The organism is Nocardioides sp. Root140 (assembly GCF_001426745.1).
Lineage (GTDB): Bacteria > Actinomycetota > Actinomycetes > Propionibacteriales > Nocardioidaceae > Nocardioides.
Window position 1 is genome coordinate 112709 of the sequence record NZ_LMFI01000002.1, and the last position, 46997, is coordinate 159705.

Annotated in this window: 46 protein-coding genes and 1 tRNA gene (1 of these 47 cut by a window edge); 29 read left to right on the top strand and 18 right to left on the bottom strand. The window is 70.5% G+C overall.

Translation table 11 applies throughout. The features are described 5' to 3' along the window. On the top strand, positions 1 to 420 hold the 3' end of the coding sequence (gene nhaA / locus ASD30_RS08120; protein WP_056679794.1) for a Na+/H+ antiporter NhaA. 795 nt of this gene lie to the left of the window's left edge; only the last 420 of its 1215 coding nucleotides appear in the window; the start codon falls outside the window, past its left edge; its stop codon occupies positions 418 to 420. Positions 421 to 467: 47 nt separating this feature from the next. After that, the gene (locus ASD30_RS08125) at positions 468 to 869 is read left to right on the top strand and encodes a phage holin family protein (RefSeq protein WP_056679797.1); all 402 of its coding nucleotides are present in this window, start codon (positions 468 to 470) and stop codon (positions 867 to 869) included. A gap of 80 nt (positions 870 to 949) precedes the next feature. On the opposite strand, the gene ASD30_RS08130 is transcribed toward ASD30_RS08125, so the two are convergent. Genes ASD30_RS08130 through nth form a run of 4 tightly spaced genes read right to left on the bottom strand, consistent with a single transcriptional unit; the run spans position 950 to position 4135 of the window. Further along, the gene (locus ASD30_RS08130; protein WP_056679800.1) at positions 950 to 2125 is read right to left on the bottom strand and encodes a MarP family serine protease; all 1176 of its coding nucleotides are present in this window, start codon (positions 2123 to 2125) and stop codon (positions 950 to 952) included. Continuing rightward, positions 2122 to 2823 (bottom strand): NUDIX hydrolase, encoded by a 702-nt coding sequence (locus tag ASD30_RS08135; RefSeq protein WP_056679803.1) that lies wholly within the window; start codon positions 2821 to 2823, stop codon positions 2122 to 2124. The genes ASD30_RS08130 and ASD30_RS08135 overlap by 4 nt, the downstream gene beginning before the upstream one ends. Then, positions 2820 to 3434, bottom strand: coding sequence for a TlpA family protein disulfide reductase (locus ASD30_RS08140; RefSeq protein ID WP_056679806.1), 615 nt, complete (start codon positions 3432 to 3434; stop codon positions 2820 to 2822). The genes ASD30_RS08135 and ASD30_RS08140 overlap by 4 nt, the downstream gene beginning before the upstream one ends. Further along, positions 3431 to 4135: an endonuclease III gene (gene nth, locus ASD30_RS08145; RefSeq protein ID WP_235532538.1), complete on the bottom strand. Its 705-nt coding sequence runs from the start codon at positions 4133 to 4135 to the stop codon at positions 3431 to 3433. The genes ASD30_RS08140 and nth overlap by 4 nt, the downstream gene beginning before the upstream one ends. Before the next feature lie 136 nt (positions 4136 to 4271). Here nth and ASD30_RS08150 point away from each other — a divergent pair, with 136 nt between their 5' ends. Next, a complete protein-coding gene (locus ASD30_RS08150) occupies positions 4272 to 4949 on the top strand; it encodes a Crp/Fnr family transcriptional regulator (RefSeq protein WP_056679811.1) in 678 nt (225 codons plus the stop codon). Positions 4950 to 5122: 173 nt separating this feature from the next. Here ASD30_RS08150 and acs read toward each other — a convergent pair whose 3' ends face one another. The 8 genes from acs to ASD30_RS08190 all read right to left on the bottom strand — a co-directional run bounded on the left by acs (position 5123) and on the right by ASD30_RS08190 (position 13879). Next, on the bottom strand, positions 5123 to 7105 hold the full coding sequence (acs, locus tag ASD30_RS08155) for an acetate--CoA ligase (RefSeq protein ID WP_056679814.1): 1983 nt from the start codon (positions 7103 to 7105) through the stop codon (positions 5123 to 5125). Positions 7106 to 7263: 158 nt separating this feature from the next. Next, entirely contained in the window at positions 7264 to 8892 is a 1629-nt protein-coding gene (locus ASD30_RS08160) for a solute symporter family protein (RefSeq protein WP_056679817.1), read from the bottom strand. Further along, positions 8889 to 9251: a DUF485 domain-containing protein gene (locus tag ASD30_RS08165; protein ID WP_056679820.1), complete on the bottom strand. Its 363-nt coding sequence runs from the start codon at positions 9249 to 9251 to the stop codon at positions 8889 to 8891. The genes ASD30_RS08160 and ASD30_RS08165 overlap by 4 nt, the downstream gene beginning before the upstream one ends. Positions 9252 to 9386: 135 nt before the next feature. Then, entirely contained in the window at positions 9387 to 10877 is a 1491-nt protein-coding gene (locus ASD30_RS08170) for a sodium/solute symporter (protein WP_056679823.1), read from the bottom strand. 24 nt (positions 10878 to 10901) lie between these two features. Then, positions 10902 to 11276 (bottom strand): hypothetical protein, encoded by a 375-nt coding sequence (locus ASD30_RS08175; RefSeq protein WP_056679826.1) that lies wholly within the window; start codon positions 11274 to 11276, stop codon positions 10902 to 10904. Beyond that, positions 11273 to 11992: a LytR/AlgR family response regulator transcription factor gene (locus ASD30_RS08180; protein WP_056679829.1), complete on the bottom strand. Its 720-nt coding sequence runs from the start codon at positions 11990 to 11992 to the stop codon at positions 11273 to 11275. The genes ASD30_RS08175 and ASD30_RS08180 overlap by 4 nt, the downstream gene beginning before the upstream one ends. Continuing rightward, the gene (locus ASD30_RS08185; protein ID WP_056679832.1) at positions 11989 to 13098 is read right to left on the bottom strand and encodes a sensor histidine kinase; all 1110 of its coding nucleotides are present in this window, start codon (positions 13096 to 13098) and stop codon (positions 11989 to 11991) included. The genes ASD30_RS08180 and ASD30_RS08185 overlap by 4 nt, the downstream gene beginning before the upstream one ends. A 25-nt stretch (positions 13099 to 13123) precedes the next feature. Further along, positions 13124 to 13879 carry a class I SAM-dependent methyltransferase gene (locus tag ASD30_RS08190; RefSeq protein WP_056679834.1) on the bottom strand — a complete coding sequence of 252 codons (756 nt, stop codon included), beginning with the start codon at positions 13877 to 13879 and terminating at the stop codon, positions 13124 to 13126. A gap of 127 nt (positions 13880 to 14006) precedes the next feature. Between ASD30_RS08190 and ASD30_RS08195 the strand changes: the two genes are divergently transcribed. Next, a complete protein-coding gene (locus ASD30_RS08195) occupies positions 14007 to 14741 on the top strand; it encodes a hypothetical protein (protein WP_056679837.1) in 735 nt (244 codons plus the stop codon). A 282-nt stretch (positions 14742 to 15023) separates the two neighbouring features. On the opposite strand, the gene ASD30_RS08200 is transcribed toward ASD30_RS08195, so the two are convergent. Then, positions 15024 to 15851: an HAD family hydrolase gene (locus tag ASD30_RS08200; protein ID WP_056679840.1), complete on the bottom strand. Its 828-nt coding sequence runs from the start codon at positions 15849 to 15851 to the stop codon at positions 15024 to 15026. A gap of 120 nt (positions 15852 to 15971) precedes the next feature. Here ASD30_RS08200 and ssd point away from each other — a divergent pair, with 120 nt between their 5' ends. From ssd to ASD30_RS08245, 9 genes are all read left to right on the top strand, one after another. Beyond that, positions 15972 to 17036 carry a septum site-determining protein Ssd gene (ssd, locus tag ASD30_RS08205; protein ID WP_056679943.1) on the top strand — a complete coding sequence of 355 codons (1065 nt, stop codon included), beginning with the start codon at positions 15972 to 15974 and terminating at the stop codon, positions 17034 to 17036. Further along, positions 17033 to 18205, top strand: a complete 1173-nt coding sequence (locus ASD30_RS08210) for a TadA family conjugal transfer-associated ATPase (protein WP_442938228.1) — start codon at positions 17033 to 17035, stop codon at positions 18203 to 18205. Before ssd ends, ASD30_RS08210 begins: the two co-directional genes overlap by 4 nt. Further along, positions 18202 to 18969, top strand: a complete 768-nt coding sequence (locus ASD30_RS08215; protein WP_056679843.1) for a type II secretion system F family protein — start codon at positions 18202 to 18204, stop codon at positions 18967 to 18969. The genes ASD30_RS08210 and ASD30_RS08215 overlap by 4 nt, the downstream gene beginning before the upstream one ends. Then, entirely contained in the window at positions 18966 to 19688 is a 723-nt protein-coding gene (locus ASD30_RS08220; RefSeq protein WP_056679846.1) for a type II secretion system F family protein, read from the top strand. Before ASD30_RS08215 ends, ASD30_RS08220 begins: the two co-directional genes overlap by 4 nt. Positions 19689 to 19826: 138 nt before the next feature. Further along, positions 19827 to 20009, top strand: a complete 183-nt coding sequence (locus ASD30_RS08225) for a DUF4244 domain-containing protein (RefSeq protein ID WP_056679849.1) — start codon at positions 19827 to 19829, stop codon at positions 20007 to 20009. Next, positions 20006 to 20365 carry a TadE family type IV pilus minor pilin gene (locus tag ASD30_RS08230; RefSeq protein WP_056679852.1) on the top strand — a complete coding sequence of 120 codons (360 nt, stop codon included), beginning with the start codon at positions 20006 to 20008 and terminating at the stop codon, positions 20363 to 20365. The genes ASD30_RS08225 and ASD30_RS08230 overlap by 4 nt, the downstream gene beginning before the upstream one ends. Then, a complete protein-coding gene (locus ASD30_RS08235; RefSeq protein ID WP_082563681.1) occupies positions 20355 to 20702 on the top strand; it encodes an Rv3654c family TadE-like protein in 348 nt (115 codons plus the stop codon). Before ASD30_RS08230 ends, ASD30_RS08235 begins: the two co-directional genes overlap by 11 nt. Positions 20703 to 20791: 89 nt before the next feature. Continuing rightward, complete coding sequence (locus ASD30_RS08240; RefSeq protein WP_056679855.1) at positions 20792 to 22156, top strand: sensor histidine kinase; 1365 nt, start codon at positions 20792 to 20794, stop codon at positions 22154 to 22156. Next, positions 22147 to 22782, top strand: a complete 636-nt coding sequence (locus ASD30_RS08245) for a response regulator (RefSeq protein ID WP_056679861.1) — start codon at positions 22147 to 22149, stop codon at positions 22780 to 22782. The genes ASD30_RS08240 and ASD30_RS08245 overlap by 10 nt, the downstream gene beginning before the upstream one ends. Positions 22783 to 22810: 28 nt before the next feature. Here ASD30_RS08245 and ASD30_RS08250 read toward each other — a convergent pair whose 3' ends face one another. Next, positions 22811 to 23089, bottom strand: a complete 279-nt coding sequence (locus ASD30_RS08250; protein WP_156393551.1) for a hypothetical protein — start codon at positions 23087 to 23089, stop codon at positions 22811 to 22813. A gap of 122 nt (positions 23090 to 23211) precedes the next feature. Here ASD30_RS08250 and ASD30_RS08255 point away from each other — a divergent pair, with 122 nt between their 5' ends. Both ASD30_RS08255 and ASD30_RS08260 read left to right on the top strand, forming a co-directional pair. Beyond that, on the top strand, positions 23212 to 23712 hold the full coding sequence (locus tag ASD30_RS08255; RefSeq protein WP_056679867.1) for a SigE family RNA polymerase sigma factor: 501 nt from the start codon (positions 23212 to 23214) through the stop codon (positions 23710 to 23712). Continuing rightward, on the top strand, positions 23705 to 24352 hold the full coding sequence (locus ASD30_RS08260) for a hypothetical protein (RefSeq protein WP_056679869.1): 648 nt from the start codon (positions 23705 to 23707) through the stop codon (positions 24350 to 24352). The genes ASD30_RS08255 and ASD30_RS08260 overlap by 8 nt, the downstream gene beginning before the upstream one ends. Before the next feature lie 4 nt (positions 24353 to 24356). Here the strand turns inward: ASD30_RS08260 and ASD30_RS08265 are convergent, their stop codons facing one another. Continuing rightward, positions 24357 to 26675 (bottom strand): DEAD/DEAH box helicase, encoded by a 2319-nt coding sequence (locus tag ASD30_RS08265; RefSeq protein WP_235532539.1) that lies wholly within the window; start codon positions 26673 to 26675, stop codon positions 24357 to 24359. Positions 26676 to 26821: 146 nt separating this feature from the next. Between ASD30_RS08265 and ASD30_RS08270 the strand changes: the two genes are divergently transcribed. The 8 genes from ASD30_RS08270 to ASD30_RS08305 all read left to right on the top strand — a co-directional run bounded on the left by ASD30_RS08270 (position 26822) and on the right by ASD30_RS08305 (position 38627). Next, the gene (locus tag ASD30_RS08270; protein ID WP_056679872.1) at positions 26822 to 27157 is read left to right on the top strand and encodes an STAS domain-containing protein; all 336 of its coding nucleotides are present in this window, start codon (positions 26822 to 26824) and stop codon (positions 27155 to 27157) included. A 141-nt stretch (positions 27158 to 27298) separates the two neighbouring features. After that, positions 27299 to 29608, top strand: coding sequence for a sodium-translocating pyrophosphatase (locus tag ASD30_RS08275; RefSeq protein WP_056679875.1), 2310 nt, complete (start codon positions 27299 to 27301; stop codon positions 29606 to 29608). A 94-nt stretch (positions 29609 to 29702) separates the two neighbouring features. Further along, positions 29703 to 31184 carry a DUF7059 domain-containing protein gene (locus ASD30_RS08280; protein WP_056679878.1) on the top strand — a complete coding sequence of 494 codons (1482 nt, stop codon included), beginning with the start codon at positions 29703 to 29705 and terminating at the stop codon, positions 31182 to 31184. 66 nt (positions 31185 to 31250) lie between these two features. Next, complete coding sequence (locus ASD30_RS08285) at positions 31251 to 32327, top strand: DUF2510 domain-containing protein (RefSeq protein WP_162250926.1); 1077 nt, start codon at positions 31251 to 31253, stop codon at positions 32325 to 32327. Positions 32328 to 32441: 114 nt separating this feature from the next. Further along, positions 32442 to 35168: a type I DNA topoisomerase gene (gene topA / locus ASD30_RS08290; RefSeq protein WP_056679884.1), complete on the top strand. Its 2727-nt coding sequence runs from the start codon at positions 32442 to 32444 to the stop codon at positions 35166 to 35168. 36 nt (positions 35169 to 35204) lie between these two features. Beyond that, a complete protein-coding gene (tmk, locus tag ASD30_RS08295; RefSeq protein ID WP_056679955.1) occupies positions 35205 to 35855 on the top strand; it encodes a dTMP kinase in 651 nt (216 codons plus the stop codon). Further along, entirely contained in the window at positions 35852 to 37042 is a 1191-nt protein-coding gene (locus ASD30_RS08300) for a DNA polymerase III subunit delta' (protein ID WP_056679887.1), read from the top strand. The genes tmk and ASD30_RS08300 overlap by 4 nt, the downstream gene beginning before the upstream one ends. A gap of 16 nt (positions 37043 to 37058) precedes the next feature. Then, positions 37059 to 38627: an alpha/beta hydrolase gene (locus ASD30_RS08305; protein WP_056679890.1), complete on the top strand. Its 1569-nt coding sequence runs from the start codon at positions 37059 to 37061 to the stop codon at positions 38625 to 38627. A 125-nt stretch (positions 38628 to 38752) separates the two neighbouring features. On the opposite strand, the gene ASD30_RS08310 is transcribed toward ASD30_RS08305, so the two are convergent. Next, a complete protein-coding gene (locus ASD30_RS08310) occupies positions 38753 to 39670 on the bottom strand; it encodes a LysR family transcriptional regulator (RefSeq protein ID WP_056679892.1) in 918 nt (305 codons plus the stop codon). A gap of 117 nt (positions 39671 to 39787) precedes the next feature. Here ASD30_RS08310 and ASD30_RS08315 point away from each other — a divergent pair, with 117 nt between their 5' ends. From ASD30_RS08315 to ASD30_RS08325, 3 genes are all read left to right on the top strand, one after another. After that, complete coding sequence (locus ASD30_RS08315) at positions 39788 to 39994, top strand: hypothetical protein (protein ID WP_056679895.1); 207 nt, start codon at positions 39788 to 39790, stop codon at positions 39992 to 39994. A 119-nt stretch (positions 39995 to 40113) separates the two neighbouring features. Further along, positions 40114 to 40189, top strand: a tRNA-Thr gene (locus ASD30_RS08320). A gap of 71 nt (positions 40190 to 40260) precedes the next feature. After that, the gene (locus ASD30_RS08325; RefSeq protein WP_056679898.1) at positions 40261 to 41232 is read left to right on the top strand and encodes a TAXI family TRAP transporter solute-binding subunit; all 972 of its coding nucleotides are present in this window, start codon (positions 40261 to 40263) and stop codon (positions 41230 to 41232) included. Here ASD30_RS08325 and ASD30_RS08330 read toward each other — a convergent pair. Together ASD30_RS08330 and ASD30_RS08335 are read right to left on the bottom strand one after the other, a co-directional pair. Beyond that, positions 41211 to 42587 carry a sensor histidine kinase gene (locus tag ASD30_RS08330; RefSeq protein ID WP_056679901.1) on the bottom strand — a complete coding sequence of 459 codons (1377 nt, stop codon included), beginning with the start codon at positions 42585 to 42587 and terminating at the stop codon, positions 41211 to 41213. The genes ASD30_RS08325 and ASD30_RS08330 overlap by 22 nt on opposite strands. A gap of 4 nt (positions 42588 to 42591) precedes the next feature. After that, positions 42592 to 43263 carry a response regulator transcription factor gene (locus ASD30_RS08335; protein ID WP_056679904.1) on the bottom strand — a complete coding sequence of 224 codons (672 nt, stop codon included), beginning with the start codon at positions 43261 to 43263 and terminating at the stop codon, positions 42592 to 42594. Between the two features lie 99 nt (positions 43264 to 43362). On the opposite strand from ASD30_RS08335, the gene ASD30_RS08340 reads away from it, so the two are divergent. The 3 genes from ASD30_RS08340 to ASD30_RS27450 all read left to right on the top strand — a co-directional run. Further along, positions 43363 to 45519, top strand: coding sequence for a TRAP transporter permease (locus ASD30_RS08340; RefSeq protein WP_082563685.1), 2157 nt, complete (start codon positions 43363 to 43365; stop codon positions 45517 to 45519). Between the two features lie 67 nt (positions 45520 to 45586). Then, the gene (locus tag ASD30_RS08345; protein WP_056679907.1) at positions 45587 to 46588 is read left to right on the top strand and encodes a TAXI family TRAP transporter solute-binding subunit; all 1002 of its coding nucleotides are present in this window, start codon (positions 45587 to 45589) and stop codon (positions 46586 to 46588) included. Positions 46589 to 46684: 96 nt separating this feature from the next. After that, the coding region (locus ASD30_RS27450; RefSeq protein ID WP_235532540.1) for an acyl-CoA dehydrogenase family protein at positions 46685 to 46997 on the top strand (313 nt) is incomplete at its 3' end.

Genomic DNA, 46997 nt, shown 5'->3' on the forward strand with positions numbered 1-46997 from the left:
TCGCCCTGGTCCTCCGGGGTGGCGGTGCCGTTCTTCGCCCTCATGTCGGCGGGCGTCGTCATCGGTGGTGGAGCAGAGCTGGTCGGCGACCCGGTGGTGATCGGCGTCGTGCTCGGCCTGGTCCTCGGCAAGCCGATCGGCGTGTTCGGCGGCTCCTGGCTGCTGACCAAGCTGACCCGCGCGGAGATCGACGAGGACATCAACTGGGTCGACGTCTTCGGCATCGCCGTCCTGGCCGGGGTGGGATTCACCGTCTCGCTCCTGGTCTCCGATCTCTCCTTCACCGGAGCCGAACGTGAGGCCGCCAAGACGGCCGTGCTGTTCGGTTCACTGATCGCCGCATGCCTCGGCGCGACGATCCTGGTCGGGCGCAATCGCGTGCACCGTAGGGTCGCCGAGCAGGCCCGTGGTGACGTGTAGAGTCCGCAACGGACTGACTGACCGCGAGACACCAGGGAGCAAACCGCATGTCCCTCGACGAGGTGAAGGGCGAAGAGCCGACCATCGGAAAGCTGGTCGTCGACGCGCAACGTGACATCTCGAGCCTCATCTCCAACGAGATCAAGCTCGCGAAGTCTGAGCTCAAGGTCAGCGTCAAGGCCGGTGGCATGGGCATCGGGCTCTTCGCTGCCGCCGGCTTCATGCTGGTGCTCGCCGTCATCATCTTCTCGATCTTCCTGGCCGAGCTGATCCACTGGAACGGCGACGGCCTCGACCGCCACTGGGCCTACCTGATCGTGTTCGTCCTCTACGTCCTGATCGCCGCACTGCTCGGCTTCCTCGGCGTGCGCTCGGTGAAGAAGGTCAAGGGTCCCGAGAAGGCGATCGCCCAGGCCCAGGCCACCAAGTCCGCGCTCAAGCGCTCCTGACGGGCCGGCGCTTCGGCCAGTTTCACAGGTGAGCCTGTGAAACTGCCCAGACGACACGATTCTGCCGCGTGGGCTGGCCTTCAGCCGGCGCAGTCGCCGGTGCTGACCTCGTTGTTGCTGGTCAGACCCTGGGCGGCGGCCTCGGTCACCGCGCCGGCGGTGAGTGCGTAGCCGGTCTGCTCGTCGGTCACCGACGCCGCGAAGATCACTCCGGTCACCTGCCCCTTGGAGTTGACCATCGGCCCACCGGAGTTGCCCGGCCGGATCAGCGCACGCAACGAGTAGACGTCGCGGATCACCGAACCGTGGCCGTAGATGTCGGGTGAGCGCAGGCGTTGCTCGGCGCGCACACGCGCCGGCTGGACGTCGTAGGGGCCGTCCTGCGGGTAGCCCAGGACGGCGGCATCGTCGTTGGACTCGGCGTTCGTCGCGAAGTCGAGCTTGGGCCGGTCGAGGCCGTCGACGCTGAGCACCGCCACGTCGAGGTCGCTGTTGTAGTAGACGACGTCGGCGTCGACAGTGTCGTCACCGACCACCAGCTCGGGGTCGGAGACGCCGGCCACCACGTGGGCGTTGGTCATCACGCGGCCGGGCGCGTAGACGAAGCCGGTGCCCTCGACGCCACGGCCACAGCTGTTGTCGCCGTGGATCTTGAGCACGCTCTCCTGGGCGTCGGCGACGTCGGGGTCGCGCGCGATGCGTGCGTTCGGCGGGCCGACCTCGACGATGCGCTCCGGTGCGAACGGCTCGAGGTAGCGCGGGAAGAACGTCGTGCCGACCACGTTGTTGAAGGCGTTGAGCGTCTCGTAGGCGCGGGCGGGCAGCACGCTGTCGACCTTGGCCAGCACCACGGACTCGCGCACCATCGGCGTCACCGAGCCGATGCGCGAGCCGGAGACGGCCACGCCCAGCGCCCACGCGACGAGGAGTACGGCGACCGCACTGAGCGCGGCACCGCCCACGGCGTCGACCGCGCGCACGGGTTGCCAGGTGATCTGGTCGCGCACCTTCGCGCCGGCGTACTGGAGCAGCGCCTGGCCGAGGGTGGCCGACAGGACCACGATGAACAGGGCACCCATCGAGACCCACACCGACGGGTCGGCGTTGCCCAGGGCGATCGGCGCCAGCCAGATGCCGAAGAGGCCCCCGAGCAGCAGGCCGGCCGTCGCGAACGCGCCGGTGACGAAGCCCTGCCAGTAGCCCGAGAGCGCGTAGGCGAGAACGAGGAGGACGAGGATCCAGTCGAGGGCGTTCATCGGCCGGGTCCTTCCTGGAAGCGGGTGTTCGGCGGGATCTCCGAACGTGCGGGTTCACCTTGCAGCATGTAGGCGGGCAACTCGCGCACCACGCCGGTGTCCCACTCGCTGGACCACCCGACGTGCTCGAAGAGCCGCGAGATGATGCCGGCGGTGAAGCCCCACAGGATGACGTCGCGGCCGTCGCCGATCAGGAAGCCCGGGCCCAGCCAGCCGCTGGGGTGGCGCACCATGATGCGGTGCGTGGGCTCGACCAGGTCGGAGATCAGCACCCGGTGGATCGCGTGCACCTCCTCGACCGAGTGAGTGGTGACCGGCGACGGGTCGGCCCACCAGGCCAGCACCGGCGTCACTGCGTAGTTGCTCGGCGGCAGCCACAGCTCGGGCAGCTCGGCGAACACCTCGACGCCGTCGGGGTCGAGGCCGGTCTCCTCCCAGGCCTCACGCAGCGCCGCGTCGTGGGCGCTCTCGCCGGCGTCGATGCCGCCGCCGGGGAACGACACCTGACCGGGGTGGCTGCGCATCGTGTGGGACCGCTCGGTCAGCAGCAGCTCACGGCCCTGCTCACCCTCGCCGAAGAGCATGAGGACGGCGCCACGCCGCGGGTCGCTGCCCTCGGGCGGCATGAAGCGGGTCAGGTCGTGCACGGTGATGGACTGCGCGCCCTCGCGGAGCGGTTCGAGCCACTGCGGGATCACAGGGTGACCCCGAGGTGCTTCTCGACGAGGTCCTCGAGCTGGCGGAGCTTCGTGATCTTCTCGAAGCGCTGGTCGACGACCGTGCCGTCCTCGTCGATGAGGATGATGTAGGGCAGCCCGGCGATGTTGGGCAGCGGCTCCTTCAGGCTCAGGTCGGTCTGCGGGTCGGCCAGCTGCGGATAGGTGACCCCCGAGTCGCGGATCAGCTCGAGCGCCGGGCCCGGCTGGGTGTCCTGGAAGTCGATGCCGAGCACCGACACCCGGTCGCCGTACTTCTCGTGGAACTGCTGGTAGATCGGCAGCTCGCGACGGCACGGCTCGCACCAGACCGCCCACAGGTTGACCACCATCGGCCCGCGCAGGCTGGAGACGTCGACGTCCTCGCCGCCGCCCAGGCAGGGCAACGTGACCTCGGGGAGGCCGCCGTCGACGTGGTCGCCGGGACCGGGCGCACACGGAGCGATGTCGGCCCGGGCCTTGAGCGTGCGCAGCGCCGGAGTGTCGACGTCGACGTCGGACTTGCCGGCCCGGTCGATCTCGGGCGGCGAGATCTTGTCGCACCCCTGCAACGCCAGGAGGACCAGCAGGGAAGCGGCCAGCGCCCTTCTCATGCGCGGCCCTCGGTGCGGACCAGCTTGGCCGCCTCGTCGGCGTCGGTCGGGCCCTCGCCGTACGCCGGGCACCAGCGCGCGATCGGGCATGCGCCGCAGGCGGGCTTGCGGGCATGGCAGATGCGGCGGCCGTGCCAGATGACGTGGTGCGACAGCATCGTCCAGTCGCGCTTGGGGAACAGGGCGCCGATGGCGTGCTCGACCTTCACCGGGTCGGTCTCGTCGGTCCAGCCGAAGCGGCGGACCAGCCGGCCGAAGTGGGTGTCGACGGTGATGCCAGGGATGTCGAAGGCGTTGCCCAGCACGACGTTGGCGGTCTTGCGTCCCACGCCGGGCAGCTTCACGAGGTCGTCGAGGCGGGGCGGCACCTGGCCGCCGTGGTGCTCGACGAGCGCGCTGCTGAGCTTGAGGAGCGACTCGGTCTTGGCCCGGAAGAAGCCGAGCGGACCGATGATCTGCTCCATCTTCTCGCGCTCGGCGCCGGCCATGGCAGCGGCGTCGGGATAGGCCGCGAACAGCGTCGGACGCACGGCGTTGACCCGCTTGTCGGTGGTCTGCGCGCTGAGCACGGTGACCACGAGAAGCTCGAAGGGGTTGGCGAAGTCGAGTTCGCACTTGGCCTCAGGGTAGGTTTCGCCAAGGACCCGATCGATCTTGCGGGCCCGTCGAACCAGGACCGTCTGCGATGGAGTCTGGGGCACAGCCACACCCTACGTGGAGACGCCGACAGGGCCCGGATCCTGGTCGCGTTCGGCCTTTTCGCCACCCATGGTTGATGATGTGACGTGGGCCACGGCTAGGATCGGCTCGGAACCCGCTACTACATGGGAGGAACTTGTGGACAACGACGTGCTTCGTCAGGCCCCGCTGTTCAGCGCGCTCGACGACGAGGCAGCGACGGCGCTCCGGTCGTCGATGGCCGAGTCCAGGCTTCGCCGAGGCGAGGTGCTCTTCCATGAGGGCGACTCCGGCGACAAGTGCTACGTCGTACTCGAGGGCAAGGTGAAGCTGGGTCGCACGTCTTCCGACGGCCGCGAGAACCTGCTCGCGATCCTCGGCCCGGGCCAGATGTTCGGTGAGCTCTCGCTCTTCGACCCCGGTCCGCGCTCGGCCACCGTCACCACGGTCACCGACGCCACCTTCGCCTCGCTCTCCCACGAGGACCTGCTCAAGTGGCTCGAGGGTCGCCCGATCGTGGCGCACAGCCTCCTCGGCCAGATCGCGGCCCGGCTGCGCAAGGCCAACGACGTCAACGCCGACCTGGTCTTCTCCGACGTGCCCGGTCGCGTGGCCAAGGCGCTGCTCGACCTCGCCGACCGCTTCGGCCGAACCGCCGACGACGGCGTGCACGTGCACCACGACCTCACCCAGGAGGAGCTCGCCCAGCTGGTCGGCGCCTCCCGCGAGACGGTCAACAAGGCCCTGGCCGATTTCGCCTCCCGTGGCTGGCTGCGCCTCGAGCCCCGCTCCGTGGTCATCATGGACATCGAGCGGCTCTCCCGCCGCGCACGCTGACGCCACACGCCGTACGACGACGAAACGGCCGCCACTCCCGTGAGGGACGTGGCGGCCGTTTCGTGCGTCGTACGACGAGTGTGGCCCGATTACCGCGCCGGTGTTGACGCTTTGCACCCCGCCAGCAGGGTGCAAAGCGTCATGGACGGCGCGTTACCCGGGAGGGGGCGGGACTACTCGTCGGAGCCTCCGCCGGACAGGCCGGTCTGGATCAGGCTCATCACCGACGAGTCGGCCAGCGTGGTGACGTCGCCGATCTCGCGGTTCTCGGCCACGTCGCGCAGCAGGCGACGCATGATCTTGCCCGAGCGGGTCTTGGGCAGCTCGGGGACGATCATGATCTGGCGCGGCTTGGCGATCGCGCCGATCTCCTTGGCGACGTGGTTGCGCAGCTCCTGGACGAGGGCGTCACCGGACTCGCCGCCGGCGCTCTCACGCAGGATCACGAACGCACAGACGGCCTGGCCGGTCATCTCGTCGGTGGCACCGACCACTGCCGCCTCGGCGACCTTCGGGTGCGACACCAGCGCGGACTCGATCTCGGTGGTGGAGAGGCGGTGGCCGGAGACGTTCATGACGTCGTCGACGCGCCCGAGCACCCAGATGTCGCCGTCCTCGTCCTTCTTGGCACCGTCGCCGGCGAAGTAGACGCCGGGCCAGCGCGACCAGTAGGTGTCCTTGTAGCGCTCGTCGTCGCCCCAGATGGTGCGCAGCATGGCGGGCCACGGCTTGCGCAGGATCAGGTAGCCGCCCGAGCCGTCGGGCACGGACTCACCCTCGTCGTTGACCACGTCGGCGCTGATGCCGGGCAGGGCCTTCATCGCCGAGCCGGGCTTGCCGTGGGTGACGCCGGGCAGCGGCGAGATCAGGATCTGCCCGGTCTCGGTCTGCCACCACGTGTCGACCACGGGCGTCTTGCCGGCGCCGATGGTGTCGCGGTACCAGATGTAGGCCTCGGGGTTGATCGGCTCGCCGACCGATCCGAGCAGCCGGATCGAGGAGAGGTCGTGCTGGTCGGGGATCTCGCTGCCCTGCTTCATGAACGTGCGGATCGCGGTGGGCGCCGTGTAGAAGATCGTGACGCCGTACTTCGCGACGATCTCCCACCAACGGCCCTTGCGAGGTGCGTCGGGCGTGCCTTCGTACATCACCTGGGTGGCACCGTTGGCGAGCGGGCCGTAGACCAGGTAGGAGTGGCCGGTCACCCAGCCCACGTCGGCGGTGCACCAGTAGACGTCGGTCTCGGGCTTGAGGTCGAAGACCGACCAGTGCGTGTAGGACGTGCCGACCAGGTAGCCGCCGGTGGTGTGCAGGATGCCCTTGGGCTTGCCGGTCGTGCCGGAGGTGTACATGACGTAGAGCGGGTGCTCCGCGTCGTGCATCTCGGCCTCGTGCTCGGTCGACTGCGAGTCGACCAGCTCGTGCCACCACACGTCGACGTCGTCGTTCCACGCGACGTCCTGGCCGGTACGGCGCACCACCAGCACGTTGTCCACGAGCCCGTCGACCTTGGTGACCGCCTCGTCGACCGCGGGCTTCAACGCGGAGGGGGCGCCCCGGCGGTAGCCGCCGTCGGAGGTGACGACCAGCTTCGCGCCGCAGTCGGTGATGCGGGACGCCAGCGCGTCGGCCGAGAAGCCGCCGAAGATCACGGTGTGCGGCGCACCGAGACGGGCGCAGGCCAGCATCGTGAAGACGCACTCGGGGATCATCGGCAGGTAGATCGCGACCCGGTCGCCCTTCTGGACGCCGAGCGAGATGAGCGCGTTCGTGGCCTTGTTGACCTCCTCGCCCAGCTGCGCGTAGGTGATGTCGCGGAAGTCCTCCTCGGGCTCACCGACCCAGTGGATGGCGACCTTGTCGCCGTTGCCGGCCTCGATGTGCCGGTCCACGCAGTTGACGGCCGCGTTGATCGTGCCGCCGGTGAACCACTTGGCGAACGGTGGGTTGTCCCAGTCGAGGACGCGGTCCCACTTCTGGCCCCAGTCGAGGCGCTCGGCCTGCGTGGCCCAGAAGCCCTCGAAGTCCTCGTCCGCGGCGGCGTAGGCGTCTGCCTTCACGTTGGCGGCGGCGGCCAGCTCCTCGGGGGGAGCGAAGCGTCGCTCCTCGTGGCTCAGGTTGGACAGGGTCTCGCTGGACGTTGGACGCTCGCTCACATTCACTCCTGATTTGATTCGCTCTTCTGTGCCGGCCGTCACATGCAGCCTAGGCCGGTATCCGCTGTGCGACGAGAGCGGTCTCGGCACAAAGCAGGATTCCGGTCCGGAGGTTGCGGCCACGTTGCAGCGACCCCCGGACCGGAATCAGGTGGATCTCACTCCTTGACGGCCGCCTCGGCGCCCGCGCCGGTCAGCGCACGCACCTCCAGCTCGTCGTACGCCGCCTCCGAGTCCGTCTCCTTCGACAGCACCGTGCCGAGCCAGCCGAAGAAGAAGCCGAGCGGGATCGAGACGATGCCGGGGTTGTCCAGTGGGAACCAGGAGAAGTCGACGCTCTTCGGCAGCAGCGCGGCATTGGTCCCGTCGGCGTTCAGCTTCCCCGACACGACCGGCGAGGAGATCACCAGAACCAGGCAGGAGATCAGGCCGCCGTAGATCGCCCACGTCGCGCCCTGGGTGTTGAACCGCCTCCAGAACAGGTTGTAGATGATCGACGGCAGGTTCGCCGAGGCCGCCACCGCGAACGCCAGGGCCACCAGGAAGGCGATGTTCAGCTTCTGGGCCGGGATCGCCAGCGCGATGGCCACACCACCGATCACGAACGCGGAGATGCGGGCCACGTGGACCTCCTGGGTCTCCGTCGCGGTGCCCTTCTTCCACACGTTGGCGTAGAGGTCGTGCGCCACCGACGACGCGGAGGTCAGGGTCAGCCCGGCCACGACCGCGAGGATCGTCGCGAAGGCGACCGCCGAGATCAGGGCCAGCAGTACGGCGCCTCCGGTGGTGCCGGCTCCACCGCCCACGGCTTCGGCCAGAAGTGGTGAGGCCAGGTTTCCGCCGCTCTCCGCGACCTTGCTGCCCGGACCGGTGTCCAGCAGGGCAGCCGCACCGAACCCGAGGGCAAGGGTCATCAGGTAGAACGTGCCGATCAGGCCGATCGCCCACATCACTGAGGTGCGGGCCGCCTTGGCGGTCGGCACCGTGTAGAAGCGGATCAGGATGTGCGGCAGGCCGGCGGTGCCGAGCACCAACGCGATGCCGAGCGAGATGAAGTCGAGCTTGCTGGTCATGTCGATGCCGTACTTCAGGCCGGGCTGGAGGAACGCCTCGCCCTTGCCGGTGTTGTCCGAGGCGGCACCGAGAAGCTCGGAGAAGTTGAAGTCGAACTTCGCCAGGACCAGGAAGGTGATCAGGACGGTGCCGGCCATCAGCAGCACGGCCTTGACGATCTGCACCCAGGTGGTGCCCTTCATGCCGCCGACGGTGACGTAGAAGATCATCAGCAGGCCGACTCCGACGATCACGAGGGCCTTCATGAGCTCGCTCTCGACACCGAGGAGGAGGGTCACGAGTGCACCCGCACCGACCATCTGGGCGAGCAGGTAGAAGATCGAGACGACGACGGTCGACGTGGCAGCCGCCGTACGCACGGGCCGCTGCTTCATGCGGTAGGCCAGCTGGTCGGCCATCGTGTAGCGGCCGGAGTTCCGGAGCAGTTCGGCGACCAGCAACAGGGCCACCAGCCAGGCGACCAGGAACCCGATCGAGTAGAGGAAGCCGTCGTAGCCGTTGAGGGCGATCAGCCCGGAGATGCCGAGGAACGAGGCGGCCGACATGTAGTCGCCCGAGACCGCCATCCCGTTCTGGAAGCCGCTGAACTGGCGCCCTCCGGCGTAGAAGTTCGCCGTGCCCGAGGTCTGTCGGCTGGCCCAGAAGGTGATCGCCACCGTGATCAGGACGACGCCGACGAAGAGGACGGCGGTGAGGAGCTCGGTGCCGTTCATGCGGGCCTCCCCTCGCCCTCGATGACCGCGTCGTAGCGGGCCTCGAGCTGGCGGGCGACCGGGTCCACGTTGCGGTTCATGTGCCGCGCGTAGAGCCAGGCGATCAGGAACGTCGAGGCGAACTGCAGCAGCCCGAAGACCAGGGCCACGTTGATGTGCCCGACGAGCTTGGTGTTCATGAAGTCGTTCGCCCAGTTCGACATGATCACGTAGAGCAGGTACCAGGCCAGGAAGGCCACGGTCCACGGGATGACGAAGCTGCGGTAGCGCCGACGCAGGTCGGCGAACTCGGCCGAGTCGTGGAGCTCTTGGTAGATCGGATGTTGCGAGCGTCGGTGTACGCCGTGTGCATCGGTCACGGGATCGCCTCTCGTGCGGGGGTGTGACACCAGTCACGCTAGGAACTACGGCGCCGCAGCATCAGGGGTGCGACCAGACTGCGCGGCCAGTGGAACGGCCGAATCGGCGGGCGGTGCGATCGGTGCGACGAACGGTCAGCCGCGGTCGAGCGCCACGGCTTCCGGCGTGTGCAGTCGCACCATGAACCGGCGCACGTGTGGCGGCACACGAGAGGCGGTGGCCCGCGAGACGACGTACATGGTGACGAAGGCCAGCGGCACCGACCACGCGGCCGGTTGGCTCAGCAGTGCGTCGACCCAGCCGGTGGTCGAGTAGGGGCTCAGGGAGTAGGTGACGCCGATGCCGGACGAGACGAAGCCGGCGCCGAGCCCCGCCAGGGCGCCGACGTCGGTCAGCCCGCGCCACCAGATGCCCAGCACCAGCAGGGGACAGAACGTCGAGGCGGCGACCGCGAAGGCCAACCCGACCGCCTTCGCGATACCGAGGTCCGGCGCCGAGACGGCGGCCACGCACGGGGTCACCACGGCGACCACGGCCGCGACGCGGAAGGCGCGTACGCCGGTGAGGCGCGTGCCGCGGAAGACGTCCTGGGTGAGCACGCCGGTCACCGCCAGGGACAGCCCCGACGAGGTCGAGAGGAACGCCGCGAACGCGCCGGCGGTGACCAGTGCCGAGAGCAGCTCGCCGGCCGCGCCCGGGACCATCAGCCTCGGCAGCTCGAGCACCAACACGTCGGAGTGGGTCGTGTCGCCGTACACCCGGCCGAGTGCGGCGTACACCGGTGGCAGCAGGTAGAACGCGCTGAGCAGGGCCAGCACCACCACCGTCGTACGTCGAGCCGCCCGGCCGTCGGGGTTCGTGTAGAACCGCACCACGACGTGGGGGAGGCCCATGGTGCCGAGGAACGTGGCGATGATCAGGGACCAGGTCAGGTAGAGGCCCTGCCCGCCGCCCTCGCCGAGGGGGAGGGACCAGTCGCCGCCGGACCCGGCGCCCGGGCCGGGCCGTCCGTCGCCGAGCCACACGCCGACCATCACCACCGCCGGCACCAGGAGGGCGGTCAGCTTGAGCCAGTACTGGAAGGCCTGCACGAACGTGATGCTGCGCATGCCTCCGGAGAGCACGTTGACCAGCACGACGCCCGCCACGACCATGGCACCGAGCCAGGGCGGCGCCCCGGTCGTCGACTCGAGCGTGATGCCGGCGCCCTGGAACTGGGGGACGAGGTAGAGCCAGCCGATGGCCACCACCAACAGGGTGCACGTGGTGCGGACCCGCGCCGAGGCCAGCCGGGCCTCGGCGAAGTCGGGCAGTGTGTAGGCGCCCGAGCGACGCAACGGCGCGGCCACCAGCACCAGCAGCACCAGGTAGCCGGCCGTCCAGCCGACGGGGTACCAGAGCATGTCGGCGCCGAAGACCAGCACCAGCCCGGCGACGCCGAGGAACGACGCCGCGGAGAGGTACTCGCCGCCGATCGCCGAGGCGTTGAGCGCCGGTCGCACCGACCGGGAGGCGACGAAGAAGTCGCTGGTGGTGCGCGAGAAGCGCAGTCCCCATGTGCCGATGGCCAGCGTGGCGACGGCGACCAGTGCCACCGCGACGACGCTCGGCACCGAGGTGATCATGGCTGCCCCGTCATGGCTGCCCCGTCATGACTCGGCGATCTCGACGAGCTCGGCGAAGTCGCGTTCGTGGCGCTCGGCCCGCCGTACGTAGGACCAGCCGAGCAGGACCAGCACGGGGTAGATGAGGACGCCGAGCAGCAGGATCGCCACCGGGACCCCGGCCACCCGGAGGTCCGAGAACCGCGGGAAGAGGTGGAAGGTCAGCGGCAGCGCGACCGCGAACGCGAAGAGCGGCGCCAGGGTGAGTACGGCGAGCCGCAGCTGGGCGCGCAGCAGCGACTGGATCATCACCGCTCCGAGGAGGGTCTGGTCGTCGATCTCGTGGGCCCTGGTCCGGCGACTCGTCGTACGCCGTGGAGGCCCGGTGACCCGGACCCGCTCGGGGGGACCGATGCTCATGGCCGGCCCCGGTTGAGCAGTTCGCGCAACGCCGGGGTGTGCCGCCGGCTCACGACCAGGTCGATGCCCTCACCGACCCGCACGGTGCACCGGCCGCTCTCCATGCGCACCTCGCTGATGTGCGCGAGCGCGACCAGCAGGGAACGGTGGACCCGCACGAAGCCGGCCGGGCCCCACTGCTCCTCGAGCACGGTCAGGGGAGTGCGCAACAGGTAGGAGTCGTGCGGGGTGTGCAGTCGCGCGTAGTCGCCCTGCGCCTCGACGTGCGTGATGTCGCTGCGGTTGATGAAACGGGTCACGCCGCCGCGTTCGACCGGGATCTGCTCGTCGCCGCTGGCCGCCGGCTGGGCCACGCCCTCGACCACGCGGCGTACCGCCTCGGCGAGGCGCTCCTCCCGCACCGGCTTGAGCACGTAGTCGACGGCCCGCAGCTCGAAGGCGTCGACGGCATGCTGCTCGTGGGCGGTCACGAACACGATCGGGGGAGGGTTGCGGAAGCGGCTCAGCACCTGGGCCAGCTCCACCCCGGTCAGGCCGGGCATCTGGATGTCGAGGAAGACCGCGTCGATGGTCGTGTCCTGGAGCAGCCGGAGCCCCTCGGTGGCGGAGTCGACGGCCACCACCGAGGCCACGTCTGGGTGGCGCTCCAGCAGGAACGTGAGCTCGTCCAGGGCCGGGCGTTCGTCGTCGACGACGAGGACTCTCAGGGCGGTCATGGGTGCACTCCCGGGGCGAACTTGGGCACCCGGACGATCACTCTCGTCCCGGCGCCGGGGGCGGTCTCGACGATCAGGCCGTAGTCGTCGCCGAAGGTGTCACGCAGCCGGACGTCGACGTTGCCGAGGCCGACCGAGTCGAGGTCGGCGTCGCCGGCCAGCGCCCGGCGTACCCGCTCGGGATCCTCGCCCGCGCCGTTGTCCTCGACCTCGATCACGCAGTCGGCGTCGTGGTCGCGGGCGGTGATCGTGATGTGGCCGTCCCCCTTCTCCGCCAGGCCGTGGCGTACGGCGTTCTCGACGAGCGGCTGGATGCAGAGGAAGGGTACGGCGACCGGCAGCACCTCCGGCGCGATCCGGAGGGTGACGCCGAGCCGGTCACCGAACCGGGCCTGTTCGAGCAGCAGGTAGCGCTCGACGGACCGGAGCTCCTCGGCGAGGGTGGTGAACTCGCCGTGCCTGCGGAACGAGTAGCGGGTGAAGTCGGCGAACTCCAGCAGCAGCTCACGGGCCCGGTCGGGATCGGTGCGCACGAACGACGCGATCGCGCCCAGCGAGTTGTAGATGAAGTGCGGGCTGATCTGGGCGCGCAGGGCCCGCACCTCGGCCTCCATCAACCGGGTGCGCGACGCGTCGAGCTCAGCCAGCTCGAGCTGCCCCGAGACCCATGTGGCGACCTCGTCGGCGGCGCGCACCAGGCCGGCGGTGGCGCTGGGGGTGAACGCCTGCAGGGTGCCGACGATCAGGTCGTCCACGACGAGTGGGGAGACGACGGCGTAGCGGATCGGGCAGTTCGGCACGTGGCACGTGACACTGCGCTGCGCCACGTGCGTGCGGCCCTCCTCGACGGCGATCGCGGCGAGCTCGGGGCAGTGGGTGGAGTGGTGGTCGCCGGTGCCGTCCCACGCCAGCAGGCCGGCGGTGTCGGTGAGGGCCAGCGCCGGGGCGCCCAGCAGGGCCCGCAGGTGGCGCACGCTGCGCTCGGCGCTGGCACTCGTCAGGCCCTCACGCAGTGCGGGCGAGGCCCGTGATGCGGTGTGCAGGGTGCGGAACGTCGCCCGATCAGCCTCTGTGACGAGGTGGGAACGCCGCCAGCCGAACGCCATGGCCACACACTAGGGCGTAACCGCGCTAGCGGAAGTCGATCAGCAGCAGATCGGACTCCGAGCCGTCCTGCGGTGTGGGCGGCCGCTGGTCGGTGTCGTCACCGGAGTCGTCTGCCTGGTCCGTCGCGTCGGGGTCGTGCTGCTCGTCGAGCCCGTGTGGCGGCGCCCAGGCGTTCTCGACCACGGTCGCCTTGAAGCACCGGCTCAGCCACGGCATCTGCATCCCGTCGGCGCCCCGACCGTAGTCGTCGTACAGGGCGAGTGCGGCCGTCGTACGACGCTCGATCTCGGTGTCACCACGCCCGGAGAGCTCCACGCGCACCATCGCCTCGAGGGACTCGCGGTTGACCACCTGCCAGTAGCGGAAGGGGGAGTCGCTCACGAAGCCGAAGAGGGTGGAGTTGACCAGGCCGACTGCAGGGGCGTCGCCAGCGGGGGTGTTGCCGAGCACGCCGTCGAGCTTGCGGGCCCACGGGATGCGCTGGTCGCGCTCGTTGCAGACCAGGGCGACCTGGCCACCGGGACGCAGCACCCGCGCGATCGCCTCGAGGTCGTCGGGCACGCCGTGTGTGGAGAGGACGACGTCGATGCTGCGGTCGGGGAACGGAAGCGGCTCGCCGGTGCCCTCGACGTCGGTGACGTCGTGGCCGTCGACGGCGATCGCCTCGGCGACGTCCGCGTCACCCAGCACCACGACGGTGCGCGGCGAGGAGCCCAGCAACCACTGCACGGCCTCGGCCGGGAAGGCGGGTCGGTCCTGGGGAGCGCGCTGGTGGTCCATTGATCCGAGGCTACCTGCTGGACCCGCCGGAGCTGCGTAGCACGAGGTCCCGCGGACAGGGCGAATGTCGGCTGCCCGCAGCCCCGCTCGACAGCCCCCACCCGCGGCACCTCTAACGTTGCGAGGCATGAGCAGTGTCACGAACGGCGATCCGCTGGCCTCCCTCGCTGCGCTCGAGGGCGTGCCGTCGGCCTTCGCCGGCACCAGGGACGGCGTCGACGCGATGCTGCGGGATCGCGGCCTGCGCAAGACGGCGCCCGAGCTGACCACCGAGTCGCTGCTCCGAGGCGCCTGTGCCAGCGGCGTGCTGGAAGGCTCCGGCTCCAGCCTGGACGAGATCCGCGCCGGAGACGGCGACGAGACCGCACAGGCGGCGATCAGGGTCTCGACCCAGGCGCTCTCGCTGGTGCCGACGCTGAAGACCGCGCCCCTGCAGGCCTTTGCCCGCCTGCACGCCCTGGCCGGCAAGGGCATCCTGGCCGACGAGCAGCTGGGCCGCCCGCGGGACGGCGACGCGGCGGAGCGGCTGAGGATCCTCGGCCAGAGGTTGCTGGCACCCACCACCGCGCCGGCGATGCTGGTCGCGGCCGTCGTACACGCCGAGCTGGCGACGGCGGCACCGTTCGCCTCGCACAACGGCATCGTCGCCCGGGCCGCCGAACGCCTCGTGCTGGTGGCCCGCGGGGTCGACGAGAAGTCGCTGCTGGTGCCCGAGGCGGGCCACCTGGCCCTGCGCGCGGAGTACGAGTCGAACCTGCGCGCCTATGCGAACGCCAGCGGCAGCAGCGGAGTGCACGCGTGGTTGCTCTACGCGGCGGAGGCCTACGCGGCGGCGGCCGAGGCCAGCCCCGTGCGCGGCTGAGTCTGCATCGGTCCGGACATGCGAGCGGCACCCGACTCGCATGGATTCGGGTGCCGCCGCTGACACGCGAAACCCGGGTAACAAGCGTGCACTATCTAACTACTGCCCTCGGGGTCAGACCCGATCTTGGCAAGCGCCCTGAAGAAGGGTAGATCGCCGCGTGGGTACCTGGTTCACGTGCAAACTCTTGAGTTGTATCTCCATGTGTACGCCGGTTCCGGATGCACTTCAAGGGTTGACTTACGGGTCCATTGATGTGTGCCGCGGGGCCACGTGGAGCGGTCAGGCGGGGCCACGCCTGCGCAGGTTCACCGCGATCGCCCCACCGGCCACCATCAGGCCTCCGACCGCCAGTGCGGCCAGTGTCGGCTTGGCCGGAGGCAGCTTCACCCGGCGGCCGAGGTTGACCGGCTTGGTGAAGACCAGCACCGGCCACTCGTGTTCCACGGCCGCCTTGCGCAGCTCCTTGTCGGGGTTCACCGCGTGCGGGTGCCCCACCGCCTCGAGCATGGGCAGGTCGGTGATCGAGTCGCTGTAGGCGTAGCAGTGGGAGAGGTCGAAGCCTTCCTCCGCGGCGAGCTCGCGGATCGCCTCGGCCTTCGTCTCCGCGTAGGCGTAGTAGTCGATCTCGCCGGTGTACTTGCCGTCCACGATCTCCAGGCGCGTGGCGATGACCCGGTCGGCGCCGAGCATCTCTCCGATCGGGCCGACCACCTCGGCACCCGAGGTCGACACGATGATCACCTCGCGGCCGGCCAGGTGGTGCTCCTCGATCAGGCTGACCGCCTCGTCGTAGACCAGCGGGTCGACGATGTTGTGCAGTGTCTCGGCGACGATCTCCCGCACGGTGGCGACGTTCCAGCCGGCGCACAGCTGCGACATGAACTGCCGCAGCTTCTCCATCTGGTCGTGGTCGGCGCCCCCGACGAGGTAGACGAACTGGGCATAGGCGCTGCGCAGCACGGCCCGCCGCGAGATCAGGCCACCGGCCTGGAAGGGCTTGCTGAACGCGAGCGTGCTCGACTTGGCGATGATCGTCTTGTCGAGGTCGAAGAAGGCGGCTTCGCGAGAGCCGCCCGGATGGTGCGGGCGCTGGGCCGATGCAGGCATGGCCACATCCTAGGCAGGCAGCCGGCCGGTTTCCGTGCACAGGCGCGGTCGCGACCGGGTTATCCACAGATGCCGTACGACGAGGAGTCGACCGCCCCTCGTGCGGGCAACTCTGGTGGCATGACGAATCCCCTCATCATCACGCGCGACCAGGCCCTCCACGACGAGCTCCAGCGACTGGCTGCGGCGGCCGGTGTGGTTCCCGACGTCACCTCCGACCCGGCCGCCGCCCTGCGGTCCTGGTCGACGGCGTCCGTCGTCCTCCTCGGTGCCGACGTGGCCGACGAGCTGGCCGCGATCGAACCGCCGAGACGCGTGGGCGTCCATCTCGTGGCCTGGGGCCACCTGCCCGACGAGGCGTTCCGCACCGCCCTGGCCCTCGGCATCGAGAACGTCGTCGAGCTGCCGGGCTGCGACTCCTGGGTCCTCGAGGTGCTGGCCGACTCCTCGGAGCGCTTCGACGTCGACGGCGTGACCATCGGCGTGGTCGGCGGGTCGGGCGGTGCCGGAGCCACCACGTTCTCCTGTGCCCTGGCGATGATGGCCGCCCGTGAGGGCCCGGCCTGCCTGATCGACACCGATCCGCTCGGGCCCGGTGCCGACCAGGTGCTCGGCATGGAGCGCCTCGACGGCGTCCGGTGGGACGCGTTGCAGCAGACCACCGGCCGGCTCGGTGCGCGGGCGCTGCGCGATGCCCTGCCCCGGCGAGGTGATCTGGGTGTGCTGACCTTCGGCGCCGGTGGCCCGAGTGGCGTCGAGACCCTGCAGCCGTTCGCTGCCCGGGCGGCCGTGGCGGCGGCGACCCGGGGCCATCGTGTGGTGGTGCTCGACCTGCCGCGCGCCGGGGGCGACCTTGCCGAGGAGCTGATGGCGCGGTGCCAGTCGCTGGTCGTCGTGACCCGGGCGACCCTGCCCGGCCTGTCGTCCGCGGCTCGCTTCGCGGAGCTGGCCCGCAGGTCTGGGCCCTTGGCCCTCGTGGTCCGCGGGTCGGGGGTCGACGCGGCCGAGGCCCAGCGACTGGTCGGTGCGCCGGTGCTTGCGGCGATGCCCGACCAACGCGGCCTCGACGAGGCGATCGACCTCGGCCAGGGGCCGGTGAAGTCGCGCCGCGGAGTCCTCGCGAAGGCTGCCCGGGACGTGTTGCGGGCGGTGGGCCCGGCGGCCGCGGCCAGGTCGGCCGCGTGATCGGTGAGGTGCCCGAGGAGCTCCTCGACGAGGTCCGCGAACGCCTGGCCCGCGACGGGCACCTGCTCACCCCGCAGCGGGTGGCGGAGGCACTGCGGTCGGCGGGGCGACCGGTCGGCGACGCCACGGTGCTCGCGGTGCACGAGTCGTTGCGCGCCGACGTGGTCGGCGTGGGCATCCTCGAGCCGCTGCTGCGACAGGAGGGCGTGACCGACGTCCTGGTGAACAGCCCCGACTCGGTCTGGTTCGACCGTGGCCGCGGCCTCGAGTCGGCCGGAGTCCGGTTCCCGAACGAGGAGGCCGTACGCCGACTCGCGCAACGGCTGGCCTCGTCCGGTGGGCGTCGCCTCGACGACGCCACCCCCTACGTCGACGTGCGCCTGCGCGACGGCACCCGCTGCCATGCCGTGCTCGCTCCGGTCGCCCGCCCCGGCACGGTGATCTCGCTCCGGGTGCCGCGGCCGGCCGGCTGGTCCCTCGACGAGCTCGCCGACCGCGGAATGCTGGGTGACGACGCGCTCACGTTGATCCGCCGGGTGCTGGCCGCGCGCCTCTCGTTCCTGGTCTCGGGCGGCACGGGCAGCGGCAAGACGACCCTCCTGGCCGCGATGCTGGGCGAGGTCGACCCGGCGCACCGGCTGGTCCTCGTCGAGGACTCCAGTGAGCTCCGCCCCGACCACCCCCACGTGGTGGGGCTGGAGGCACGGGTGGCCAACGTCGAGGGCGCCGGCGAGATCCCGATGCGCACCCTCGTGCGCCAGGCCCTGCGCATGCGGCCCGACCGGCTGGTCGTGGGCGAGGTCCGTGGCATCGAGGTGGTCGACCTGCTGGCCGCCCTCAACACCGGGCACGAGGGCGGCTGCGGCACGCTCCACGCCAACTCCGCCGCCGACGTACCCGCCCGCGTCGAGGCGCTGGCCCTGCCCGCCGGGCTCGGGCGGGACGCCGTGCACAGCCAACTGGCGTCGGCGATAGACGTCTTCCTGCACCTCGGTCGCGACCGCGCGGGCGAGCGCCGGCTGGCAGAGATCGCCGTGCCCGCCCGCGGACCGACCGGCTTCGTCGACGCGCTCACCGCCGTCAGCTTCCCGGTCGACGGCCGGGTGCGTGAGGGGCCGGGCATCGAGCGCCTGGCCGACCGCCTGACCGACCGCCTGGCGGAGCCGTGAGTGCCCTGGTCGCGGCGGGCCTCGCCGGAGTCGCCGTGCTCCTGGTCCGGCCGCTACCGCGGTGTCGTCCGCTCGCCAGGCACGTCTGGGTCGCGGGCCTGGTCGTCGCTGTCTGTGCCGTCGCCCTCTCGGGTGGAGTGCCGTGGAGGTTCGCGGCACCCGCGGTGATCGGCGTCGGTGCCGTTGCCGGCCTCGGCTCCCTGCGCACCAAGCGCCGTCGGTCCGTCGAGGCGGCCCGCACCGGCGCGCACATCCAGGAGGTGTGCGAGCTGATCAGCGGTGAGCTCCAGGCCGGCATGCCGGTGGGTCGGTGTCTCTCCGAGGCCGCCTCGGTGTGGCCTCCCATGTCAGCCGTGACGTCTGCCCACACCCTCGGCGGCTCGGTGCCCGACGCGTTGCGTGAGCTGGCGGTGCGCCCCGGAGCGGGTGACCTGCGGCTGGTGGCGGCGGCCTGGCAGGTCGCGGTCCGGTCGGGGAGCGGCCTGGCGGAGGCACTCGCCGGGGTCGCCGAGACCGTCCGGGCCCGCGAGGCGACCCGGCGGCTGGTCCGCTCGGAGCTGGCCTCGGCGCGCTCGACGGCGAGGTTGATGGCAGCCCTCCCGGCGCTCACCCTGGCCATGGGATCCGGTGCCGGCGGCGACCCGTTCCGGTTCCTGGTCGGCACTCCTCTGGGCCTGGGCTGCCTGGCCGTCGGCGTCCTGCTGACCGTGGTGGGGCTGCGCTGGATCGAGTCCATCGCGTCCGGAGTCGAGGCGGCGGCGTGACCCCCGCGGTGATGACGGCGCTGCTGGCGGCTGCCGCGGTGTTCCTCGTGTTCCCGCCGCGACGCACCGTGCGTCGACCAGACCGACACGACCCGGCGGGCCTGCAGCGGGAGGCTTCGCTCCTGGTGCGGTTCCGGCCCCTGGTGAGTGCGTGCGCCGCACTCGGCGGAGTGACGTTCTTCTCGATGCCGCTGGGAGGCGTGGTGGCCGTCGTCGGGTTCGTGGCCGCGTGGGTGACCATCGGCCGCTCGGAGCCGGCCGCCGTACGCCGACAACGCGAGGCCGCCGTGCGTGAGCTGCCGCAGGTCGTGCACCTGCTGGGACTCGTGCTGGCCGCCGGCGGCTCCCTGCCCGAGGCGGTGCGACAGGTGTCCCGGGCGCTTCCCGGCCCCGGGGCCGAACCACTGCGTCGGGCCGAGGCCAGGCTCGGCATCGGGATGGCGCCGGTCGACGTGTGGCGCGAGCTGTCCGCCGTGCCGGCGTACGACCGGGTGGGGCGCGCGCTCCTGCGTGCGGAGGCGTCCGGTGTTCCCATCGCCGATGTCGTACGCCGACTCGGCAACGACCTCGAACGCGAGGAGAGGGCCCGGGTCGAGGACCGTGCCCGCACGGTCGGCGTCCGCGCGGCGGTGCCCCTCGGCCTGTTCCTGCTGCCCGCGTTCCTGGTGATCGGCATCGTGCCGGTGATCGCCGCGGCGTTGGGGTCGCTGTCGTGGTGATCCCACCGGTTTCCGTGCACAGGAAGGTTGCTGCAGGTGTTCTCCACAGGGCGGGTCGGGGCGTCCACGAGGGGACCCGGAAACGGCGAGGGTGGAAGCACCGGCCGCGCCCGTGGCCGGAGAAGAAGGAGGTTGTCCATGACAGTGACAGGCACGACGCGCCGCGACGAGCGGGGTATCACCACGGCCGAATATGCGGTGGGCACGGCGGCCGGGGCGGGCCTGGCCGGTGTGCTCTACCAACTGGTGACCGGCGGCTTCGGCGACCAGATGCTGCGGCAGATGTTCAACCATGTGCTCGGGATGCTCGGCATCGGATGAGGCGCGACGAGCGGGGGGCGGTGACCGCGGAGACGGCGCTCGCCCTCCCGCTCCTGGTCGCGGTGACCCTGGCGATGGTGTGGCTGCTGACCTTCGGCGTCGCCCAGATGAAGTCGACCGATGCCGCGCGTGAGGCCGCTCGTGCGCTGGCCCGTGGTGAGACCGCCGACCGGGCCGTCGCGCTCGCGCACGAGGTCGCTCCCGGTGCGTCGGTGAGCATCAGCGAGGGCGACGGCACGGTGACCGTGGTGGTCAGCGACCAGGTGCCGTCGCCCGGAGGCGTGTTCGACGGGCTGAGCGGCGACACCCACGGCGAGGCGACTGCCCTGCGGGAGGAGTCCGACGATGCGGGGTGAACGCGGCTCGGCGTCCCTGCTCGTGGTCTCGCTGATCGGCGTGGTCGTGCTGCTCGGGCTCGCCGCCGCGTTCATGACGGCGACGGCGGCCGCCCACCGCCGGGCCCAGGCCGGGGCAGACCTGGCGGCGCTCGCGGGTGCGGTGACCCTGCAGGACGCCGGCGATGCCTGCGCGGCCGCGTCCGGAGTGGCGGCGGCCAACGAGGCCGAGCTGACCACGTGTGACCTGTTCGGCGAGGACGTGGTGGTCTCCGTGCGGGTCGAGGGCCCCGAGTTCCTGGGCCACACCTTCGAGATCACCGGCCACTCGCGTGCCGGCCCTCAACCCACCGGGTGAGATCGCCGAGCGGGTGTCGGGTTTCCCCGACAACAGGTGTGGTGCTGGCAGGATCGTTTCCGGACGCCCGAATTCCTAGCGTTGACGACATGAGCCACGCACTGACAGAGCACCCCGCCGAGCCCGCCGTCCCCGGCGAGGACACCACGACCTGGATCGAGCCGATCGCCACCCCGTCAGCACCCCACGACACCGCACGACGTTCGCCGTCGTGGGGGCGCCGCGTGCTGCTCGACTCGGCCTACAACGTGAGCGCCCTCGCGCTCGCCGTACCTGCCTTCGTGCTGATGGTCACCGGGCTGGCCGTCGGCGTGGCGCTGGCGGTCACCCTGTTCGGGCTCCCGGTCCTGGCCCTGACGGCGTACGTCGCCCGTGGCTTCGCCCACGTCGAGCGCCGCCGCGTGCGCACCCTGTTGTACGCCGACGCGCCGACGCCGCACTACCGCCGGGCCCGTGACGAGTCGGGCTGGCTGCGACGGGCCGTCGCGCCCCTGACCGATCCGCAGTCGTGGCTCGACATCGTCTGGTCCGTGGTCGGCTTCGCGACCTCGATCCTCGCGTTCGTCGCCACGGTGGTCTGGTGGTCCGTGACCGCCGGCGGCCTGACCTACTGGTTCTGGCAGCGCTACATCCCCTTCGACGACGAGGGCAACCAGACGCTCGCCGAGCTGCTCGGCTTCGGTGACGGGCGCCGGGCCGAGAGCGTGCTGATGCTGATCATCGGCGTCGTGGCCCTGCTGACCCTGCCGTTCGTGATGCGCCTGGTCGCGCTGGTGCAGTCCAGCCTGAGTCGTGTGATGCTCTCGAGCCGCGGCGTGCTGCAGCAGGAGATGACCAGGCTCGAGGACACCCGCCACGCCGCTCGCCTCGCCGAGGCCGGGTCGCTGCGCCGCCTCGAACGCGACATCCACGACGGTCCCCAGCAGCGCCTGGTCCGCCTCGGGATGGACCTCGGTCGGGCTCGCAAACAGCTCGACACCGACCCCGCCCTGGCCCGCACCACCATCGACACCGCCCTGAAGCAGGCGCGTGAAGCCGTGGAGGAGCTGCGATCACTCTCCCGCGGGATCGCGCCACCGATCCTCGTCGACCGCGGCCTGGCCGCTGCCCTCCAGGAGCTGGCCGGACGCGCCGCGGTGCCGGTCACGGCGGCCATCGACGACCTGGGTGAGGTGCCGCCCCACGTCGAGACCGCCGCCTACTACGTCGCCTCCGAGGCGCTGACCAACGTCGCCAAGCACAGCGGGGCCGACCACGCCCGCCTCGACGTCCGCCGCGACGGCGACCTGCTCGCGGTCGAGGTCGTCGACCACGGCGTCGGTGGTGCCGCATCGGGCAAGGGGCACGGCCTGGCCGGGCTCGAACAGCGGGTGCGTGCCGCCGACGGTGTGCTCCGGATCGACTCGCCGGCCGGCGGTCCGACCACGATCAGGGCGGAGCTTCCGTGCGCATAGTCATCGCCGACGACTCCCTGCTGCTCCGCGAGGGGCTGCAGCTGTTGCTCACCGAGGCCGGCCACGACGTGGTCTCCTCTGTGGGCGACGGTCCGTCCTTCGTCGAGGCTGCCCTGGCTGAACGCCCCGACGTGAGCATCGTCGACATCCGGATGCCGCCCTCACACACCGACGAGGGCCTCCGCGCCGCGGTCGACGTACGCCGCGCCTGGCCGGCCGCACCGGTGATGGTGCTCTCGCAGTACGTCGAGGTCTCCTACGCCGACGAGCTGATCGCCGGCGGCCAGGGCAGCATCGGCTACCTGCTCAAGGACCGGGTCAGCGACATCGACGACTTCCTCGACTCGCTCCAGCGGGTCGCCGAGGGCGGCACGGTGATGGACCCGTTGGTCATCTCCCAGCTGATGGGCCGCCGGCCGGACCCGCTCGAGTCGCTGACGCGGCGAGAGCGCGAGGTGCTCGGGCTGATGGCCGAGGGGCTCTCCAACACCTCGATCGCGGAGCGCCTCATGGTCACGCTCGGCGGGGTCGAGAAGCACACCCAGCGCATCTTCGCCAAGCTCGGCCTGCTGCCCGACGAGTCCGCACACCGGCGGGTGCTGGCCGTGCTCCGCTTCCTCCGCTGAGGTCTCGCTGAAGCCGTTGAGGTCTCGCTCAGGCCTCGCGACCCGGGTCGGCATCGGCCTGACGCTGCTCGGCGAGCTTCTCGAGCTGCTTGTGCTCGCGACGGGCCTGGATGCTGCGCTTGGTGCCCGAGGCCATCAACTTGGCGCCCAGGCCGATGAACACGACGCTGAGCGCGCCGACCACGAAGAGCGTCACCGGCGGCACGTCCATGCCGAAGTACTCGACGTTGCCGCCGTCGACGAGGAAGACGCCACCGAGGATCGCGATGACCGCGAGGGCGATGAGCAGAAGACCGAGAATCACCATGTCGGTCACGCTACTCCCCGCAACGGTGCAAACCAGATCGATGCAACCGGATCAGCGCGCCATCGCTCTTGTGTTCAGGACTCCGGACACCGTGGAGTCAACACCAACCCGGAGGGAGCACCGTGGACGAGGCGGACTTCGACGACTTCTACGCGGCGTCGTTCTCGAGGCTGGTCGGACATCTCTATGTGATGACCGGCAACTTCACCGAGGCCCAGGACTGCGTCCAGGAGGCGTTCGTCCGTGCCTGGGACCACCGACGCACGCTCCGGAACGTCGGTTCGCCCGAGGCCTGGGTGCGCACGGTCGCCTGGCGGATCGCGATCAGCCGCTTCAACCGGGCGAGACGCGGTCGCGAGCTGAACCGGCTCAACGAAGGGCACGCGCCACCCGTGGTCCCCGACGTCGAACACACGGCTTTGGTCACGGCCCTGCGCGGCATCACGGCCGACCAGCGCCGGGCGATCGTCCTCCACCACCTCTGCGACCTCTCCGTCGCGGACGTGGCCCGCGAGACCGGCGTACCGACGGGCACCGTCAAGGCACGGCTGGCCCGCGGACGCGCCGCCCTCGCCGAACTCCTCACAGACAAGTCCGACCAGACGGAGGCACACCATGGCTGACGACGAACTCGGCGCGCTGCTCACCCTCGCGCGCACCGCGCAGGACCGGGCCACACCGGTCAACCCCGGGCTGGTCCGTCGGTCGGGTGCGCAGAGGCGCCACCGGCGCACCGCGGCCATCGGCGGACTCGCCGCCGCAGTGCTGATCGGCGGTGCCGGAGCGACCGCCTGGCTGGCCTCGCCCGACGACCACGGTGGCGACAAGGACCAGGTCGTGGCGGCCGAGGCCGACGTGCTCGGACCCGACGGGTACGGCGACCTCAAGCTCGGCATGGGGCTCGACGAGGCCGAGGCGACCGGCGTGGTCGACATCGGCGGGGGCGGTCCGGGACAGACGTGTCGCACGATGTCGCTGACCGCCCACCCGCCGGCCAGGAACACGACGTCCGGCTACTACTCCGAGAAGTACGGCGTCGCGGCGGTCTTCGCGGCCGACGACATGGAGACTCCCGAGGGCATCGGCCTCGGGTCGACCCTCGACCAGGTGCGCGCCGCCTATCCGACGGTGGAGGAAGCACCCAACGGTTGGTACGTGCCGGTGGCCGGCCAGAAGGGAACGTCGTACTACTTCGGCGTGGAACAGGACGGACGCGTCGGCGAGCTGGCCGTCGAGCTCGACAGTCAGGACTGCTTCGGCTGACGGATCACCCCAGCAGCACGTCGAGCAACCGGACCGCCCCCGGCTTGTCGAGGGGGTGGTTCTGGTTGCCGCACTTGGGTGACTGGACGCACGACGGGCAGCCCTCGGTGCAGGCGCAGCTCGCGATCGCCTCGCGGGTGGCGGCCAGCCACTCGCGTGCCACCGTGAAGCCGCGCTCGGCGAAGCCCGCGCCGCCCGGGTGGCCGTCGTAGACGAAGACGGTCAGCTGGCCGGTGTCGGCGTGCAGGGCCGTGGAGACGCCGCCGATGTCCCACCGGTCGCACGTCGCGAAGAGCGGCAGCAGGCCGATGGAGGCGTGCTCGGCCGCGTGTGCCGATCCCGGCAGGTCGGCCTCGGCGAGTCCGGCGTCCTCGAGCACCGCGGCCGGGACGGTCCACCACACCGCAGCGGTGCGCAGCGTGCGCTCGGGCAGGTCGAGCGGCTCCTCCGAGATCACCTCGCCACTGGGGACGCGCCGCTTCAGGAACGAGACCACCTGGTGGGAGACGTCGACCTCACCGAACGACATGCGACAGCGCCCCCACGGCTCGTGGCGCCGCTCCTGGGCGATGCGGACGTCGGTGGTCTCGCGGGCCGACGTGGAGTACGACGGGTCGGCGCGGTCCATCATCGCGACGTTGTCCTCGACGTCGAGCGAGGAGACCAGCCACGTCTCTCCTAGGTGCACGTAGACGGCGCCGGCGTGGGCGGTGCCGTGGGCCGACCCCGCATCGACGGTGCCGATCACGCGACCCGTTGAGCCCTCGATGAGCTGCACGGGCGACCCGCCGGCCGAGCGGATGTCGGCGAAGTCGCTGGCCCGCCGCCGGTCGGTCCAGAACCAGTCCCGGCCGCGCCGGCGCAGGAGGCCGGCCTCGGTCAGCGCGTCGACCGCTTCGCGCGCCGTCTCGCCGAACAGCCCGAGCTCGTCCGGCGAGAGCGGCAACTCCTCGGCGGCGGCCAGCAGGTGCGGGCCCAGGATGTAGTGGTTCGACGGGTCGAAGACGCACGCCTCGACCGGACGACCGATCAGGGCCTCGGGGTGGGTGACCAGGTAGGTGTCGAGCGGGTCGTCGCGCGCCACGAGGATGCCGAGCGCGTCCTGGCCCTCACGTCCGGCGCGGCCGACCTGCTGCCAGAGGGCGGCCCGGGTGCCCGGGAAACCGGCGAGCAGCACGGCGTCGAGTCCGCTCACGTCGATGCCGAGCTCGAGGGCGTTGGTGGCAGCCAGCCCGACCAGGTCGCCGGAGCGGAGCCGCTGCTCGAGGGCGCGGCGCTCCTCGGGCAGGTAGCCCCCGCGGTACGGCGCCACCCGGCCGGCCAGCTCGGGGGCGACCTCGCCGAGCGATTCGGCGGCGATGGCCGCGACGGACTCCGCGCCACGGCGGGAGCGCACGAACGCGAGCGTGCGCACTCCCGCGACGACGAGGTCGGTGAGCAGGTCGGCGACCTCGGAGGTCGCGGCCCGGCGTACGGGTGCGCCGTTCTCGCCGAGGTGGGAGACGAACGGCGGCTCCCACAGCGCCAGCGCCACCTGGCCGCGGGGCGAGGTGTCGTCGGTGACCGCGACCATCTCGTGACCGGTCAGGCGCAGGCCGAGCTCGGCGGGTGAGGCGACCGTGGCCGAGGCGAGCACGAACGTCGGGGACGCGCCGTAGAGCGCGCACACCCGGCGCAGCCGGCGCAGCACGTGGGAGACGTGGGCGCCGAAGACCCCGCGGTAGTGGTGGCACTCGTCGATGACCACGTAACGCAGGGACCGCCAGAACCTGGCCCAGCGGGCGTGCCCGGGCAGCATCGAGCGGTGCAGCATGTCGGGGTTGGTGAGGAGGTACTCGCCGTGGTCGCGGGCCCAGTCGCGCTGCTCGCGGGAGCTGTCGCCGTCGTGCGTGGCCGCCCGGACGTCGAGTCCCAGCGCATGCAGGGAGGCCAGCTGGTCCTGGGCCAGCGCCTTGGTCGGGGCGACGTACAGCGCGGTCGCGCCCCGCTCGCCGCGCGGCCCGCGCTGCTCCAGGCAGGCCGTGAGGGCAGGCGCCTGGTAGACCAGCGACTTGCCGGACGCGGTGCCGGTGGCCACCACCACGTGTCGCCCGGAGTGCGCCGCCTCGGCGCCCTCGACCTGGTGCTGCCACGGGCGTACGACGCCCCGAGCGGTGAACGCCTCGCGCACCGGCGCGGCCACCCACGCCGGCCATTCGGCGTACGTCGGGGCGCGCGGGGGCAGCACCTCGACATGACGGAGCCGGTCGGCGCGGGACGGGGTCGCCACGGCGTCGATCAGGCCCCGCACCTCAGGCCGTGAGGGAGGGTGGAGTGGGGGCACGGGACCAGTGTGGCAAGGGCCTCCGACAGCCCGGATTCGCGCCACCACATGCGCGAGGCGGATGTGCATGGTTTGATATGGCGAGAAGTGTCGGGGCAACTGGGGGCTCCGGCGCGCAATGGCCAGCCGGCCCTCGGAGGAGAGACGTGGACCTGACGCTTGTGACACGCGAGGTCGATGGCGCGACCATCGTCGCGGTCGAGGGCGAGATCGATGTCTACACCGCTCCCAAGTTGCGCGACAAGATCACCGAGCTCGTCGCCGACGGGTCCTACCACCTGATCATCGACATGGAGGGCGTCGAGTTCCTCGACTCCACCGGTCTCGGTGTCCTGGTCGGCGGCCTCAAGAAGGTGCGCGCCCACGACGGGTCGCTCCAGCTGGTGTGCAACCAGGACCGCCTCCTGAAGATCTTCCGGATCACCGGCCTGGCGAAGGTGTTCGCGATCCACGCGTCGGCCGACGCCGCCACCTCGGCCTGACCTTTCGTCCCTTCCCACCGGTTCGTCCCGGTGTTTTCGCGCGCCCTCACGACGAATGTGGCGGGGGTCACATGCAGGTCCCGGCGTCATGCGTAGACTCCGGGCCACTCGTGTTACCCGCGTCACACTCAAAGGAGAGCCATGCCCGGGATCTACCCCGCTGCTGTGGATGTCTCCGGAGGCAACCTCGTCCTGGTGATCGTGGTCGGAGCCATTGCGCTTGTCGCACTTGGCCTGGCCGCGATGTTCCGGGCCGAGGTGTTGGCCGCCGGTGAAGGCACCGACAACATGAAGCGGATCGCTCAGGCCGTCCAGGAAGGCGCCAACGCCTACCTCACCCGCCAGTTCCGCACCCTCGGCATCTTTGCCGTGGTTGCGTTCTTCTTCCTCCTCGCCCTGCCAGCAGATGACACTGCGGTCAGGATCGGGCGCTCGATCTTCTTCCTGGTCGGTGCCGGATTCTCTGCCGCGGTCGGTTATCTCGGCATGTCGCTGGCGGTGAAGGCGAACCTCCGGGTGGCCGCCGCCGCGGAGGAGACCGGTCGAGAACCGGCGATGAAGATCGGCTTCCGCACCGGCGCGACGGTGGGCATGCTGACCGTCGGGCTCGGCCTCCTCGGTGCCAGCGTCGTCGTCCTCCTCTACAAGGACGAGGCGCCCCACGTGCTCGAGGGCTTCGGCTTCGGCGCCGCCCTGCTCGCGATGTTCATGCGAGTCGGTGGCGGCATCTTCACCAAGGCCGCCGACGTCGGTGCCGACCTGGTCGGCAAGGTCGAGCAGGGCATCCCCGAGGACGACCCCCGCAATGCCGCCACGATCGCCGACAACGTCGGCGACAACGTGGGCGACTGTGCGGGCATGGCCGCCGACCTCTTCGAGTCGTACGCCGTGACGCTGGTCGCCGCGCTGATCCTCGGCTCCCAGGCCTTCGGTGACAAGGGCCTGGTCTACCCGCTGCTGATTCCCGCCATCGGGGCCCTGACCGCCGTACTCGGTGTCTACCTGTGCAAGCCCAAGGTCGGTGAGAACGGCCTCAAGACGATCAACCGGGCCTTCTACATCTCCGCGGCCGTCGGCGCGCTCGGCTCCGTGATCCTCTCGTACGCCTACCTGCCCGGCGACTTCGCCGACTTCAAGAACGCCACCGGCCTCGACATGGCCGACGCGTCCGGCGACCCGCGTCTGATCGCCTCGGCCGCGGTCGTCATCGGCATCGTGATGGCGGCCGGCATCCTCGCGCTGACCGGCTACTACACCGGCACCGAGCACCGTCCGGTGAAGGACGTCGGCAAGACGTCGCTGACCGGCGCCGCGACCGTGATCCTGTCGGGTCTCTCCGTCGGGTTCGAGTCGGCGGTCTACACCACGCTGGTCATCGGCGCCGCAGTGTTCGGGGCGTTCCTGCTCGGTGGCGCCACCGTCACGGTGTCCCTGTTCGCGGTGGCGCTCGCCGGTTGTGGCCTTCTCACCACCGTCGGCGTGATCGTGGCGATGGACACCTTCGGTCCGGTCTCCGACAACGCCCAGGGCATCGCCGAGATGTCCGGTGACGTCAGCGAGGAGGGCGCGCAGATCCTCACCGAGCTCGACGCCGTCGGCAACACCACGAAGGCGATCACCAAGGGCATCGCGATCGCCACGGCGGTGCTCGCGGCAACGGCGCTGTTCGGCTCCTACTCGACGTCGGTCGCAGAGGCCGTCGACGACGCGGGCGACCTGACCAAGGGTGACGAGACCCTGCTGAACTTCCTCGTCTACAACCCCGGCGTCCTGGTCGGTGTCCTGCTCGGTGCAGCGGTCGTCTTCCTGTTCTCCGGCCTGGCCATCAACGCCGTCGGCCGGGCCGCCGGTGCGGTGGTCTACGAGGTGCGCCGCCAGTTCCGCGAGATCCCCGGGATCATGGAGGGCACCGGACGTCCGGAGTACGGCAAGGTCGTCGACATCGTCACCAAGGACTCGCTGCGTGAGCTGGTGACACCCGGACTCCTCGCGGTCCTGGCGCCGATCGCGGTCGGCTTCGGACTCGGTGCGGCCTCGTTGGCCGGCTTCCTGGCCGGAGCGATCGGCACCGGAACCCTGATGGCGGTCTTCCTGGCCAACGCCGGTGGGGCCTGGGACAACGCCAAGAAGCTCGTCGAGGACGGCAACCACGGTGGCAAGGGTTCCCCTGCCCACGAGGCGACGATCATCGGCGACACCGTCGGTGACCCGTTCAAGGACACTGCCGGCCCGGCGATCAACCCGCTGATCAAGGTGATGAACCTGGTCTCGCTGCTGATCGCCAGTGCCGTCGTCTCGATGAGCGTCGGCGAGGATCAGAACGACGCATTGCGGATCACCATCGCCCTGGTGGCCGTGGCGATCATCGCGGTCGCTGTCTACATCGCCAAGCGGCGTCCGATCGCGATCGGCGACGACGCCACGGCGTCGGAGGTCTCCGCCAGCGCCTGACCTCATCACCCATCGACCCGTCGCCAGTTCGTGGAGAACTGGCGACGGGTCGCTCGTTTCCGCCACGGTCGGAGCCACGAACTAGGCTCGGCGCGTGCCTTCCTCGAACCCTCCCGCCTCCGACCTGCCGACCCGACTGCGTACGGCGCTCGCCGCGGCGGACTACACCTACGACGGTGTCGCCGACCTGCTCGGGCCCACGGCCCACGGCGCACTGTCCCGCAACGAGACCGTGCCGGGCCTGCAGCGCACCCGAGGTGGCACACCCCTCGAGACCCTGACCCGGCTGTTCCTCCTGCAGACCCCGGTGTCGCTGGCCGATGCCGAGAAGGCACTGCCCGGCTTGGTCGACCGGATGGCGGTCGAGGGCCTCCTCGAGCAGAGCGTCAGCGAGGTGGCGGCTCGCCTCGACGTACGCCCGTACGCCGACGAGGAGCGCGACCTCTGGGTGGTCAGCGACCTGACCCCCGGCCTGGACGGCACACCGAACAAGGTCGGCGCCGACCACGTGCTCGGGATCAGCTCGGCCTCCACGTCCCTTGCCCAGTTGACGATTCGCGAGCCCGTGGGCAGCGCACTCGACCTCGGCACCGGCTGCGGCGTCCAGGCCCTGCATCTCGCCGGGCACGCCGAACGCGTGGTCGCCACCGACGTCAACCAACGTGCGCTGTGGATGACCCGCCTCAACGCCGAGCTCAATGAGGTCGCGAGCCGGGTCGACGTCCGCGAGGGGTCGTTCTTCGAGCCGGTCCGTGGCGAGCAGTTCGACCTGATCTCCACCAACCCGCCGTTCGTGATCTCGCCGGCGACGGGGGAGCGGCTGGTCTACCGCGACTCCGGGCTCCCCGGCGACCGCGTCGTCGAGGACATCGTCCGGGCCGCGCCGGCGCACCTGACCACCGGTGGGTGGTGCCAGGTGCTGGCCAACTGGGTGATCGCCGACGACCGTTCCTGGGACGAGCGACTGGCCGAGTGGGTCACCGACTGCGACGCGTGGGTCGTGCAGCGCGAGGTGGTCGACCCGGCGACGTACGTCGAGCTGTGGCTCAAGGACGCCGGCCTCCAGGGGTCGCCCGACTACGTCCGCCGCTACGACACCTGGCTGGGCTGGTTCGACGAACAGGGCATCGAGGCCGTCGGGTTCGGCTGGATCAACCTTCGCCGCACCGACAGTGCTCCCACCGTGCGACTCGAGGAGTGGCCCTACGACGTGGAGCAGCCGATCGCGCCCACGGTCCACGACTGGGGCGTCGCCGTCGACCGGCTGGCCGGCCTCGACGACGAGGCACTGCTCGCCGCGCGGCTCGTCGTACGCACGGACGTGCAGCAGGAGACCGTCGGTGCCCCGGGTGCGGAGGACCCGCACACGGTGGTGCTCCGCCAGCAGCGCGGCCTGCGCCGGGCCCGGCAGGCCGACACCCTGGTGGCCGCGCTGGTCGGCGCCTGCGACGGCGAGCTCACCGTCGGGCAGATCATCGACGCACTGTCGGTGCTGCTCGAGGTCGACGCGGAGGAGGCCCGTGCGGCGCACCTGCCGACCGTCCGCGAGCTCGTCGCCGAGGGCTTCCTGGCGTAAGCGCTCCGAGCGCCGGCCCGACGTCGGCCGGACGAGAGGTCCGGCTTCGTCGTCTACTCTGTGGGCGTGTCCCAGCCCGCTTGGTATCCCGACCCCTCCGGCCAGCCGAATTCCTACCGTTACTGGAACGGCCAGTCGTGGAGCGCGGAGACCACCTCCAACCCGTACGCCGACCCGCCGCCCAGCGCGCAGGGTCAGGCTCCGGGCGCGCCACAGCAGCCCCAGTCGTCGGCACAGCAGCCGCAGCAGCAGTGGTCGCCGCAGGGGCAGCAGTCCCAGGGGTGGCCCGGCCAGGAGCCGACGTCGGGTCAGCAGTGGTCGCCGATGCCCAGCGCCAGCGGGGGCAACGGCGGTGGCGGCAAGGGCAAGCTCTGGGTGCTGATCGGCGGTGTGCTGGCCGTGCTGATCCTGATCGGCGGCGGCATCGCCGCGGTGCTGACGCTCGGTGACGACGACTCCGATGACAAGAAGGCCTCCGACGACTCGTCGCAGACCGACGATCCCACCGACGAGCCGACCACCGACCAGACCGACGAGCCGACCGACGGGCCCACGGACACCGAGACGTCCGGCGCCCCCGTCCTGGAGACCTGCCCGACCGCCGGGCCGGCCGCCAAGGGCGTGTCGAAGCCCGGTCAGGTCAGCGGCGGCGGCATCTCGTTCCCGCTGACCAACGGCTACAGCGATGGCGCCGACGCCGACCAGAACGAGGACGCGTTCGACTTCCTGAGCGCTCCCAACGGGCAGATGAAGGTCATCGAGAAGACCAAGGACTCCGGCTGGATCTCGATGGTCGTGGTCGGCAGCGTGAAGAGGTCTGACGGCTACACCGACGTGCAACAGGCCGCCGAGAGCATCGCCGGCTGCATGGCCAGGTCCACGCGGCTCTACCGCAACGTGACCGACATCCGTCCGGGCGCCTCCGAGGCGCTCGACGTGGGTGGCCACGACGCCTGGCGGGTCGACACCGAGATCGAGATCAACGAGCCCAAGGTCAAGGCGACCGGTGACACGGCGGTCGTGGTGGCGGTCGACACCGGCGACCCGGAGACCTTCGCGATCTTCGCGGGAGTGGTCCCGATCGGTGACACCCAGCTCCTCGAGCAGCTCAACGCCGCAGTGGCCGGCATCACCGTGGACTGACCACCCGTTGGCCGGTCCGGGTCGGCCCGATTGCTGCACGCGCTACCGTAAGCCGCCGAGAGCCCTGTTCGATTCCCGACGGAGCTCTGCTTCGAGAAGGAGACAACGAGTTCAGTGGCACACAAGTTGGTGATCGTCGAGTCCCCCGCCAAGGCCCGCACCATTGCGGGTTACCTCGGCGCGGGATACGTCGTCGAGTCGTCGATCGGCCACATCCGTGACCTTCCGAACAACGCGGCCGACACCCCGGCGAAGATCAAGGACAAGCCGTGGGGCCGCCTGGCGGTCGACGTCGAGCACGACTTCACGCCCTACTACGTCGTCCCGCGTGACAAGAAGAGCCACATCACCAAGCTCAAGGGCTTGCTGAAGGACGCCGACGAGCTCTTCCTCGCCACCGATGAGGACCGCGAGGGCGAGGCCATCGCGTGGCACCTCCTCGACGAGCTGAAGCCGAAGAACATCCCGGTCAAGCGGATGGTCTTCCACGAGATCACCAAGGCCGCGATCCTGGCCGCCGTCGAGAACCCCCGCGAGATCGCGATGGACCTCGTCGAGGCCCAGGAGACCCGCCGCATCCTCGACCGCCTCTACGGCTACGAGGTCTCGCCGGTCCTGTGGCGCAAGGTGATGAGCGGTCTCTCCGCCGGCCGCGTGCAGTCGGTGGCCACCCGCCTCGTGGTGGACCGCGAGAAGGAGCGGATGGCCTTCCGCTCCGCGTCCTACTGGGACATCGACGGCTCCTTCGACGCCGGCGCCGGTCTCGACCCGCGCATCTTCCCGGGCAAGCTGCACTCCATCGACGGTTCGCGGGTCGCCCGCGGCTCCGACTTCGGCGACGACGGCCAGCTCAAGGCGTCCAGTGCCAGCAAGTCCGTCGTACACCTCGACCGCGCCCGTGCCGAGGCCCTGGTCTCGGGTCTCCAGGACACGACGTACGACGTCCGTTCGGTCGAGTCCAAGCCCTACAAGCGGTCGCCGTACGCCCCGTTCCGCACGACCACGCTCCAGCAGGAGGCCAGCCGCAAGCTCGGCATGAGCGCCTCCGGCACCATGTCGGTGGCGCAGCGCCTCTACGAGAACGGCTTCATCACCTACATGCGTACCGACTCCACGACGCTGTCGGGGTCGGCGATCGGTGCCGCCCGCGACCAGGTCCGCGAGCTGTACGGCGCCGAGTACCTCCCCGACAAGCCGCGGGTCTATGCCTCGAAGGTCAAGAACGCCCAGGAGGCGCACGAGGCGATCCGTCCCGCCGGCGAGAGCTTCCGTACCCCGGCGCAGACCGGCCTGACCGGTGAGCAGTTCCGGCTCTACGAGCTGATCTGGATGCGCACAGTCGCCTCCCAGATGAAGGACGCCGTCGGCAACTCGGTCTCGATCCGCTACGGCGGGGCCGCCACCTCGGGCGAGGACGTCGTGTTCTCCTCGAGCGGCCGAGTGATCACCTTCCACGGCTTCCTCAAGGCGTACGTCGAGGGCACCGACGACAAGGCCGCCGCACGTGACGACCAGGAGACCCGCCTGCCGCTGCTCGTGGAGGGCAACCGGGTCACCGCGGCGTCGCTGCAGGCCCAGGGCCACGACACGAAGCCGCCGGCCCGCTTCACCGAGGCCACGCTGATCAAGGAGCTCGAGGAGCGCGAGATCGGCCGCCCGTCGACGTACGCCTCGATCATCGGCACGATCCTGAACCGCGGCTACGTCTACAAGAAGGGCACCGCGCTGGTGCCGGCCTGGCTGGCGTTCTCCGTGGTGCGGCTGCTGACCGACCACTTCACCCGGCTGATCTCCTACGAGTTCACCGCCGGCATGGAAGACATCCTCGACGACATCGCCGGTGGCCGCCGCGACCGCAACACCGAGCTGGCCGAGTTCTACTACGGCTCCGACAAGGTCGCCGGGCTGCACCCGCTGGTCAACGGCCTCGGTGACATCGACGCCAAGGAGCTGGCGACCTTCCCGGTCGGCGGACCCGACAGCGGCATCGCGCTGCGCGTCGGCCGCTACGGCCCCTACCTCGAGGGCCCCGGCGACGACGGGGCGCCGGCCGGCAAGCGGGCCAACGTGCCCGACGACCTGCCGCCCGACGAGCTGACCATGGAGAAGGCCAAGGAGCTCCTGGCCAACCCGGCCGGCGAGGAGATCCACCTCGGCGAGCACCCCGAGACCGGCCTGACCGTGGTCGCCAAGAACGGTCGCTACGGCCCGTTCGTCACCGAGGTGCTGCCCGAGGACGCTCCGAAGAAGGCCAAGCCGCGCACCGGCTCGCTCTTCAAGTCGATGTCGCTCGACACCATCTCGCTCGACGACGCGGTCAAGCTGCTCTCACTGCCGCGGGTGGTCGGCGAGGACGCCGAGGGTGTCGAGATCACCGCGCAGAACGGTCGCTACGGTCCCTACCTGAAGAAGGGCACCGACTCCCGGTCGATCGACTCCGAGGAGAAGCTGCTCTCGATCACGCTCGACGAGGCGCTGGCGATCTACGCCCAGCCCAAGCAGCGTGGTCGCGCCGCGGCCGCCCCGCCGCTCAAGGAGCTCGGGCCCGACCCGGTCTCGGGCCAGCCCGTGGTGGTGAAGTCCGGTCGTTTCGGTGACTACGTGACCGACGGCGAGTACAACGCCACCCTGCGCAAGGACGACACCGTCGAGGCGATCACCATCGAGCGCGCGGCCGAGCTGCTGGCCGAGCGTCGCGAGAAGGGCCCGGCGAAGAAGACGGCCAAGAAGGGCGCGAAGAAGGCCCCGGCGAAGAAGACCGCCAAGACCTCCGCCAAGAAGGCTGCGGCCAAGAAGACGACGAAGAAGGCTGCGGCGAAGAAGACTGCCAAGAAGGCGTGAGGCCACCAGTGGGTGGCACCTCATAGGGTGTACGACGTGACGTCACCGGGCAGTTATTCAAGTGTGGGCGTCTTCGTCTGCTTCGAGGGTGGCGAGGGCGCCGGCAAGTCGACCCAGTCGACGCTGCTGCGGGCGTGGCTCGAGGAGCAGGGCTACGCCGTCGTCCTCACCTTCGAGCCGGGCGACACCGCGGTCGGTCGCCAGATCCGGCAGATCGTGCTCGACCCGGCGACCGGCGAGCTGTCCCACCGCACCGAGGCGCTCCTCTATGCGGCCGACAAGGCCGAACACATCGACACCGTGGTCTCGCCGGCGCTGGCCCGCGGCGAGGTCGTGATCACCGACCGCTACGTCGACTCCGCACTGGCCTACCAGGGCGCCGGCCGTGACCTGGTCGTCGACGAGGTCGAGCAGGTCAATCGTTGGGCCACCCACGACCTGCGTCCGCACCTCACCGTCGTGCTCGACCTCGAGCCGCAGCACGGGCTCGGCCGTTTCACCGAGCGCGACCGCATCGAGGGCGAGACCGACGACTTCCACCAGCGGGTGCGCGGGGCGTTCCTGCGGATGGCCGAGGCCAACCCCGATCACTACCTCGTGTGTGACGCCCGGCTGCCGATCGACGCGATCGCCAAGGCGGTGCGCGAACGCGTCGAGCCGATGCTGGGCCAGGCGGCACGCCGATGACCAGCACGACACAACCCGCGACGCGGCCCGGCGACGTCTGGAGCAGCCTGGTCGGGCAGCGGCCGGTGATCTCCGCGCTGCGCACGGCCGCCGGGGGCCACGGCATGAGCCAGGCGTTCCTCTTCACCGGCCCTCCAGGCTCCGGGCGCTCCAACGCCGCGATCGCCTTCGCCGCGGCCCTGCAGTGCGAGAGCGACGCCGGCCCGGGGTGCGGGGTGTGCCACTCCTGCCACACGGTGCTGGCCGGCTCCCACGCCGACGTCTCGGTGATCCGCACCGAGCGCCTCTCCATCGGCGTCGACGAGGTGCGTGACCTGGTCCGCCGCTCGGCACTCGCCCCGGTCGGCCGGCGTTGGCAGATCCTGATCGTCGAAGACGCAGACCGGCTCACCGAGCAGGCCTGCAACGCCCTGCTCAAGGCCATCGAGGAGCCGACCGACCGCACCGTCTGGATGCTCTGCGCGCCCACCGTCGACGACGTGCTGCCGACGATCCGCTCGCGGTGCCGGCTCGTCACGCTGTCGACCCCGTCGACCGCCGACGTCGCGTCGTTCCTCGTGCGCACCCTCGGGGTCGGCGAGGCCAAGGCGTCGTACGCCGCACGCGCCAGCCAGGGCCACATCGGGCGGGCCCGAGCGCTGGCCACCGACGAGGCCACCCTCAACCGGCGACGCGACGTCGTGTCGATGCCGGTGACCCTCACCTCGCTCGGTTCCGCGATGACCGCGGCCACCAACCTGCACGAGGTGGCCAAGGAGGAGGCCGAGGCGATCACCGCCGAGCTCGACGTGCGTGAGAAGTCCGACCTCGACACGACGTACGGCGTGGTCGACCGCGGCCGACGACCGCGCGAGTACAACCCGGCCCTCTCCGCACTGGAGAAGGGGCAGAAGACCCGGGCCAAGCGCCGGGTCCTCGACGTCATCGACCGTGGGCTCATGGACCTCGTCTCGGTCTACCGCGACGCCCTCGTGATCGCCACCGGCGCCGGCACCGACCTGGTCAACGAGGAGCTGCGGCGTGACCTCGACCGACTGGTCCGGGTGACCACGCCCGAGGAGAACCTCCAGCGGATCACCGCGATCTTCACCGCCCGCGAGCAGATGCTCGAGTTCAACGTGCCGCCCGCCCTGGCGCTGGAGTCCATGATGGTCGCCCTGCGCCTGCCCGAGGGGACCCGTCCGTGACCCAGGAGAAGCCAGCGTGAAACGAATCGTCGCCATCGTCTGCCTCGCCGTCCTGGTGCTGTTCGTGGTCGGCACCACGGTGTGGAACCTCGCCCTCGACAACGAGGACGACTCGTCCGGCACGATCGGCGAACCGGCGGTCCCCGACGACGAGAACGGTTCGGTGACCGGTGGCGACCAGGCGGCTCCCGATCCCGCGCTCCAGACCTTCTACGACCAGCGGGTCGACTGGTCGGCCTGCGGTGCCCGCAAGTGCGCGACCATCAAGGTGCCGCTCGACTATGACGACCCGACCGGCGCGACGATCGACCTCAACCTGCTGATGCGCCCGGCCGACGACGACGCCGGCAAGGTCGGCTACCTGGTCGTCAACCCGGGCGGCCCCGGCGCACCCGGCACCAGCTACGCCGACCAGGCCGACTATGCGTTCGGCGACCCGGTGCGCCAGAAGTTCGACATCGTCGGCTTCGACCCGCGCGGCACGGGCAAGAGCTCGCCGGTCGACTGCCTCAGCGACGCCCAGCTCGACCGCTACATCGCCGGGGACCCCGACCCCGACACCCCCGCCGAGGTGAAGGCGTTCCGGCAGTGGAACCTGCGCATGGGCGCGGGCTGCAAGAGGCTCAGCGGTGACGTCGCGGCCCACGTCTCGACGGTCGAGGCCGCCCGTGACATGGACGTCCTGCGCGCTGCCCTCGACGAGGACAAGCTGACCTACTTCGGTGCGTCGTACGGCACGAAGCTCGGTGCGACGTACGCCGACCTGTTCCCCGACCGCTCCGGCCGGCTCGTGCTCGACGGCGCCGTCGACGTGTCGCTGAGCTCGAAGCAGGCCAGCCTCGGCCAGGCCGAGGGCTTCCAGCGGGCGCTGACGGCGTACGTCGACGACTGCGTGGACGGCGGCGACTGCTACCTCGGTGACACCCGTGCCGCGGCACTGAAGACGATCAAGGACTTCCTGGCCGGGGTCGACCGGAAGCCGATGACGGTGGGCAGCCGACAGCTCGCCATCGGCAACGCGTTCTACGGCATCGTGGCGCCGCTCTACAACGCCGACTACTGGACGCTGCTCGACAACGCCCTAGGCGACGCCCTCGACGGCGACGGCACCGGGCTCCTGCAGCTCTCCGACCTCTACTCCTCGCGCAACGCCTCGGGCGGCTACGACGACAACAGCTCCGAGGCGATCTTCGCGATCAACTGCCAGGACGACCCGTCGTTCACCCCGATCCGCAAGGTGCCCTCCACGTTCGCCGCGTTCCGCAAGGCGTCGCCGACCTTCGGCGAGGTCTTCGCCTGGGGCATGGCGGGCTGCGAGGGCTATCAGGGACCCAAGCCGGCCAAGCGTCCGCCGCTCACCGCCGCCGGTGCCGACCCGCTGCTGGTGGTCGGTACGACGCGCGACCCGGCCACGCCCTACGAGTGGGCCCAGGCGCTGGCCAAGCAGCTCGACCCGGCGATCCTGGTCAGCCGCGACGGTGACGGCCACACCGGCTACAACATGGGCAACGACTGTGTCGACGACGTGATCGAGTCCTACCTGATCGAGGGCGAGGTCCCCACCGCCGACGTGGAGTGCAAGTAGCTTCCTCGGTGTGAGGGAGTGGGGAACGAGCGCCCTTCGAGAGGGCTCGTCGCTTCGTTGGTGGATGCTGGTCGTCTCGGCGCCTTGCAACAGCCATGAGCCACCAACGAGTGTTCCCAGGCTGGTCAGATCGGCTCCGCGATCGCCTGGATCCGCGCGGTCGCCAGCTCGATCATCAGCTTCGCGGCGGGGGAGAGCGTGGCCCCCACCCGGTGCACGATCGCGATGGTGTCGACCTGACGCGGTCGCAGCGACACGAACCCGGCCTTGGGTGCCAGCCGGGGGAGCAGCGAGTCCGCCGCACCGCGCGGGATCACCGAGTCGGCCAGTCCCATGCCGACCAGCTCGACGGCGGTCTCGACGTCCTCGACCTCGATGCGGGTCTGTGGGTTCAGGCCGGTCTCGTGCATCATCCCGCGCAGCACGATCCGGGTGGAGTCGTCGGCGCGCCAGGTCGTCTCGGGCATCACCAGTGACGCCTTCGCGAGCCGCTGTGCGGTCACCGGGGTGCGCAGCCGTTCGGGATGGGCGCTGATGTAGACCAGCTCGTCGTGGGCCACCGGGGTCACGGTCATGCCCTCGCTGCTGACCTGCGGTACGGCGATCATGGCCGCCTCGATGCGACCGCGGCGGAGGTCCTCCTGGACGTCGGAGGAGTTCTGGCCGACGAGTTCGACGCGGACGCCGGGATGCCGTTCGAGCACGTCGGCGATCAGCGAGGCGCCGGCGTACAACCGGGCGGTGCCGAACATGCCGAAGCGGATCGTGCCGGTCTCGAGGGCGGTCACCGACTGCACCGCGCGCCTGGCCTCCTCGGCGGACTCGACGGTCCGCTCGGCGTGCGGACGCAGGGTCTCGGCCGCGGCCGTGGGCGTGACGCCGCGACCGACCCGGGCGAAGAGCTGCACGCCGAGCGTCTTCTCCAGCGTGCGGATCTGCTCGGAGATCGAGGGCTGGGCGTAGCCGAGGTGCTCGGCGGCCGCGGTCAGTGAGCCGCGTTCATAGACGGTGAGGAAGCAGCGCAGCTGGTGCAGGGAAAGCATAGGGACTCCCTTGAGGATCTACAGGAAAGAGAGGCTACCCCTATTGGTTGTTCTGTCGGAGAATTGGTAGTGCCAGTTTCAACCAACCGGCATCAACGAGACCTTGAGGGGGTCACCATGTTCGTCAACCACTGCACCGCATGCGACCAGAAGATGCTGATCTTCCCGAGCCAGGTCACGGGCATGGCCCAGATCGACGGCGTCACCGCAATGACCTACACCTGCTGGTGCGGCTCCGAGCAGCTCTGGCACAACGGCACCACGGGCGGACAGTCCGAGGTCGCTGCCAAGCCCGCCGCCAAGACTGCCGCCAACGCGGCCTGATCCACCGGATCCTCCCCCTCGACGACCGGCTCCGGGGCCGGTCGTCGATCTGATTTCGACGGGCGGCGCCAGTCACCGTATACTTCCCCGGGTTGTCCGGGATCCGTCCCGGACAACGCGCCGCCTTAGCTCAGTCGGTAGAGCGAATCACTCGTAATGATTAGGTCGTCAGTTCGATTCTGACAGGCGGCTCCACCACGCAACGACCTCCCTAGGGAGGTCGTTCTGCGTTTCCGCGGCACGTTCCACGCCACTAACCTCGGGTCATGCCCTCCCTCGTCGTCTCCCGCAGGCGACTGCTGGTGACCGGCCTGGTCGCGCCGGCCGCCTGGTCGTTGGCCGGGTGCCTCGGTGACGACTGGTCCGACCTCGCGGACGTCGACCTGACCCTGGCCACCGGCAACCCGGGCGGCGTGTTCATGCGGTACGGCGAGGCGCTGGCGACCGTGCTTGCCCGCCGCCTCGACGGGCTCACCGCGAGGACCATCGCGACTGATGCGTCGGTGGAGAACCTGCGCCTCGTCGCCGAGGGCGGAGCGGACCTCGGGTTCTCGCTCGGCGACACCGCCTCGGACGCCAGCAGAGGCAACGGCAGCTTCGCGGAACCACTGGACGTGCAGGCGCTGACCCGCTCCTACGACAGCTTCGTGCACCTCGTGGTCAGGGCCGACTCGCGCATCACCGCGGTGAAGCAGCTGGCCGGACGCCGCGTCGGTCTGGGTGCGCTGTCGTCGGGAACGCGGGTCACCGCCGAACGCATCCTGGGCCGCAACGGCCTCAGCCTCGACGACGTGTCGGCCTCGGGCCAGTCACTGCAGGACGACACCGCGGCCCTCGAGGCGGGTGACCTCGACGCGTTCTTCTTCGTCAGCGGGCTGCCGAACGAGGCGGTGCTCGACCTGAGTCGGCGTACGACGATCCGCCTGGTCGATCTGTCCGAGTCCGTCGACCCGATGGCCGAGACCTACGGCCCGGAGTACGTCGACGGTCTGGTGCCGGCCTCGACGTACGACCTGCCCGACGTGGTGCCGACGGTCAGCGTGAAGAACTACCTCGTCGTGTCGTCGGGCATGTCGGACGACGTGGCCTACGCCGTCTGCCGGGTGATCTTCGAGGCGCAGGACGCGATCGACCGGATCGCACCGGGTGTGCCGCAGCCGAACCTGAATGCGGCGATCTTCACCAGCCCGCTCGACCTGCACCCCGGCGCGCTGCGCTACTTCAGGGAGCGGGGCTGAGCCCCCGTCCAACGCGGCAGCATCACCTCGGCGACCAGCCCACCGCCCTCGGCCGGACCGATCGCGAAGTGGCCACCGAAGGTCTCCACGCGCGCCCGCACGATCGCCAGGCCGAGCCCGGTGCCGCCGATGTTCTGGTGCTCGCGGCCCCGGAAGAAGCGGGCACCGACCTGCGAGAGGTCATCGGCATGCAGGCCCCGACCGTGGTCGCGCACGCTGAGCACGACGTGGTCGTCGAGCGTGCGCAGCCGCACCTCGACCCGGGACCCGGCGGCGAACTTCGCGGCGTTGTCGAGCAGGGCGTCGAGGGCGACGTCGACGATGTCGGGCGTGGCCAGGGCCGTCGCGCTCACGGGCAGGTCGACCTCGAGGTGCTCGATCACCGGCGCCCACATCTCGCAGCGGTGCCGGGCCTGCGCGGCCACGTCGACCGGCTGCGCCGTCACCTGGTGGGCACCCACCTGGCTCAGGTCGAGCAGCGACTCGACGATCGAGTTGAGCCGGTCGGCCTCGTCGAGCGCCAGGTCGGCCTCGCCCTCGTCGCCGGTCGTCGCGCGCAGGTTCTCCAGGCGCAGCCGTAGGGCGGTCAACGGGTTGCCCAGCTGGTGGGAGGCGTCCGCGATCAGGTCGCGCTGTTGCTGCTGGGAGGTCTCCACGTTGTCGGCCATCTGGTTGAACGACCGTGCGAGGTGCCGCAGCTCGGGTGGCCCGGCCAGCGCCGGCACCCGGGTGGACAGGTCTCCCTCGGCCAGCTTCAGTGCCGCCTCGTCCAGGCTGCTGACCGGCCGCAGCACCCAGCGCACGAACGGCCCGACCACGCCCACGGCGGTCAGCACCAGCACGGCCAGACCGGCCAGGACCAGCAGGCCGAGCCGCACCCCGACGTCGGACCGGATGTCGTCGGTGGGCGTCACGAGGATCACCGAGCCGAGGACCTGGGCGTCGCGGCCCACCGGTGAACCGAGCACGATCGGGTTGCCCTGCCACGGCCACGCGGTCGGGGGCGGTGAGGTGCCACTGCCGGACAGTGCCTGCTCGACGGCCCGGGCGACGTCCGGGTCCCGGGCGTCGGCGCCCGGCGTCGATGCGGCGATCACCACCGAGTTGGCGTCGGTGACGACGACGGTGCCGCCGTACACGTCGGCGTAGCGTTCGAGGTCGGTCTCCAACTCGTTGAAGTGGCCGTCCTCCAACGCCCGCTCGGCAAGCACCGCGAAGCGGGTCACGTCGGTGAGGCGGCGGACGAAGACGTCCTGGGTGCGATCCTCGGCGTACGCATTGACCAGCGGCACCATCAGCGCGACCAGCAGCATGCCGAGCAGGGCGGCCGCCACCGTGACGAGTCGGCGCCTCACCCGCTCACGTCCCCTCGGCGCGAGCGGGAGCCACCCGGTAGCCGGTGCCGCGCACCGTCTCGATGAGCTCCGGCCGGCCGAGCTTCCCGCGCAGGCTCGCGACATGTACGTCGATCGTGCGGGAGGCGCCCACCCACGAGGTGTGCCAGATCGCCTCCATGATCGACTCCCGGGTGACCACGTCGCCATTGCCCTGCACCAGCAGGGCAAGCAGGTCCAGCTCCTTGGGCGCGAGCGCGACCGGCTCGTCGTCGACGTACGCCTGGCGGGCCCCGGTGTCGACCCGGATGCCGCCGAACTCCGCGCGCTCGGAGACCGTACGCCGACCGCTGCGGCGCATCACCGCCTCGATCCGCGCCATCAGCTCGGCGAGCCGGTAGGGCTTGGTGACGTAGTCGTCGACCCCGGCACGCAGTGCGGCCACGACACTGGACTCCTCGCGGCGGGCGGTGACCGCGATGATCGGCACGGGGTTCACCTCGCGGATCTGGCGGCACAGGGCGAAGCCGTCCTGGTCGGGGAGCCCCATGTCGAGCAGGATCAGGTCGGCGGCCGCATGCATCGTCATCGCCTGGGCCGCGGTCGCCGCCCGGTCGACGATCAGGTTGGCCCGTTGCAGGGCCGGTTCGAGGGCGGCGACCACTCGGTCGTCGTCCTCGACGAGAAGGATGCGCATGGGTCCTCAGGAGGGATCGGAGCGGCGTACCTCAAGGCTCTGTAAAGTCTCGCAGCCAAGTGTGGATGTGACGTGGTTCACGTCCCTACGTTACCCAGCATGCCTACCCCAACCGCCACCCCCCGCGACCGCACGGACGGCCTCGAGCTGTCCGCCGCCGACGCCGAGAAGCTGGCCGCAGAGTTCGACGAGGAGCGGCCCGGCCGACGGCTGTCGCTGCGGGTCGACCGGTTGGTCAACCTCTGGTGCTTCCTGGTCGCCCTGTTCGTGCTCAAGCAGGTGTTCTGGCCGCTGACCCTGGGCAGCCAGTACTACCTCGTGCTGTTCCTGGCCACCACACTCCCGCTGGCCTTCGTCTGCTACCGGTTCCGGGCCTCACGACACGACCCGATCGAGGCGCTCAACGCCACCGAGCGCAACGACAACCCGGGCATCGTCGACTGGGCCCTGGCGTTGGTCACCCTGGTGGTCGGGCTCTACCCGGTGCTGCCGATCGCGCAGACGTCGTACGGGTTCGGTGGCTACGAAGGCTTCCTCGACCGGCAGGGATCACTGCTCGACCTCGACATCGCGGCCGGCCTGCTGCTCATGGTGCTGGTCCTCGAGGCCACGCGCCGCACCACCGGCCTGGTCCTGCCCGCCGTCTGCCTGGTCTTCTTCGCCTACGCCTACTACGGCGGCTACCTGCCGATCCACTGGACCATCTCGCACATGGGCCTGAACATCGACCAGATCGTCAACGCCCTCTACAACGAGGCGAGCGGATTCTTCGGGGTGCCGCTCGACGTCGCCGCGACGTACATCGTGCTGTTCACGATCTACGGCGCCGTCCTCGAGCGGATGGGCGCCGGCCGGTTCTTCGTCGAGTTCGCGTTCTCGCTCTTCCGCAAGTCCTCCACCGCGCCGGGGCGCACCGTGGCCACCTCGGGCTTCCTGCTCGGCACCGTCTCCGGCTCCGGTACGGCGACCGCGGTCACCCTCGGCTCGTTCGCCTGGCCGATCCTCAAGCGGGCCGGCTACCCCAAGGAGTCCGCCGGCGGCATGCTGGCCGCCTCCGGAATCGGCGCGATCCTCTCGCCGCCGACCATGGGTGCTGCCGCGTTCATCATCGCGGAGTATCTCAGCGTCTCCTACATCACCGTGCTCGGCTGGGCGATCGTGCCCACCCTGCTCTACTACGTCGGCATCTTCATCGCCGTCGAGATCGACGCCCGGCGCTTCGGCGCGAAGCGGGTCGAGCTCGCGATCGGCAGCCCCTGGCAGCTGCTGGCCCGCTCCGGCTACCACTTCCTCAGCCTGGGCGTGATCATCTTCTTCCTCGCCATCGACGTGCCGCCGTTCAAGGCCGTCGTCTACGCCACGCTGGTGGCCGCGGCCTTCGGCCTGGCCGAGGCGTTCCTCTCCCGCCGCCCGGTGGTCAGCGGGTTCAGTGAGACCGACGAGGGCCCCGGTGAGCGGATGGAGCTGAAGGCCTCGCTGGTCAACTTCGTCTCCCGCCTGTACGGCGCCCTGGCCGGCGGCATCCGCTCCGGACTGCCGGTGATCGCCGTCTGCGCGGCGGCAGGTGTCATCACCTCCACCATCGCCAAGACCGGTCTCGGCCAGGTCCTGGCCGACTTCCTGGTGCAGGCGGCCGAGGCGATCGCGCCGAACCACGCCGTGCTGATCCTGCTGTCGGCGATCTTCTCCGCCATCGCGATCCTGATCCTGGGCCTGGCCGTGCCGGTCACCGCGTCGTTCATCCTCAGCTGGGTGGTCATCGGCCCGGCCCTGATCTCGCTGGGGGTCGGCGCCCCCGAGGTGGCGATGTTCATCTTCTACTACGCCGTGCTCTCGGAGGTCTCCCCGCCGACGGCGCTGGCCGCGGTCGCCTCCGCCGCCATCACCGGCGGCAAGGTGATCCCGACGATGATGCAGGCCTGCAAGTACACCCTGCCGGCCTTCCTGGCACCGCTCGCGTTCGTGGTCACCGACAACGGGTCGCTGCTGCTCGGCCGGGGGAGCCTGGCCGGCGTCGTCGGTGCCACGGTGGTCTGCTGCCTCGCCGTCGCCGGGCTCGCCGTCGCCACCACTGGGTGGATGTTCGGCCCCACCCGCCTGGTCGAACGGCTCCTGTGCCTCGCCGCCGCGCTGCTGCTGCTCTACCTCGAGCCGCTCTCGATGATCGCCGGCGGCGTCGTGCTGGCCGTCGCCGTACTGCTCCACCTGGCGGTGCGTGGGCGCGACCGCACCGCAGAGCCCGCCCCACAGTCCTGAGCATCCCCATTCCCGCCCACGCGTCACCTTCCCTCCGTCCCACCCCATCAGAGAAACGGTCACTCCCATGAAGAAGCAGAAGAAGCTCGCCCTCCTCACCGCCGGCATCGCCACCGCCGCCCTGACCCTGGCCGCATGCGGTGGTCAACAGGCCGGGGACGAAGCCGGCAGCGGAGCCGACGAGTCCAGCTGTGACGCCGGCGAAGGGCGCCTCAGCATCGCCACCGGCAACTCCACGGGCGTCTACTTCGTGGTCGGCGGCGGCCTCGCCAAGCTGATCAACGACGAGACCGACGTGCAGGCCACCTCCGCGGAGACCGGGGCGTCGGTGCAGAACATCCAGCAGCTGGTCGAGGGCGACTACGACGTGGCGTTCTCGCTGGCCGACACCGCTGCCGACGCGGTCAACGGCGAAGGTGACTTCGACTCGGCCGAAGACGTGTCGACGATCGGTCGCATCTACTCCAACTACACCCAGATCGTGGTGCGCACGGACTCCGGCATCGACTCGGTGGCCGACTTCAAGGGCAAGCGGATCTCGACAGGCTCGCCGCAGTCCGGCACCGAGGTGATCGCCAACAAGCTGATCGAGGCCGCCGGGTTGAAGACCAGCGACGTCAAGGCCCAGCGCCTCGACCTGACCAAGACCATCGACGGCATGAAGGACGGCAGCATCGACGGCCTCGTGTGGTCCGGTGGCATCCCGACCCCGGCGCTGACCGACCTGGTCACCTCGGTCGGTGACGACGTGAAGTTCCTCGACGCCACACCGCTGCTGCCGAAGCTGAAGAAGATCAACCAGGTCTACGAGGCCGGCACCGTGCCCGCCGCCACCTACGAGCTCGACAAGGACGTCCCGTCGATCGTGGTGCCCAACCTGCTGATGGTCCGCAACGACATGCGCGACAACCTGGCCTGCGCGCTGACCACCCTGGTCTTCGGCGAGACCGACAAGCTGGTCGACGTCCACCCGGCGGCCAAGGAGATCGCGTTGGAGAACGGTGAGAAGAGCGACCCCGTGCCGGTGCACCCCGGTTCCGAGCGCGCCTTCGCCGACCTCGCGAAGTAGCGCCCGGCCCGACCGTTCCGCATGACCCCCCCACCGATCCCGCCCAGGAGAGACCCCGTGAACGACCACCCCACCACCGCCGTGTCGAAGGCATCCATGACGCCGCTCCAGTTCTTCGACACCGACGCGTTGCTCTCGGAGGAGGATGTCGCGATCCGCGACACGGTGCGCAAGTACGTCGAGTCGAAGGTGAAGCCGCAGCTGGCTGGTTGGTATGAGTCGGCGTCGATTCCGGCCCGTGAGCTGGCCAAGGAGCTCGGGTCGTTGGGTGTGTTGGGAATGCATCTGGAGGGTTATGGGTGTGCGGGTACCAGTGCGACGGCGTACGGGTTGGCCTGCATGGAGCTGGAGGCCGGTGACTCGGGGTTGCGGTCGTTGGTGTCGGTGCAGGGGTCGTTGGCGATGTTCG

Coding starts and splice junctions, on each gene's coding strand:
- ASD30_RS08260 (WP_056679869.1), top strand. CDS start 23,705: ATGGCTGACGACGAACTCGGCGCGCTGCTCACCCTCGCGCGCACCGCG.
- ASD30_RS08170 (WP_056679823.1), bottom strand. CDS start 10,877: ATGATCACCTCGGTGCCGAGCGTCGTCGCGGTGGCACTGGTCGCCGTC.
- ASD30_RS08125 (WP_056679797.1), top strand. CDS start 468: ATGTCCCTCGACGAGGTGAAGGGCGAAGAGCCGACCATCGGAAAGCTG.
- ASD30_RS08325 (WP_056679898.1), top strand. CDS start 40,261: ATGCCCTCCCTCGTCGTCTCCCGCAGGCGACTGCTGGTGACCGGCCTG.
- ASD30_RS08230 (WP_056679852.1), top strand. CDS start 20,006: ATGAGGCGCGACGAGCGGGGGGCGGTGACCGCGGAGACGGCGCTCGCC.
- ASD30_RS08335 (WP_056679904.1), bottom strand. CDS start 43,263: ATGCGCATCCTTCTCGTCGAGGACGACGACCGAGTGGTCGCCGCCCTC.
- ASD30_RS08275 (WP_056679875.1), top strand. CDS start 27,299: ATGCCCGGGATCTACCCCGCTGCTGTGGATGTCTCCGGAGGCAACCTC.
- ASD30_RS08175 (WP_056679826.1), bottom strand. CDS start 11,276: ATGAGCATCGGTCCCCCCGAGCGGGTCCGGGTCACCGGGCCTCCACGG.
- ASD30_RS08235 (WP_082563681.1), top strand. CDS start 20,355: ATGCGGGGTGAACGCGGCTCGGCGTCCCTGCTCGTGGTCTCGCTGATC.
- ASD30_RS08130 (WP_056679800.1), bottom strand. CDS start 2,125: ATGAACGCCCTCGACTGGATCCTCGTCCTCCTCGTTCTCGCCTACGCG.
- ASD30_RS08140 (WP_056679806.1), bottom strand. CDS start 3,434: ATGAGAAGGGCGCTGGCCGCTTCCCTGCTGGTCCTCCTGGCGTTGCAG.
- ASD30_RS08160 (WP_056679817.1), bottom strand. CDS start 8,892: ATGAACGGCACCGAGCTCCTCACCGCCGTCCTCTTCGTCGGCGTCGTC.
- ssd (WP_056679943.1), top strand. CDS start 15,972: ATGACGAATCCCCTCATCATCACGCGCGACCAGGCCCTCCACGACGAG.
- ASD30_RS08315 (WP_056679895.1), top strand. CDS start 39,788: ATGTTCGTCAACCACTGCACCGCATGCGACCAGAAGATGCTGATCTTC.
- ASD30_RS08185 (WP_056679832.1), bottom strand. CDS start 13,098: ATGGCGTTCGGCTGGCGGCGTTCCCACCTCGTCACAGAGGCTGATCGG.
- ASD30_RS08190 (WP_056679834.1), bottom strand. CDS start 13,879: ATGGACCACCAGCGCGCTCCCCAGGACCGACCCGCCTTCCCGGCCGAG.
- ASD30_RS08180 (WP_056679829.1), bottom strand. CDS start 11,992: ATGACCGCCCTGAGAGTCCTCGTCGTCGACGACGAACGCCCGGCCCTG.
- ASD30_RS08250 (WP_156393551.1), bottom strand. CDS start 23,089: ATGGTGATTCTCGGTCTTCTGCTCATCGCCCTCGCGGTCATCGCGATC.
- ASD30_RS08345 (WP_056679907.1), top strand. CDS start 45,587: ATGAAGAAGCAGAAGAAGCTCGCCCTCCTCACCGCCGGCATCGCCACC.
- ASD30_RS08200 (WP_056679840.1), bottom strand. CDS start 15,851: ATGCCTGCATCGGCCCAGCGCCCGCACCATCCGGGCGGCTCTCGCGAA.
- ASD30_RS08225 (WP_056679849.1), top strand. CDS start 19,827: ATGACAGTGACAGGCACGACGCGCCGCGACGAGCGGGGTATCACCACG.
- ASD30_RS08340 (WP_082563685.1), top strand. CDS start 43,363: ATGCCTACCCCAACCGCCACCCCCCGCGACCGCACGGACGGCCTCGAG.
- ASD30_RS08310 (WP_056679892.1), bottom strand. CDS start 39,670: ATGCTTTCCCTGCACCAGCTGCGCTGCTTCCTCACCGTCTATGAACGC.
- ASD30_RS08195 (WP_056679837.1), top strand. CDS start 14,007: ATGAGCAGTGTCACGAACGGCGATCCGCTGGCCTCCCTCGCTGCGCTC.
- ASD30_RS08240 (WP_056679855.1), top strand. CDS start 20,792: ATGAGCCACGCACTGACAGAGCACCCCGCCGAGCCCGCCGTCCCCGGC.
- ASD30_RS08300 (WP_056679887.1), top strand. CDS start 35,852: ATGACCAGCACGACACAACCCGCGACGCGGCCCGGCGACGTCTGGAGC.